Genomic DNA, 56,095 nt, shown 5'->3' on the forward strand with positions numbered 1-56,095 from the left:
GAGCTCAACGGGCACCAAGGTGACGGCTTCCCCATCGACGGAAGCACGGGCCGCTTCGACTGCTGCGACATCAGCGTTGCTCGGGTCGCCGCTGAGCTTGAACGTGCCGGTCGCTCCCTGGTAGTCGAACGTCCACGTGTCGGCGATGTGCTCGACGGGGGTCGGCGCCGTCGTCTTCGTCTCCGATGTAGAAGCGCCCGCCGCTTCGCCCTGATCGGTCGCCCCTCCACCGCTGCATGAAGCGAGCAGGATGCCGATGGCGGCTGCAGCTGCGAAGGCCGACGCGATTCTGGCGTGACGGTTCATGGTGTTCCCCCTTTTGATGATGATGGACCGGTCGGAGTGACGAGTCGCGCCATCGCTTGGAGGGCCGCGCGTTGGGCGTCTCGGTCTCCTCGCGAGCGGTACGCCCTGGACATCGTGACCGCCGAATGGCCGACGATGTCGCTGATCACGGCCTCGGAGACGTCGGCTGCGTAGAGCAGGTCGACGGCTGCGTGGCGTGCGTCGTGCAGTCGAGCGTCCTGCACGCCTGCTCTCCTCAGCATGTCGTGCCACGCGCGGTTGTCGTCGCGCGGGTCGATCGGAGAGCCAGCGACAGGGAGGGCGCCGCCCTGCCGACTGTGTTTCGGGTCGGAGGTCCACAGCAGCCCGTGCGGGTTCGGCTCCGACGCAGCAACACGCACACGCCGTTCGATGATCGACCGCAGCGGATCGACCAGCGGGACTAAACGCCACCCGGCGGCGGACTTCGGCCGGGACAGCCAGAGCCCACCCGTGAGGTGGCGGAACTCCTGATCCTCCGGAGCGGCCAGGTGCCGGTCAGGGCACTTCGCCCCTTGCTGTGCGCCGCAGCGCGGCGGCCCGAACGACTCCCCCCTGCAGCCGTGCGACCACGAGAACCGCTTCAACTGCCACGACAAGTCGAGCTCGTCGGTGACACGGTCGAGTTCGAGGCCGAGGAGTTCTCCCTGCCGTGCACCCGTCAACAGTGCGGCGGCGATGCGTGAACCGAGCCGGTCGTGCTGCACTGTCTCGAGGATCCGAGCTCCGTCGTCGGCGGTGAGGGCGACGAGCTGCGCCGGCTTCTTCTTGGGTGCGCTCACAAGCGTCGCGACGTTCCGCGGGATGTGCTCGTACCGGACGGCATCACGGAGTGCGAGGGACAGCACTCGGTGGGCCTGCTGAGCGCTGGCGCCACCCAGTCCTCGGCCGCGGATGAACTCCTCAACCTGCCCGACGTGGGTCGGCGTGAGCGCACGGAGTCCTACGGTTCCGATCGCCGGCACGATGTACTGCTCAATGCTGGTCCGGTACGAAGCGATGGTCTTCGGGGCGATTTTCTTCGAGTGGATGTGCGCGAACCAGTGGCGTAGCCACGTCTCCAGCGGCTCGCCGTCGTCTACTCCGATGTCGGCAAGCGCGGCAGCAAGCTCAGCGCGGTTCTCGGCGCTGAGTCCGCTCACGAGCGCCTGCCAAGTCATGCCCTGAGCGTCGTGCCACAAGCACCTCGGAGTCAAATGTCACTAGTGCTACTTCCGCGCGTTTACGCGGATCGAAGGCAGTAACGGTTCTGTAACTTCCGGCCGGGCCCCGTCCGTTCCGCGCCCCGCGGATGGCCGTCAGAGGTTCGCAAACTCCTCCGCGACGGGGACCACCCTGATGCTCGGGGTGCGGCCGATCGTGTTCAAGCCCGGCCGGCGGCGCACCCCCTTTCGGGGGCTAGGGCGGCACTCAGGATGCCCATAGCGTTCCCCTCGGGGGCGGGCAGCACCGAGGGGCGGTGCTGACACCCTCTGGGGAAGGGGAAGCGATGTGAACGAACAACGCAGTATCGATCCACCTAGTGGGCTATCACGAAGGGGACTCATCGGAGGGGTCGGAGCGATCGTGGCTGCTGGCCTCGTCGCCGACGCAGCTTATGGCGCCAGGCCGGCAGCGGCAGCCACCGTGTGGTGGTTCCCGTTGGCGACGGCCAAGAGCTACTCCTCCGGGTACGGATGGCGAACGCATCCGGTCACCGGGGTCAGGTCGTTCCACGACGGCGTCGACATCCGAGCGAGCATGCTTACGCCCGTCTACGCAATGCGGGACGGCACCGTCAATTTCGCCGGGCTACACGGCGCGACCGTCAGCGAGGGTTTCGGCAACTACGTCCGCATCCAGCACGCCGACGGCTACGAAACCGGGTACGGACATCTCCAGTACATCGACGTGGCAAACGGGCAGAACGTACAAGCCGGGACCCTCATCGGTCGCAGCGGCAGCACCGGAGTCTCGACTGGACCGCACCTGCACCTGCTCATGCACCAGAACGGGTCGAGCGTCGACCCGACAGCGATTCTGAAGGCTGCTCCGCTTGCGACCGGCACAGCACAACCCATCGACGTACCGACAGACGAAGAGGAAGACGACATGGCAAACGTGATCACGGTCTCCGTGCCCGACGGCAGCACAGGGCAGGTGTGGTGGTCGGTCAATCTTGGCGACAACACCAAGGCCCGGATCTACAACGGTACCCAGCTGACGTTCCGCAGGAACATCGGTATCCCCGAGTACAGCAACCAGCCCCCGCAGACGCTGCAGGGCTACAGGGAACTGCCGACAACCTGACGCAGTAGTCAGGCAGACCGGACATCGAATGGCCCCCTCATGCGCCGCGCGTCATGAGGGGGCCATTCGCGTCTGCAATGGAGTGCGAGCTGACGGCGCGGTACGCGTCTTCGCGGAGCGAACGCTGTGTGCACTGCTGTGTGCACTTGGCAAAGAAAGTAGCCCCGCTCGGCAGGCCTGGATGGGCGTGCTGAACGGGGCTTTTCCATGGAGCCGCCTGTCGGAATCGAACCGACGACCTATTCATTACGAGTGAGTAGACGCGTGAGAGTTGCCCTCAATAGGTGCCTGTCGAGCACTCGCACCTAGAGCCCGACGACGTCAAGCGTGGCGAGAAGCTTCTTCATCGGCATGTAGAGCTTGAGCGGGTCCGTCTTAGTGGGCACGAAGTCAAGCTTTTCCTCGTACCACTTGGCGAGGCGAGCGTTCTTGGCGTCAAGGATCAACACGCGCGCCGGCACGTAAGCGAGAGACTCCCGCGCGGCGATGAATACCTCCGTCATCAGCGCCTCGCCGACGCCCGCTCCCCTCAGATCAACTCTCAGTGCGAAACGTGCGAGCAGAAGTGCTGGTATCTCTGTCAGTCCCCCCGCGGCGCTTCCCGTCACATCGGCCGGCACGACTCTGCGGTGATCGAACGCGAAGACGCCGCAGACATTCCCCTTGCCGTCCTCACATACCCAGACCGAGGCAGAGCGGGACGCCTGGGCCCTGTGCGCTTTCTCGCGCACCCACTCGTCCATGGACGAGTCGCCACAGGAGAAAGCCCCTAGGTCATCGGTAGCACCTAGGGGCCTCGCAGTTTGAAGAACGCCCACTTAACTGAACTTAGCTCGCCTCAGCGTCGACGCCAGACGGTCAGAAGGGGCATCATCAGACAGGGCCGCGACCATCTCCTCGAAGTCGTCCATCCGGACGTACTCGAAGCTTGATGCCGGCAGCGCAGGGTGATGCCCATGGCTAGCGAGCACGCCACTGTAGTAGCGGCGCATCGCCGTCAATTCGATGTTGGTGTTACGCCCTTGAAGCCATGCCGACTTCCAAGGCAGCTCTTCATGAGTCATGTTCTCGAGCTCGTCACCCGAATACGAGCGGTAGAACTCGACGACCGCTGCAATCAGCTCGGCGCTATGAGTTGGGAGGTCCGGCAGGGGAGTGTCAATGTCGCGCGCCCTAACAGCCATCGCGTAGCGGTGGCGACCCCAAAGTTGGCGGACGACAGGACCGTGCTCCCAGGCTTGGAAGCTGTCGTCGATGAGCGGCTCGTTGAACGCAGTGACATGCCAGGCTTGACAGTAATATGCCAACTTTTGGATCTTCTTTCCAGACACCGACTGGTCGATTCGAGTCAGGATTTCTTTTGCTAGTTCGAAAACGGTAATCAAGTTTCACCCCCTCGGGACGGGTTACTAGGGTTGGTTCGATGAGTTATCCACAGAACTTTCCACAGGTTACTCACACATGAGTATAGCGACCTGCGACATCGACACGCCGTGAGCGACCTTCAGTTCAACTTGCGCGTTCGTTGGACCTTCCCACCTCGACAGTCGGCGTGAGATCGAAGATACGCCCTTCGCTTGCGGCATAGCAGCGGGGCCCCAGGCCAGTTCGTCGGCGGCGCTCAGTAGAGCGATGCACGAGTCCGCAGTGAGTCCGCAACAGCACCACTTCGGCACTCGAACCGACTACCCCTGGCCACACCCTGATCCCCGCGGGTTCAACGGTCACACCACGAGCCACCACCCGACTACACCCTTCCGCGTGTACTTCGGCTACTCGCGGAAGCACAGCAAGCTGGCGGCCGGCGAGCCGACCGACGCGACGAAGCCGTAGCGAGCAGGCGCCCTAGCGTCCGCTCCAGCGCACCCAGCCCTGCACCTGCGCCGCAGCGCTCTCGAGCGAGGAGTGCGCCCCGTTGATCGAGTGGTCCGGCGAGTCCACCGTGAACTGGTCCGTCCGGGTGACGTCGCAGACGACTTCGGAGCCGAGCCACACGTTCCAGTGGTCTGCAGAATCGTGCACCCACCGCAAGCGGTCCGGCATGAGCGTGTCCAATCGAGTGGAGAGCGGCGAGCAGTCGTCGCCCGTCCACGCAGACGGTAGCCCTGCTCGATGTGTGCCGTTCGGGTCGGCGGCTCCGCGCGTCGGTGGCACCTGGCACGATTGACCCGTGCCAGCAGCCCCGATGATCGACGCCGTCGACGTCATCCGTTTCGTCGGGCCGCAGACCTTCGGTCGAGCACGCGACGTCGTGCGTGCCGGCCTGGTCGACGATGCCGTCTGGAACGCCGACGACGGCACCGTCACGGCGACCGTCTCCGGCACCGCCGACGACCCCTACGAGTGCCGCATCGACATGACCGTGGCCCGCGGCGACTTCATCCGCCCGGTCCGCAGCTCGTGCAGCTGTCCCCTCGGCGGCGACTGCAAGCACGTCGCCGCCGCACTGCTCACCATCAACGCGCGCGCCCTGGCCGCCAACGCCGGCCCGCGTCCGGAAGCGCCGGCTCCGCCGCCCTCGGACTGGAGGCACGACCTCGCCCGCCTCGCCGGTGACGACGAGCAGGCGGTCGCCCCGCAGGGCACCCGGATGGGTCTGCAGTTCGAGTTGCGTGACGCGGTCCCCGCCGCCCTCGCGGCCCGTGCCCGGGCCGCCGGCCGCGCCCTGCCGGCGCCGTCCCGCACGGTCCGGCTCGGGGTCCGACCGGTGACCCGCAGCGACGCCGGCAACTGGGTGCGCGGGCAGCTCACCTGGGGCACGCTCCCCTACTCGCAGAACCGCCTGGGCCTCGGCGCCGAGCAGCACGGGTGGTTCATGCAGCTCGCGGCCCTGCACCGTGCCGGCCAGCTCGCGGGGTTGCCCGGCGAGAGCGACTGGCTGCACCTCGACGACTTCCGCAGCCCGCTGCTGTGGCCGTTGCTCCGGCAGGCGTCGGGGCTCGACATCGCCTTCGTGACCGGCAAGCGCGAGGGCGGGGTGGTCCTCGGCGAGCAGGCCCAGGTGCTGCTCGATGTCTCCCGGCCCGGTGTCGCCCGGCACGACGACGCCGTGGTGATCGGCGCGAGCGCGGTGCTCGACGGCCGCCCGGTCGTCCCCGGTGCGGCGCGGATGGTCGGCGACCACGGCGTGTACGTGTTCCGCGAGAGCCCGGAGTTCACGGTCGGGCTCGCACCGACCCCGGCGCCCGTGCCCGAGGACCAACGGCGCATGCTCCTCGAGGGCACCCGCATCACGGTGCCGACGGCCGAGGTCGACGAGTTCCTGGCCGACTGGTCGCCCCGGCTGCGCGGTGCCCTCGGGCTCGTCAGCTCCGACGGCTCGGTCGAGCTGCCCGAGCGCACCCCGCCCGAACTCGTGCTGACGGCGACGTTCGAGCCCGCCAGGGCACCCCGCACCGACGACCGGGTGCACCTGCACTGGCGCTGGCACGTCGACGGCCGCAAGGACCCGGTGTCGCTGCACAGCCCGCTCCCCGACCTGTCCGGGCTCCGCGCCGCGGACGATCCAGGCAGCACCGACGTTCCAGCCAGCACCGACGACCCAGCCGGCACCGAGGCGGCGACCGCCGACGCCGACGCGCCCGCGGCCCTGGAACCCGCCACGTCGACAGCGCGAGCCCACGACGCGACCGCGGGCGAGCCTCCCGTCCGCCCTGCCGGACCCGGTGGCGGACTGGACTGGTTCCAGGACGGCACCATCGACGGGGCCGACGTCGCGGTGTTCGCGAACGAGTTCCTGCCCGAGTTGCCGGCGCTCGGCGTCCGCACGGTGGTGCAGGGTGAGCGCCTCGACTACGAGCGGTTGAGCGGGCGGCCGCACATCCGCGTCACGACGATGCCGTCGGACAAGCACGACTGGTTCGACCTCGGCATCATCGTGAGCGTGAACGGCAAGCAGATCCCGTTCACCCCGCTGCTCACCGCCCTGGCCGGTCGGCAGCGGCGGCTGAAGCTCGTCGACAACTCCTACTTGTCGCTCGCGGATCCCGCGTTCGACCGGCTCAAGGAACTCATCGACGAGGCCCGCGACCTCGACGAGTGGGAGCCCGATCAGCCGATCCAGGTGACGCCGCTGCAGGCCGGGCTGTGGACCGAGTTCGACCTGCTCGCCGACGAGACCTCGCACGACGAACGCTGGCAGGCGATCACCGCGGGGTTGATGGGGGCGACTCCCCCGGGTGACGTCCCGGTGCCGGACACCGTGCACGCCGAACTGCGGCCGTACCAGCACGCCGGGTACGCCTGGCTGTCGTTCCTGGCGGCGCACGGCATCGGCGGGGTGCTCGCCGATGACATGGGCCTCGGCAAGACCCTGCAGGTGCTCGCGATGGTCGCCGCCCGTCGAGCCGCCGAGCCCGACGGGGCGCCGTTCCTCGTCGTCGCGCCGACCTCGGTCGTCGGCAACTGGGTGGCCGAGGCGGCGAAGTTCACGCCGTCACTGCGGGTGGCCGCCGTCACCTCGACATCGCTGAAGGACCCCGGTCTCGTCGCCCGCACGGCCTCGCAGGCCGACGTCGTCGTCACCTCGTACGCGCTGCTCCGGCTCGACTCGCAGGCGTGGACCGACCTGCCGTGGTCGGCGCTCGTGCTCGACGAGGCGCAGTTCGTGAAGAACCCGCAGTCGCAGACCCACCGGGTGGCGTCCGAGCTGCAGGCACCCGTGAAGTTCGCGATCACCGGCACCCCGCTCGAGAACGGGCTCACCGACCTGTGGGCGCTGTTCCACATCGTCGCGCCCGGGCTGCTGTCCACCTGGACCCGGTTCGGCGACGACTACGTGAAGCCCCTTGCCTCCCCCGAGCTCCGGGGCGAAGCGCGCCAGCAGCTCACCGCGAAGCTCCGGCGTCGGATCCGGCCGCTCATGCTCCGCCGGACGAAGCAGGCCGTCGCCGCCGACCTGCCGCCGAAGCAGGAACAGGTCGTCCGGGTCACGCTCGACCCCGCGCACCGCGAGCTGTACGAGCGCACGCTCAACCGCGAGCGACTGAAGGTCCTCGACCTGATCGACGACCTGTCGAAGAACCGGATGATCGTGTTCCGGTCGCTGACGCTGCTGCGGATGCTCGCACTGTCGCCGGCGTTGGTCTCGAGCGGGTCGGACTCGCCCGCGTCGCCCTCGACGCCGATCCCCTCCGCCAAGCTCGACCTGCTGCTCGACGAACTCGAACAGCTCGCGGCCGAGGGCCGACGCGCCCTGGTGTTCAGCCAGTTCACGTCGTTCCTGCGAATGGTGTCCGATGCCCTCGACGAACGGGGCGTCGGCTACGAGTACCTCGACGGCTCGACGCGCAAACGCCCACAGGTGATCGAGCGCTTCCGGCAGGGCACCGCGCCCGCGTTCCTCATCTCGCTGAAGGCCGGCGGCTTCGGGCTCACCCTGACCGAGGCCGACACCGTGTTCGTGCTCGACCCGTGGTGGAACCCCGCCGCCGAGTCCCAGGCCGTCGACCGCACCCACCGCATCGGGCAGACCCGGTCGGTCAGCGTGCAGCGCTTCATCGCCGAGGACACCATCGAGGAGAAGGTCCTGGCCCTCGCTGCGCGCAAGGCCGAGCTGTTCGCCACGATGATCGACGACGACGCCCTGTTCGCCGACGACCTGACCGCCGACGACATCCGCTCGTTGCTCGCCTGACGCGCAGTGCGCGGTTGCGCGTCAGGCGAGCGCGAGCGCGGGTGTCAGCGCGCGCGAGCGTCGGCGGGCGGGCGGGCGCGTCGGCGGGCGGGCGCGTCAGCGGGCGAGCGCGTCGATCGCCGCGATCTCGTCCGCCGACAGCTCGATGCGGGCACCGGCGGCGTTCGACCGGATGCGCTCCGGGTTCGACGACTTCGGGATGACGACGAAGCCGTGCGCGACGTGCCACGCGACGATGACCTGGGCGCTGTCGGCGTCGTGCGCGGTGGCGATGTCGAGCAGCGTCGGGTCCTGCAGGTTGCTCGCCTTGAAGGGGCTGTAGCCCTCGAGCACGACCCCGCGCTCGGACAGCCCGTCAGCGATCGTCTTGTCGTACTCGACCGGGCTCCACTTGATCTGGTTCACGGCCGGGGCGGTGCCGGTCGCGGTGACGAGCTCGTCGATCTGGTCGAGCGAGTAGTTGCTCACACCCACGGCTCGGGTCAGTCCGTCGGCCTGCGCCTGGACGACCTGTTCCCACACGTCCGGGCGGGCCTCGCCGTTCGGCGGCCAGTGCACGAGCCAGAGGTCCAGGTGGTCGAGGCCGAGCTGGTCGAGGCTCTCCTCGATGGTCTCGCGCACGCGGTCGGCGTTGTCCGGCGGCAGCTTCGTCGTCACGAACACGTCGTCGCGGGCGAGTCCGGACTCGGCGAGGGCTTTCCCGACGCCGCGCTGGTTGCTGTAGCCGGTGGCGGTGTCGATGTGGCGGTACCCGGCCGCCAGTGCTTCGCCGACGGCGGCGGGGGCCTCGCCGTCGGGGATCTGCCAGGTGCCGAAGCCCAGGAGCGGCATCGACCCACCGGTGACGGTCACGGACGGATTCGCGTAATCGGTCATGCGGACCTGTCTACGCCGTGGCCGTTCGGCCGTTCAGAGCGTGGCGGTCCGCAGCCGTGTCCGAGGTCTCCGGCATGATCGTCGAGGCCACCCCGGCCGGCACAACCGCATCACTGCACCACCGCACCACCGCACCACCGCACCGCCGCCCCACCAGGAGTTCCACGCACCCATGACGTCCCGCCGACGCCGCCGCACCCGCACCCGCATCAGCCTCACCTCCGTCCTCGTCGTCCTGGCCCTCGCGATCGGTGGCTACACCCTCGACGCCACCGGCGTCCTCGGACCGGACGCCGACGCAGCTGCCGGGCCCACGGCGGTCGCCACGGCCACGATCGGCACCGAGAGCGACGCACCGGAGCCGAGCCGGGCCTCCAGTCCGACGGGTCCGACGGATCCGACCGTCAGCACGTCGACCGACGCCGACGCTGCGGACGCCCGCGCGCTCCTCGCCACGCTGCCCGTCAAGGGCAAGGCCGCCGGCACCGGCTACGACCGCACGGGCGAGTTCGGCAGCGCGTGGATCGACGTCGACCACAACGGCTGCGACACCCGGAACGACGTGCTCGCGCGCGACCTCAGCGGCATCGTGCGGCAGGGGCCGTGCAAGGTGATGACCGGCACGCTCGTCTCGCCGTACACCGGGGCGACGATCGACTTCGTGCGCGGCAACACGACCTCGACCCTCGTGCAGATCGACCACGTCGTCGCGCTCGAGAACGCCTGGCGCACCGGTGCCCAGCAGCTCAGTCAGTCGGAGCGGGAGGCCCTGGCGAACGACCCGTCGAACCTGTTCGCCGTCGACGGCCGGTCGAACTCGCAGAAGCGCTCGGGTGACGCCGCGACCTGGCTGCCCGCGAACAAGGCCTTCCGCTGCACCTACATCGAGCACCAGGTGTCCGTGAAGGCCGAGTACCGCCTGTGGGTCGTGCCCGCCGAGCGCGATGCGATGGAGCGGGTGCTCGGCGCTTGCTGACGTCAGGCGGTCTGCCGCCGCTGAGTGTCGACCTGGAGGCCCGGCGCACCTCCGCCCCGCGTGGCAGGCTGCGGACATGGCTGAGCAACTCACAGTTCCGCAAGCGTTCGCGCTCCTCCAGGTCGAACCCGACGGCCGCAAGTCCCTCGACGGGCAGACGCTGGACACCGGTCTCGCGGGAGCCGTCCTCGCCGACCTCGCGCTCCGCGGTGCCGTCTCGCTGCAGAACGGCCTGGTCACCGTCGTCGACGGCGCCGCCACGGGCGACCCGGTGCTCGACGGCGTCGTCGGCTCGATCGCGGCGTCCGGATCGCCGCGCAAGGCGAAGTGGTGGGTGAGCCGGCTCGGGAAGCAGCGGCTCCGCGACGATGTCTTCGCCGGACTCGTCGAGCGAGGGATCATCAGCGTCGAGCAGGGCAAGGTGCTCGGGCTCTTCCCCACCACGAAGCACCCGGAGCGCGACGGAGCCCCGGAGGCACTGCTGCGATCCGGCATCGCGGACGTCCTGGCTCGGCGGGCGACCCCGACACCGTTCTCCGCTGCGGTCATCGGGCTGCTCGACGCGACGAACACGCTCCGCAAGCAGTTCGGCGCCGTCGACAAGGGACTGGTGAAGGAGATCACCTCGGGCACCTGGGCGAGCCCTGCGGTGAAGGCCGTGCTCGAGGAGATCCAGGCCGCGGCGATGATCGTCATCATGGCGGCGACCACCGCGACGACGACCACGGTCATCACGAGCTGAGGTCGGCAGGCAATCCCTGACCAGCCTGCAAAACGACAGGTGTAGCCTAAAGGGAATTCATCGTCGAAGACCTCAGGAGGCCTCCCCATGCCCGAAACCAGCACCAGCACGTCCCGCTTCGCCGGCCGCGTCGTCCTCATCACCGGCGGCGGCTCCGGCCTCGGACGTGCAACCGCCGTCCGCCTGGCCACCGAGGGCGCTGCGCTCTCCCTCGTCGACGTCTCCGAGCAGGGTCTCGAGGCCTCGAAGGCCGCCGTCCTCGAGGCCACCCCCGACGCCCAGGTCCTGACCACCGTCGCCGACGTCTCCGACGAGGCCCAGGTCGACGCCTACGTCGCAGCCACCACCGAGCGCTTCAGCCGCATCGACGGCTTCTTCAACAACGCCGGCATCGAGGGCAAGCAGAACCCCACCGAGTCGTTCACCGCCGCCGAGTTCGACAAGGTCGTGTCGATCAACCTGCGCGGCGTGTTCCTCGGGCTCGAGAAGGTCCTCAAGGTCATGCGTGAGCAGGGCTCCGGCATGGTCGTGAACACCGCGAGCGTCGGCGGCATCCGCGGCATCGGCAACCAGTCCGGGTACGCCGCCGCCAAGCACGGCGTCGTCGGCCTGACCCGCAACTCCGCCGTCGAGTACGGCCGTTACGGCATCCGCATCAACGCCATCGCGCCCGGAGCCATCTGGACGCCCATGGTCGAGAACTCGATGAAGCAGCTCGACGCGGAGAACCCCCGCAAAGCCGCCGAGGAGTTCATCCAGGTCAACCCGGCGAAGCGCTACGGCGAAGCCCCCGAGATCGCCGCCGTCGTCGCGTTCCTGCTGTCCGACGACGCGTCCTACGTCAACGCGACGGTCGTCCCGATCGACGGCGGGCAGTCGGCCGCGTACTGAGCCGCACCGGTCCGACGCCCGGCGCACCTCCTCGTGCGCCGGGTGACGACCTGGAGGCGCGGCTCGGCCCCGGCGTGTCCGTCCAGCGTGACAGCATGGTTGGCGTGAGCAACGACGAGACGAACGGATCCGCCTTCGGCCGAGGCGTCGACAAGGCCCCGCCCACCGCGGCCGCCGAACTCCGCCGCCGGATGGCCGCCTCGCCGGCGGGCTTCCTGCGCAGCGCGGCGTGGGTGCCGTGGAAGCCGGCGGGCGGTCCGGAGGCCGGCAGCGTCGCCCACGTCATGATCCGTGACAAGCCGTTCGTGCCCGTCTTCACCGACCCGGACGAACTCGCCGCTGGCCTGCCCGACGCCGAGGGGCGTCCGGTTCCGATGTCCGAGCTCGTGGCCGCGCTGCCCGAGGAGTTCGGCATCGTGGTCGACCCGACGAGTGCCGAGGCGGCGAACTTCCTGCACGCCGACGTCCTCGCCCAGATGCGGGTGCAGATGCAGGGTGGCGTCCCGACCAGCGACGACTGACTCGAACGGTTGTACCAGTCGAGTACGCCGGGCAGGTCCGCCGCTGCTCTCAGCTGCTCGCGGTCAGGGCGGCACCGGCGATCGCCCACCAGTAGCCCAGCAACGCTCCTGCCGGGACTGCAAGTACGGCGACCGCGACGGCGCGACGCATCATCCGCTTCCGCCGCGCCGCCAGGCCGATCTCCCGCTCGAGCCGTTCGAACCGCTGGACGTGGCGAAGGGTGTCGTTCACCACGACAGCCTCGACGTGCCAGGTTCCGCGTTCCTCGGCCAGCATCGACAGGAACCGGGCGGCTTCGTCGGAGTGGACTCGCGGCAGATCCCTGATCCAGGCGCCGATCTGACGGGGCTCGACCGTCACGACGGCCGGTGCGGTCTTCCCGAACTGCAGCGTTCCCGCTGCGATGACCAGGATTGGCTGGACCGGGATCGGTCCGCCGGCCGCCGCGGACAACAGGCGAGTCGCTCGTTCGCCTTCGGCGAGAGCGCGGTGCACGTGCGGGGTGCGTTGCCCGTTGACCATCAGGGTTCGGCCACCCGCCCAGACCTTCTGCCCCGAATGGTTCTTGGTGTTGATCGAGAACACGCCGGTGGGTCCGACGACGACGTGGTCGATGTCCGTCGTGCTCTTCCCGACCGGTACCGCGTGCAGCACCGTGAACTCGGAGCCGAGCGCATCGAGCTGGGCAGCGACCTGCCGTTCTCCCACAGCGCCCTTGAACCACGAGCGGGCTTCGTCACGAAGCGGGTCGTGCCCCCAGAAGCGCTGCCAGCCGGTTCGCGCCGGCCCCTCGGCCTGGATGGCCAGGCACTCCTGCATGACCGCGTACCCGGGCTTCCGCGCTCGGAGCGTCAGCGCGGCCCCGCCCCTCGGAGTCGGGCGGTGGTCGGCGACAGCGGTGTTCTCCCCCATGTGTCCACCGTCCCAGGACGACAGGTGTCGGGACCAGCCCTCGTTCTGGCGTCACAGCCGCGGCGGTGCGGCTCGGCGCTCTGGCACGCTGACGGTTCTGGTTCACGATCGCCGGACTTCCTGAACCAGGACCGTCACTCGCCTGGCAGCACGCCGGGCTCCGCCACCGAGCGGCGGCAGAGCGGCCCGCGCGGCCGGCGCGGTCGTCAGCGAGCGGGCTGGACGAGCTCGATGAAGCGGGACAGCAGCGACAGGCCGGCGATCGACGGCGGGAGCCCCGTGGTGAGCGCCGGCGAGTGCGCGAGGTACGCCGCCCACTTCGCCCGCGAGATCGCCACGTTCAGCCGGTTCGGCATGAGCAGGAAGTCCAGCCCGCGCGGGATGTCGGCTGCACTCGACGCCGCCAGGGACACGATCGACACCACGGCCTCGCGGCCCTGGAACAGGTCGACCGTGCCGACCTGGGTACCGGTGAAGCCAGCACGGTCGAGCTCCTGACGGATCAGGGCACCCTGCGCGTTGTACGGGGCGACGACGATGACGTCCTCGTCGGTCAGGGCGCGAGCGTCCGAGCCGTCGGTCCAGGTCCGCCCGACGACATCGCCGACGAGGGCCACCACGCGAGCGGCTTCCTCCGGTGACGAGGTCGTGTTGCCCGCGTGCACGACCGGCTCGGGGTGCACGCCCGCGTCGATGCCGTCGAGGTGCCGACCGGACACCATCGACGCGAGCTGCCCGTCGTAGGACAACGCCGACACGGACGCGGTGAGCGCCGGCTCCATGCGGCGGGTGCGGGCCAGGAAGTAGCCGAACTCCGGCGGCAGGACGTGCTCGCCGTCCGCCAGCCAGCCCAGCGCGGACTCGTCGACGGGCTCCGGGTGGGAGCCCTGGGACACCTGCGGGAGCTGCTGCGGGTCCCCGAGCAGCAGGAGTCGGGTCGCGGCGATCGAGGACGCGATGGTCGGCGCGAGCGAGAACTGCCCGGCCTCGTCGACGACGAGCAGGTCGAGGGAGCGGCGCTCGATCGTCGACGCGTTCGCGAACGTCCACGCGGTCCCGCCGACCACGCCGCCGGTGCCCGATGCCTCGCACGACGACAGGAACGCGGCGACGGCAGCACCGTTCTTCACGGGCGTCCACGCGGCGGCGTCGAGTTCGTCCTCGGTCGCACCGGACTTCGGCACCTTCACGACCCGGTCCGCGGGCACGCCGGCGTTCACCACCGAGGACAGGAAGTTCTCCGATGTCGCATGGGACTGCCCGACGACGCCGACGCGCCAGCCGTACTCGCGGACGAGCCGTGCGACGACGTTCGACCCGACGTAGGTCTTGCCCGTGCCGGGAGGCCCCTGGATCGCCAGGTACGAGCGGTCGAGGCCGAGCAGCGTCGCCACCACGGCGGACACCGTGTCGTCACCCTGCACGGGCACGATCGCTCCGCGCGGCGGCACCCGGCGCAGCAGGTCGAAGGCCGGGTCCGACACCATCGAGGGCAGCTCGTCGAGGACCTGCTGCCCCCACTCGGCGATCGCCTCGGGCTGCGGCTTCGCGCGGGGCGGTGCCGACGGTGCGAGCGCGACCGGGAACTCGTGGTGCGGCTCCGCTCCGACGGGCAGCCCCTCCTTCACGAGCACCTCGACGGCGTCACCGTTGTCCCACACGTCCGCGATCACGGCGCGGGATGACGCGCCCTTCGACCCGGGGCCCGGAGACACGACCGACGGCGGGAGCGGGTCGTCGTAGACGAGGTGGGGCGTGCCTCCCGGCCGGAGCCGCGAACCGGGCGCGAGCGTCCCCGACAACCGGAGTTCTCGCGACTGCGAGCGGGCACGCGGCAGCGTGTCCCAGTCCCGCTCGACGGACGCGCGCTCGACGACGAGGACGTCGCGGGTGTCGGCCCAGTCGTCGACCGGGTTGCGCAGGCGGTCGAAGTGGTCCTGCCAGAAGGTCTTCGCCTCGCGCCGGTGGTAGTCGATCGCGGCTGCGGCGAGCGCCAGCGCGGTCTCGTCGGGCGTGCGGTCGAGGGCGTCGACGTCCTCCAGGTACGACGCGAGCGCGACGTAGACCGGGTTCGGTTCGCGCTCGACGGGGATCGGCGGAACGTCGAGTTCGAGTGCCGGATCCGCTGCGTCCGGGTCGTCGGTGCGCAGCGACCGGAGCCAATCGCGCAGGCGCAGGGTCGAGCGGCAGTCGTAGGCGTTGTAGTCGGCGACCTCGTCGAGCATGTGCTGGCCGGCGGCGGGGTCGCCGTTGCGGAGTTCCTCGATCGCGTCGACGTAGGCGGTGATGCTGTCAGCGGCGTTCGTGACGTCGCTCTCGCGCAGGTCGTCGCCCATGTACAGCGGCTCGAGCTTCTTGATCGAGTAGCTGTGGCTGCCGACGACCAGGGCCTTGCGGACGATCGGGTACAGGTCGACCAGGACGCCAGCGCGCAGCAGGTCGTCGACGGACTCTTCACCGACCCCGTGCCGGGCGGCGAGCGAGAGCAGGTGCGTCCGCTCGTAGGCGGCGTAGTGGTAGATGTGCATGCCCGGGTACTGCTGCCGCCGGGCCTCGATGAACGCGAGGAACTGCTCCAGCGCAACTCGCTCGTCGCGGATCGTGTGCGCCCAGAACGCGGTGAACTCCGCGCGGTCGTCGACCAGGCCGAACAGGTAGTCGAGACCCCAGTGCACGCCGTCCTCGGTGTGCAGCGGGTCGCCCTCGAAGTCGAAGAACACGTCGCCGGCGTCCGGTGCCGGGATCGCGTCGAGCGCGCGAGCATCGAGGACCTCGAAGCGCGGCTTGACGGGTTGGTCCGGCCCGTCGGCGCCCTTCCGTCGGGCGTCTTCCGACTCGATCTGGAGGCTCGCCTGCCGCACCAGCCGATCCTGCGTCGCGCGGGACAAGCCCGGCACTGCCCGGGTGCGGACCGCCAGGTCGTCGATCGTCCGCACCTCGTGCTTGATGAGCTTCGCCCGCTGGTCGAGGCGCATGCCCGCGACGAGCACGAGGTCGCGGTGCTCGGCCACCTGGGTCGAGCAGACGGCACACCGGCCGCAGCTGGAGTAGCGCGGGTCGCCCCACTGCAGTTCGGCGTCGGCAGTGATCCGCTCGGCGATCACCCGCTGCAGTTCGGCGCGCTGCGTGCGGTACACCGGCGCGATGTCGGCGAGGTCGTGCGTGGTCGTCGTCCGGTCGCCGAGCACCAGGTGCACCTGCGCGCCGGTGGGGATGCCGTGTGCCTGCATCTGCTCGGCGTAGGCGGCGAGCTGCAACAGGGCGCTGATCTTGGCATGCCGGGCGAGCTTGGTGTCGTAGACCTCGTACTCGCCCTGGTCGTTGCGGATGATGAAGTCCGCGAAGCCGATGAAACCCGGGCTGTCCGTCGTGGGCGCCGCGTGGAACGTCGGCTGGTACAGGACGTCGGCGCCGTCGGCGAAGGCCTGTCGCGCTTCGGCTGCGGCGCGTGCGTAGTCCGGCGGGGCGGGGCGGTCGAACTCGACGACGTTCCGCGTGTCCTTGAGGATGTCGAGGTAGTCGAGCTCGTGCTGGTCCCCCAAGCGGGCGGTGCGCTCGAGCATGTCGTCGTGCGACTCCGGCAGGGGTTTCCCGCGACCGAGCTTGACGTCGAGTCGGCGCAGGAACGCCCATTCGCAGGCCGACCACGTGCTGAGGTCACTCGGGCTGAGCAGCACGTGCCCGTCGACGCCGATCTGCATGCGCTCCCCCTTGCTCTCTGGTGCCCTGCGAGCCTAGGGCCGCCCGCCGACACCGGCGCCGCGCGCGGTCAGACGGCAGCGGCCGGCGTCAGCGCACCTCCGCGGAGTCCCAAAGGCGGCGCGCCAGCCGACCGGCCTCAAGGACGGCAGGCCAAGCGACCACGGCGAGCAGACAGCCGTCCGTGACGGCGCGCGTCAGCGGAACGAGCAGCAACGGCACCTGCGTCCAACTCGCGAGCATCCAGCAGCCCGCGGCGATCCCGATGATGCACCCGAGACGCCGCAGTGCCGTGGAACCGGCCCGACGGGCGATCACCACGCCGATGGCGAGCGCGAGGACCGGCCCGAGCATGTGCGCAACCGACACCGACCAGTACACGGCCATTGGTTCCACATCGACAGCCATGCGACCAACCACCTGAACAGCCAGGGCACCGAGCGTCCAACACACGAGCCGGTCTCCACGCCAGCTGAGCACGCCCCCGATCAGCAGCAGCACGATGCTCGCACCCGCCAACACGGCGGACGAGCTGGCCATCGGACTCTCGAAGAAGATGCGGGTGAAGTCATCGGCTGCCTGGATCGTCACTCCGAAAGCCCCGAGCGCCCCGGCGCTTCGTCCGATCGACACAACGCGCATCAGTCCTCCGCTCCGGACCGGAACAGGTCGTCGTGCCGTGACATGGCTGTTCGACACACCTGTTTCCACGCGGGGCCGCGCTCGGACAGCATCGATGGCCATCGCGCCTCGTCGTCCTCCGCACGGAGGAGCGCGAGATCACGCTGGTCCAACGACGCTCGCACGGCTTCGCCGACGCCAGAGAACGCCCGGTCGTAGTACGCACCGTCCGTCTCCGTCACCCGCTCACCGCGGATCGCACGGACGGCCTCGTCGAACGTGTACTGGGAGCAGTTGGTCAGGAACTCCTGCTGCGCCGTCGGGGCAGGGGCGGATGTCGACGACGACCGCACCTCGGGATCCTCGCGAGGCGGATCGACCTGGGAGATCAGATCGCGCGGTCCGACGACGAACCAGTTCACGCCGCGCCGGGCTCCGCGTCCGTCCACGAGAGCGTCAGCCCATGACGGGAGGATCTGGTCGACGGACCGGCTGCTGCCGTACACACGAACGGAGACCGTGTCGGCCGCGTCCACGCAGTCGTAGCCACGCATCGAGTCCCAGAACGTCAAGTCGTCCTGGTAGTCGTCCCGGTCCTCACAGGGGAGCCCCGCAATGAGCACATCGGCAAGACGCTGCTGCGAAACGGTCTCGATGATCCGGGCGCTTTCCGTCGCCGGGCGAACAGTCGTGGTGGTCCGGGGCGTTCGGGTCGTCGTCGAGTCGGGAGCACCGCACCCGGTCGCGACGACCGCGACGGCGCAAGCGCCCACCCAGATGAGCGAGCGCCTGCGCCGACGTGTCGCGATCAGCCCCACTGCACGCCCGCGACGCCCGAAGCAGTCATTCCCCGGATCTGCTTCGATGCCGCAACGTTGCCCCAGTTGATGACCACGCCACGGCGACCGGTCCCGCATCCCGACGCGGTCCACGTCGTCTGCGCACGAGCGTTGAAGCCCTTGCTCCACACGCAGACCCCGACCCGGCCTCGGTCGCGGTACCAGCTGTACGTGACCTTCGTCTTCGTGCTCGACCCGATGATGCTGCACCCCGACACGGACGTGAGCATCTTCGGGATCGCCGCGAACGCGCGGTCATGGCAGGGATTCTTCCGGCTGATCGAGTTCCCATCCTCGTCGACCCGGGTCGCGTTCGCGGGGTCGAAAGTCGGGTCGACGACCACGTTGTCGGGAACGGCCGACGATGGGTCAGGTTCGGCCGCGACCGCAGGGCCAGCTGCCAGCAACGGTGAGACCACCGCGGCGACCGCGGCGACAACCAGCATTTGCTTCATGGTGTGCTGCACTGCACACCCCCCTCTCAGTCAGACAACCGCTCTGGTTGCCACTGCAAGGTATATCAATGTGCTGACTGATATGACAAATCTGACTAGTCTGCTCTCCGTGCCGGCACGAACCGCGGGCCGTCGTACCCGTCGCGGGTCACGTGCGCCGTGAAGTCAGCGAGCGAGCGGACCCAGTGCCCCCGCTCGCCGTACAGCGCCTGGTAGACGACCACCGGTTCCTCGGTCTCGACGTCACGGGCGACGAGCAGCACCTCGTAGTCGTTGCCCTTGAAGTGGCGGTACCGGCCAGGAGTCACGTCGTCGCTCACACCCGCGACCCTAAGCGCTCCTACACTCGGGCCATGACCGAGCACGCTCGAACGGACCGCGGCCTCGACCGACTCGTCAACTTCTCGGACGCCACGGTCGCCATCGCAATTACGCTCCTGATCCTGCCGCTGGTCGACATCGCGAGCGAGATGTCCTCGGGCGAGAGCGCCGGCGACCTCCTCCGGGAGCACTGGCCCGCCCTGCTCGAGTTCCTCATCACGTTCTGGTTGATCTCGCGGTTCTGGATCCTCCACCACCAGGTCTTCGAGCACGTCCGCTCCTACAACGCCCGGGTCATGCAGCTGAACTTCGTCTGGCTCATCAGCATCGTGTTCCTGCCCTTCGCCGCGAACCTGCTCAACAGCGGCGAGAACGACGACCGCGTGGCGCACGCCCTCTACCTCGGCAGCATGGTCGTGACGAGCTTGGCCCTCACCGGCATCGAACTCGTGCTCCGACGGAACCCCGAGTTGCTCGCCACACCGCTGGGCGACTCGGCGCGAGGGCTCATCGCCGCGGGCCTGCTGTCGCTCGCCCTGATCCTGTCGGTGGTGTTCCCGAGCATCGGCCTGCTCTGGGCGCTGCTGTTGCTGTTGCAGGGCACCGTCGCCCGGCTGCTCCGACGGGTGTGAGCACGGTGCGTTCCGGTTCGGCTGTGTGCGGCCGCACTGCGGCACCCCGTTCGAGCGTGTGCCGCGTTCCGACCAGCCCCGCCGATCGGTGGCATGTTGCCTCGAACAGTACGTCTGTTCAAGCAAAGCAGAGGTCGGTCCGGGCGAGACCCGAACCAAGACCAAAGACCACGGCCCGAGCGGTGGGACCATGACCGCGCGATCTGCTTGACTGAGCAGCACGGGGAACGAGCACCACGGGGGAACGACATGACCGCACTGAGCACTCGCGAGCGGGACCGTCGCGCACAGCGCGTCTTCTTCGTCGTCATGGCGGTCGTCATGGCGGGCGCGGACGTCTGGCTGCACTTCCACGCCGGCGTCATCCACCCCTCGGCATTCTGGGTCCCCACGGTCGTCGGACTCGTGTACGGCGCCGTGGTGTGGCCGCTCAGTCTGCGTCAGGAATCGAGGTGGTGGCCGAACCTGGTCGGGGCGGGGTTCCTCGGTGGCTTCCTCGTCCTCATCGCGACGAAGACGTTCTCGCCGTACGCCTGGTTCCTCGCGGTCGTGATCGGGACGTTGCTGTTCCAGGCCGCCCTCCCGCCGAAACGACCCGCAGCGCGGGTCGCCGCCAGGCTCCCCCTGACCGACGTGCGACCGTGGACCGGCTCGGGAGTCACGGCCACGGCCGTCGAGCACCCCTTCGGCAAGAGTCGGACGAAGCCGGCCGTCGCCCTCACCACGCAGGACGGGGCCACCGCGTTGCTGGTGATGGAGCTCGCCTCGTTCTTCGACGGTGAAGCGGCGATCGCGGAATCGGCGAACGGCGAACAGCTGACCTTCCTCACCAGGAAGGGCGTCGCGGCGAAGTCGTCCATCCTCGACGACGCGACGCCGGGGATGGCCGACGGCACGCTGTTCCTGCACTCGGCGAAGGACGAGTCGCGGCCTTCCGCGGTCTTCAGCGAAGACGACGCCGCCGCGTTCGAGCAGTGGGTCCGCACGCTCCCCGAGGACTGAGCCCGCGCCGAGCCCGGCGCGACGCGCACACCTCGGCGTCACATCCGTTCACGTTCGACAGCAGTTCGTCGGCCGGGCGTACGGTCTCCGTGTGACCGTCGGAACCGCAGTGGCCGTGCTCGTGGGGGTCCTTGCGCTCGCGACGGGCCTCGGTCTCCTGCTCCGCCACCGGACCGGTCGAGCCCGATCGGCGGGCACCGCCGCGTCGACGAGGCCGGACGCAGACGGCCTCGCACTCGACACCGACTACGGCACCGCCGCCACGTTCGTCCAGTTCTCCACGCCGACCTGTGCGCGGTGCCCGGCCACCCGGCGTCAGCTCGCCGTCGTCACTGACCAGCACGAGGGCGTTCGCCGCATCGAGGTTGACCTGGCCGAACATCCCGAGCTCGCCCGGCGTTTCGACGTGATGCAGACGCCGACGGTCCTGCTGCTCGACGCCGACCGCTCGGTCCACACCCGCTTCGGAGGCCCACCCCGCCCACCGGAGCTCGTCGCAGCCCTCGACGCCGTCCTGACCACCGGCAGCACAGGCACCTCAGGAACCACCGGCACCCAGGAGTCCCGATGACCACCACGACCGACACCGACCGCGGCATCGACCCCCGCTCCCCGCGCTTCGGCGCCGCGATCACCACGGTCCTGCTCGCCCTGACGATCGTCCTGACGCTGATCCCCGCAACCTGGGTCGTCGGCATCGTCCTGCTCGCCGTCATCGTGGCGCTCTTCGCAGTCGGCGGCATCGCCGGCATCCGCCGCCACCCGTACGGCGCACTCTTCCGTCGCTTCGTCCGACCACGACTCACCCCGCCCGCTGAGCTCGAGGCGCCCGAACCGCCGACCTTCGCCCAGCAAGTCGGCCTGTTCGTCACCGCCGTGGCGCTGCTCCTCGCCCTGCTCGGCGTGCCCTACGCAGCCCCGATCGGCGCCGCCGTCGCTCTGATCGCCGCGTTCCTCAACGCCGTGTTCGACGTCTGCATCGGCTGCCTGCTCTACGTGTGGCTGGTCCGCGCGGGCGTCTTCCGTCCGCGACGCGGCATCGCCTGACGGCGGTCGACCGGGAGGCCCGGCTCACCTCCGCCCCGCCACCCGCGCTGCCGACATGGTCGCCTCCAGAGCGGCGGGCCGGCCCCACGAGAACGACCAGCCCGACGGCGGAGGCTCCCCCCACGGCAGCCTCCGACGCCGGCCCGGTCAGACGGCGAGCGCCTGCTCACTGAGCGCGACGAGGTCGTCGGCGCGCAGGTTCGGCCAGCCGTGCAGCAGCTCCCGCCACTGGGCCGGCAACGACGACGCCCCGTACAGCGCACCCGCAAGGCCACCGGCGATCGCAGCGACCGTGTCGGTGTCGTTGCCGGTGCGGACTGCGCGGACCAAGGCGTCCTCGAGCGAGGAACTCTGACGCACCGCGGCGTAGGCGGCCTGCAGCGCGGACACCACCCACCCGTTCGACTCCGTGAAGTCCACCGGCTGCGAGTGCTCGGCCGTGACGATCCGGTCCATCCACACTCGGCGCCGGTCGAGGTCGAGCAGGTCGACGCCACGCAGGAGGTCGAGCTCGCCGGTCAGCACCGCGTGCCGGATCGCCACGCACCAGAGCACGCACGCGTCCCCCGCGTCGGACTCGTAATGCGTCAGGTCGCTGATCGCGCGAGCCGCCGAGGCGAGCCGTTCCTCCTCGCCGACGTCGCCGTGCAGGAATGCAAGCACCAGCGGTGCGGTCCGCATGAGCGATCCGTTGCCGGCGGAGCGGCCCTTGAACTCGTGCTCCTGGCGGGCCGCAGCCCGCGCGACGGAGGCGATCCGTGCCTCCAGACCGGTCAACACGTTGCGCGTCTGGATGCCGACGTCGGGCGCGTTGACCGACCACGCTGCCCAGGCGGCCACCAGGCCGTCGAGGGCTGGCTCCGACGCTGGGTCGCCGCCGCGGGCGACCGTGCGGAGGATCGGAACGGCCATGCTCGTGTCGTCAGTCCACTCCCCCGGCGCCCAGCCGAAGGAGCCGCCGCCGGTCATCGTGATCGGGGTCGGCTCGGGCACTGCCGGTCGGAACTCGTACCCGGCGCCGAGGGCGTCGCCGGCGGCGGAGCCGAGGACGGCACCGACTGCTCGGTCGTGGATCTGCGGGGTGGTCATGTGGACCTCCGGATCGGGTTTGCGCGAGATTGCGTAAAACCGATCCTGCACCACTCGTTACGTTTGCGCAAGTGTGCGTAAACTCACCGGCATGACCGACGAGTACCGCGACGCGAGCGGCCGACGCCTGACGGACTACCCGCGACCCTCCGTCGCCGTGGACACCGCCGTGCTGACCGTCCCCGCGGGCGGACCCCTGTCCGTCGTGCAGGTCCGCGATGCCACCGAGGGCGACTGGCGACTGCCGGGGACGTTCGTGCACGAGGGTGAGCGGCTGGCTTCGGCCGTCTTGCGGTCACTCTCCACGAAGGCGGGCGTGACGGGGCTCGCACCACAGCAACTCCACGTGTTCGACGATCCGGCGCGGGACGACCGTGGGTGGGTGCTGTCGGTGGCGCACCTCGACGTGGTGCCGGCTCGTGCTCTCGACCTGGACGAGCCCCAGGTCCGACTCACGCCGGTGTTCGAGGCGCGCGGGATGGTGCACGGGCACGACGACATCCTCGAGTTCGCGGTCGCTCGGCTCCGGTCCGTCTACAGCGCTGCCCCGGATCCGCACGGGCTGCTCGACGAACCGTTCACGATGTCGGAGTTGCGGCAGCTGCACGAGGCGGTCCTCGGCGAGCGCCTCCTGCCGGACTCGTTCCGGCGAGCGATGCTGCCGAAGCTGGTCGCAACGGACACGAAGCGTGCGGACGGGCCGGGGAAGCCGGCGACGCGGTACCGGCGGGGGTGACGGCACGGTCGATCACAAGGGGCCCGCCCTGATGTACGTTGAAACATCAGTTTCATGCGTCAGGGGGATTCTTTGGCCGTACAGATCGATGAGCTCGCGTTCGGGTACCGACGAGACCACCAGGTCTTCCCGTCCCTGTCGGCGGTGTTCCCGAACGGGGCCAGCGTCCTCCTCGGACCGAACGGCGCCGGCAAGTCGACACTCCTGGGGCTCATCGCCGACACGCTCCGACCACAGGCCGGCACGATCCGCGTCGACGGACTGGGCAGTCCGGGAGACCGTGGGAACCGGCGGCGGTACCGCCGCGGGGTCGCGTGGCTCCCACAGCGGAGCGGTGCCTTCCCCGGGCTCACCGCTCGGGAGCACGTCGCCTACTGCGGCTGGTTGAAGGGCCTCTCGCGCAGTGATGCCTGGGACGGCTCCGCGGCAGCGCTCACGGCAGTCGATCTCGCCGCACGGGCCGATGTGCGGGCCACGACCCTGTCGGGCGGGCAGATCCGCCGTCTCGGCGTCGCCGGCGCGCTCGTCTCAGGAGCGCAGTGGATCCTGCTCGATGAACCCACGGCCGGACTGGACCCGGCACAACGGGCACGCTTCGCGCAGGTCATCCAGAACCTGCCGAGCGAGGTCTCCGTGATCGTCTCGACCCACCAGACCGAGGACGTCGCTGCGACGTACGACCACGTGACCGTGCTCGTGGACGGACACGTCCCGTTCTCCGGTTCCGTCGACGCCTTCACGGAACCGTTCGAGGGGCTCTCTCCCGCTGACGCGATCACCGCGTCGTACGCGCGCTTCACGAACGAGGACGACTGATGCGCCCGATCATCCCGTGGCGCAGTCGCGCAGCAGTGTGGCTCTTCGTGCCCGGGCTGCTCGGAGTGGTCGCGTACAGCGTGCAGTTCTCGTCCGAGACATCCGTTGCCGGGTACTGGCCTGCTGCGATCGCCGGCTCCGCGATCTACCTGGTCTTCTCGTGCGGCGTCGCTGCCACTGCTGGCGCCTGGGAAGGACGGCGGTGCCGGTCCAACGCATCTGCGATCCAGAGCAGCAGCAGATCGAGTGCAGCACTCCTCGCCCATCACCTGTGGACGCCGCTCGCCGCCGGCGTCCTGCTCCAGGCCGGCGCCGTCGTGCTCATGAGCCACGACACCTGGGGTGCTCCAGGTGCCCCGTCGCCGCTCGTCGGCCTGGCGTTCGCGAGCATCCTGTTCTTCCACACGTGCGTCGGGTTCGCCATCGGTCGCTGGCTGCCGCCGGTCGCGTCGCTGCCACTCAGCCTGCTCGCGTCGTACAGCTGGCTCGGCTTCTCGTGGGCCGTCGACTACTTCCCGCTGCGCTACCTCGCCGGTCTCGTCATGGCCGACTGCTGCTCGGTCGAGACGTCACTCGATCTGCGAGCGCCGATCATCGCGACCGTGTTCAGCGCCTTCGCGGGACTCAGCCTGCTGCTCATCGCGGCTGCGCGGCGCACGAGTGGCGATCGACTCCATCGGTTCGGCGTCCAGATCGGCGCAGCCTCGTTCGCGGTCGTCACGGTGATCGCGCTCGTGTCCGGTTCGGGCCTCGGAGCCGCGCCGATCACCGAGCGCCCGCAGTCGCAGTCGGTCTGCAGCGGCGAGCAGCCAACGATCTGCTTGTTCCCGGAGCAGCGCGCCGACGGCGACTCGGAGGCCGTGATCCGGAAGGCCGCCGAGAACCTCAGCCGGTCCGGCCTCACGATCCAGCCGACGATCCGGGCAAGCAACGCGGCCTCGTCTCCGGACGACCTGAACATGATCGTGCAGGTGCGGATGACGGACGCCGACCTGGTGCACAGCCTCACCACCTCGGTCCTGGGCGACGCAGAGGTCGCGTACTGCGAGTCCGAACCAGAGGACACCGAGCGACTCAACGACGCCGCAGTCGCGAACCGCTGGCTCATCGACGTGGCTGTCCGCGGGATCGTCGATGCGGATCGCGTGGAACCCGCGCTCGAGATGGACGACCACTCGTCGCTACGAGAACTGCGGAATGCCCCGGCGTCGGCGCAGGCAGCGTGGGTCACCGCGACGATCCACCGCCTGACCGACTGCTCGATCGGCCACATCGCAGTGCCGGCCGCATGATCTGGTGGTTGCGTGTGCACCGCACGGTGGCGCTCCTCGCGCTCACGATCGCACTCACGACGCTCTCGATCGGCCTCGGACCGATCGGCATGCTGTTCCCGTCGTTCGGCGGCGGCGCACCCTTCGCGATGATCCCCGTCGCAGCGGCCGGTCCGCTGGTGCTCGCGATCGCGGCCGGTGCATCGATCAGTCGCGCACCGTTCCCCGCTCCGACCCGACGGACCGACCTGCTCGAGCTGAGCACCGTCCTCGTGGTGATCGGACTGGTGTGCGCGATCGGTACCGTCGGCCTCGCCCTTGGTACCGACCCCGCTGTCTCGCTCGCCACCATCCGGAACACCATCGCGTTCTGTGCGCTTGCAGTGGCCAGCCGTGCGGTGCTCGGTGATCGCTACCAGTCCGTGCCGGGCGTCCTGTACTTGCTCGTCGCAGGGCTGTTCGGACGCGGAACGCCGGATCGCCCTGCCGTCTGGGCCGGCATCGTCACCACGAACACCGAGCTCACCTACTGGCTGTTCGTCGCACCGATCGTCATCGTCGCGGCCGTCGTCACCGTCGGGCGATCCGCTCGTAGGGTGGGGGCATGGGGGAACTCGAACTGACGGCACGGCGCGCCTGGCGACGGACGACCCTGCTCGCACTGATCGGAGCCGTCGTCGGCGCCGTCATCGGCTGGTCGCTGGCCACGACCGAGTCGGGCGCCGTCGCAGTCCTCACCGTCGTCGGCTTCGGCGCATCCGTCGGAGGTCTGACCGGTACCTTCTCGATCCTCGCCACGACCATCGGGATGTCGACCGCGATGCAGGCCACCACGGCGGGGCTCTCCCCCGCAGGCAAGCGCATGGTGACGCAGGCGATCAAGACCGGCAGCCCGATCCAGCCACCCGAGTCCGACCTCGCCCTCCGGGCACGCGAGCATGCACGGCTGCTCTCCACCTACCAGCCGCTCGCCCTCGCGCAGTTCCTCCTGCTCTACCTCGGCATCGCTGGCGCCCAGTTCCCGATGCTCGCTGACGAGGACGTCTCCGGCTCGGCGTTCCCCCGGTTCCTCTGCGCAGCACTGCTCATCACCGCACTGATCATGACGCCGATCCTGCTGCGAGCGGTTCGTCGGTCGCGGCGGTACCTGCGGGCGGCGACCGTCGTGGCATCCCCGGCCCCGCAAGCCTGACGAGCGCGACCGACCGGGTTCGCGTCCGCCGCTCATCGAGTGAGCAGAAAACGTCGAGTCCACTGCAGCGACTCGACGTTTTCTGCTCACTGAACGCGCGAGCCCCGCCACTCGGCCACCCCACCCACCCGTAACACGCAATTTACTTTCACCCCTGGCGCTCGCGCACGAAAGACGCTTTCATAGCGGGATGACGATCACCGAGCGAGCCGACCGGGTCGAGCGCGCCGACGCCTTCGCCCTCGTCCGCACCCAGTCGGCCACGATGCCGTCGAGCATGCGCGCCATTGCCGACGCCGTCCTCGAGGACCCGGCAGCCGCAGCCACCACGAACGCCGCCGAGCTCGCCGGCCGCGCGGGTGTCTCCCCCGCCACCGTCTCCCGCTTCGCCCAGCACCTGGGCTTCGCGAACTTCGCCGGCCTGCAGCGCAGCATGACCCGGGCCGTGGAGCGCGGCATCCACGAGCGGGAGCACACCGAGATCCACGCCGGTGTCGCCGTCGACGACGACGTCGCCACCGTCATCGCGAAGGTCACCGAGGACGTCCGCGCCGTGATGGCCGACACCCGCGCAGCGCTCGACCCGCACGCCCTCGACGAATCAGCACGAAAACTCGCCAGTGCCCGCCGCGTCGTCCTGTACGGCGTCGGCGCGAGCGGCATCGTCGCGCGGGACCTGCACCTCAAGCTCGAACGCATCGGCATCGTGAGCTCGATCGCCGACGACCCGCACAACGCCCTGACCCTCGCGAGCGTCATCGGTGAGCACGACGTCCTGGTGCTCGTCAGCCACTCGGGCTCCACCACCGAGACGCTCGAGGTCGCCCACGCCGCCGCAGCCCAGCGCTCGACGATCGTCGCCATCACCGGCCACGCCAACGCCCCGCTCGCCACCGCGGCCCACCACGTCCTGCTCGGCGTCGCCGGTGCCGAGAGTGCCCTCCGCCCCGCCGCCATGGGCAGCCGCATGAGCCAACTCGCCATCGTCGACGCCCTCTTCATCGTCGTCGCGCAGCGCACCGACGAGCGGTCCCAGCCGCTCCTCGCCCGCAGCCGCGACGCCGTCCGCACCCACCACCGGAACTGAGCACCACCATGACCACGAAGCACGACAGCCACGACGCCCTCCGCGACGAACTCGCCGCCCTCACCACCGAGGCGACCGACCACTCACTCGACGACATCGACACGATCTCCACGCTGGAAGCCGCCCAGCGCATGAACGCCGGCGACCGCAGCGTGCCTGCGGCACTGGAGCCGTGCCTCCCGGCCATCGCGCTGGCGGCAGACTCGATCGCCGCAGCGTTCGCGCGCGGCGGCAGACTCGTCTACGTCGGCGCCGGCACGCCGGGCCGACTCGGCGTCCTCGACGCCAGCGAGTGCCCGCCCACCTTCGGCACCGACCCGAGCCAGGTGGTGGGGCTCATCGCCGGCGGCGACGTCGCCCTGACCACCGCCGTCGAGGGCGCGGAGGACGACGAAGCAGCGGCCGTCCGCGACCTCGACGCGCTCGGCCTGACGGCCGACGACGTGGTCGTCGGGATCAGCGCGTCCGGCAGGACGCCCTACGTCATCACGGCCATCCTGGAGGCCCGGCGCCGCTCCGCCCTGTCGGTCTCCGTCGCGTGCAACCCCGACTCGGCCGCGGGGCGGGAGGCGGACATCGCCATCGACGTCGTCGTCGGCCCCGAGTTCATCGCCGGCTCGACCCGCCTGAAGGCGGGCACCGCGCAGAAACTCGTGCTGAACATGCTCACCACGCTCGCGATGGTGCGCAGCCACAAGACGTACGGCAACCGCATGGTCGACGTGCGGGCGACGAACGCGAAGCTCGTCGCGCGGGCGTTCTCGCTCGTGCAGGACGTCACCGGCGCTGCCTCCGCCGAGGTCCAGGCGGCGCTGGAGGCCTCGGACGGCGAGGTGAAGACCGCCATCGCCGTGATCCTGACCGGCGCGTCCGCTGCTTCGGCCCGGGAGCGCCTCGTCGCCGCTTCCGGTTCGTTGCGCGCCGTGCTGTAGAGCTCTTTCCCCCTTTTCCGTTTCCTTTCCCCCGAGGAGCACAGCAATGCCCGATGCACAGCAACTCGCCCAGCAGATCCTCGACTCCGTCGGAGGCTCCGCGAACATCGCCGACGTCGAGAACTGCATGACCCGACTCCGGGTCGAGGTGGCTTCTCCTACCTCTGTCGACTTGCCGGCTCTCCAGGCCACCGACGGCGTCATGGCCGCCATCGCGGCCGGCTCGAACCTGCAGATCGTGCTCGGCCCGGGTCTCGTCGACCGCGTGGCTGACGGCCTGGAGGCCCTGCGCACGGCCGCCCCGGCGGCTGCGGCCGGTAGGGCTGGTGCATCCAGTGCCGCTGCCGCGTCGGGTGCATCCGGTGCGTCGGGTGCGTCGCCCGAGGAACTCGCCGCTCGCGGCGCGTCGATCAAGGCGTCCGCACGGTCCCGCTCCGACGGCCGCACGATGCGTGCGATCCGGAAGATCTCCGCGATCTTCATCCCGCTCATCCCCGCACTGATCGCCTGCGGGCTCATCGCCGGGATCAACGGCATCCTGACGAACCTCGGATGGCTGCCCGGCGTCACGCCCTTCCTCGGCGTGCTCTCGTCCGGGTTCCTCTCGCTGCTCGCCGTGTTCGTCGGGATGAACGCTGCGAAGGAGTTCGGCGGCACGCCCATCCTCGGCGGTTCGGTCGGCGGCATCATCGTCGCGGCCGGTGTCGCGAACGTGACCGTGTTCGGCGAGACCCTCGCTCCCGGGCAGGGCGGCGTGCTCGGCGCCATGGCCGGCGGCATCCTCGCCGCCTACGTCGAGCGCTTCATGCGGCGCGTGACGCCGGACGTCATCGCGCTCATCGTCGTGCCGACCGTCACCGTCCTGGTCGCCGGATCGATCACCCTCGGGATCCTGATGTCCGTCGCCGGTGTCGTCTCCGTTGCGATCGGGACCGCTGCGACATGGCTGCTCGCCAACGGTGGTGCATTCGCCGGCTTCGTCCTCGGAGGCTTCTTCCTGCCGCTCGTGATGACCGGCATGCACCAGGCCCTCACGCCGATCCACACCACCCTGATCGACCAGACCGGGTGGACCGTGTTGCTGCCCGTCCTCGCGATGGGTGGGGCCGGCCAGATCGGTGCGGCGCTCGCGCTCTGGATGCGCTTCCGTCGCAACGAGGCTCTCTCCCGCACGATCCGTGGTGCGCTGCCCGCCGGGCTCCTCGGTGTGGGCGAGCCCCTCATCTACGGTGTGACGCTGCCCCTCGGTCGGCCGTTCATCACCGCGTGCATCGGTGGGGCGTTCGGTGGCGGTGTCGTCGGGCTGTTCGACCAGCTCGGGCACTCCGTCGGGGCGATCGCCATCGGCGCCTCAGACCTGTCCCTGCTCCCGCTGCTGAACGGCTCGTCCGGGTACGGGTGGGCCCTTCTCGGGTACGGGTCGGGGCTCATCGTGGCGTACGTCGTCGGGTTCGTGGCAACGTTGCTGTTCGGGGTGTCCGACTCGGTGCGAGCCGATCTCGAGGCGCAGTCGTCCGCACCGTCCGGCGACCCCGTCGCTCCGGACGCCCCGCTCGACGTGCAGGTCACGCCGGCTGACTCAGTGGGAGCTACGCGCTGATGCGGTCGGGCGCGAGCGCGTACCTGGCGCATGCTCCGCTGGCTGGTCCGACCTTCGAGGCCGCCGCGGCCGCGGGTGCGACGCTCGCGTTCACCTCGCTGCACATCCCGGAGGACTCCCCTTCGGGTGCCCGAGCCGCTACGACCGCGATCGTGTCGGCTGCTGCATCCTCGGGGTTGTCCGTCGTCGCCGATGTCTCCCCCAACACCGCGCGGTTGCTCGGTGATTCGCCGTGGGACTTCCTGCGGTCGATCGGAGTGGCTCGGGCGCGGATCGACTTCGGGTTCTCGGTCCCTGAGATCCTCTCGATCGCTGCCGTCCTGCCGATCGCCCTCAACGCGAGCACGCTGCGGGCCGCCGACCTGGCGCCGTTCGCTGACCTGGACGTCGAGCTGATCCACAACTTCTACCCGCGGGAGTGGACTGGGCTGGCGTTGTCCTCGGTCGCGGCGTCGGTGTCAGTCGCCCGCGAGTTCGGGTGGCGGGTCGGGGCGTTCATCGCCGGCGACTCCGTGCGGCGTGGGCCGCTCGGCGAGGGGCTGCCGACCGTCGAGGGGCACCGAACCATGCCGCCGTTGTCCCAGGCGCTCGAACTCGTCGATGTAGGTGCGGACGATGTGTACGTCGGGGATCCGGCGCTGACCGATCACTCGTGGTCTCGGTTGGGGTCGTTCGTGCGCGATGACGTCATCGTGCTCGATGGGACTGCTGCCTCGGGTGTGCATCCGTTGGTCATCGCGGCGTTGGCGATCCCCGACCGAAACCGTCCCGATGCTGCCGAGGCGATGATCCGGCTGGAGCACTCGCGCGAGCGGTTCGCCGGGTTGCCGCTGCCCGAGGTTGGTGGTCAGCCGAGGCCCGCGGGGTCGATCACCGTGCAGTTGGCGTCGGCGGGGAGGTACTGCGGGGAGGTGGCGATCACGCTGCGGGACTTGCCTGCTGACGATCGTGTCGCCGTCCTCGGAGCACTCACCGTGCCCTTGGCGGCGTTGGGAGACCAGTCCCTCACAATCGTCCTCGGCTGACCCCGATTCCGCTGATCCTCGCGCCCATCCCACGAGGCGCCGACCTTCGACCAAGATTCCGGCAATGGAGCACTGGGAAGCGGATGACGCGCGGCGACGACACATGGCCCGATTCGGTCGTCGCGACACGGCGCCCGAGTTGGCTGTTCGCCGCGAACTGCACCGACGTGGGCGGCGCTTCTTCGTCGACCGGCGGGTGAGCGCGCGTTGTCGGGTACGGCCTGACCTCGTCTTCCCTCGCGCCAAGGTCGCGGTGTTCATCGATGGCTGCTTCTGGCACTACTGCGAGGAGCACGCCCACCTCCCGAAGGCCAATGCCGACCTTTGGCGCCGGAAGCTGCTGGCCAACCGTCAGCGCGATGCGCAGAACGAAGCGATCTTGGTCGCCGAGGGCTGGCGAGTCATCAGAGCCTGGGAGCACGACGACGTCTCTCGATCCGCAGATCGCGTGGAACACGAGCTCGAGCGATGGACCTCGATCATCAACCGACGTCGCCCGTGTACAACGGAACGGTGCAGCAGACCATCGAAGTCGTCGCGGCAGTTCTGACACGAGCAGACGGGAAGATCCTCGTTTGCAGGCGCGCCGTGGGCCGCGCGTCGGCAGGGATGTGGGAGTTCCCCGGCGGCAAGGTCGAGAAGGGCGAGGGCGCCCGAGATGCCCTCAGACGAGAGCTCCGTGAGGAGCTCGCCATCGGGGGAGAGATAGGTGACTTGATCACTCGGGACACGACAGCTGTCGGGGACTTGCTGATCGACCTCGCTTGCTACCGCACGGCGCTGATCGGCGACGAACCGCTACGGAGTACCGACCACGACGAAATGCGGTGGACGAGCCCCGAACACTTGAATGGCTTGCACTGGGCGCTACCTGACCTGAAAGCGGTCGCCGCTCTGCGTCCAGGTCAGTCAAGCCCGTAACGTCGGCTCTCAGCCTTCTGCCAACGGCGATGATGGGCGAAGTACCGCTCCGTGGTCTCACTCCAAGCAGCGCAGGTCCGGCCGACTATCGCTTCCACGGCGAGGCCTAGGTCCGCGCTCATCGGAGTCCTCCGAGGACCGCGCTCGATCACTCCGCTCCGCCCGACCACCACGTAGCCGAGCTCGAACATCGAGTCGCACCCCAGCCGGCAAGCGGCCATCACCGTGTCTGTGCGGTGTCGTTCGGCGTTCGTCGTCTCGGCGCGTCGTTTGATGTGCGCAGTCACGAGCATCGCAACAGGAAGGTCACGGCCACAGAGGGCGCAGGGAGCCACAACATCGGCCCCGAACAAGTACCTCCGCAAGCGAGTCTGCTCGCCGCGGACTTGAACCACGACCTGTCGGTCCCCGCGGTAGTCGACAGTGGTTCCCGCTTCATCGAGCTCCGGCCAGGAGGTCAGCTGCGCTGCGTCGACCCGCAGCCCGACCTCATCCAACAACCAGTTCGCGAGAGAGCCCGTCACCTCCGACAGGTACACCTGCTTGACCGCGCCATCTCTCGAGAACGGCCAGCTCGTGACGTCCCGCTCGGTCCGTAGCTCGTGTGGGATGTCGGTGAGGACGATGGGAAGCTCCAGTTCCCGGATGCTCACTTGGAGCAGACGTCCGTCAACGGACCATGGCGTACTCGAGTGGTCGAACGGTGGCGGCCCGTCAAACGCCGGCCGGACAACCGTGCTCCAACCGCGGATCGCCTTGCGGGAGTAGTGGATGACCACGTCACCCTCGTCAGCGTCGAGCAAGCGATCCCAATGTGCGCGAGCAGTTCCCGTGCTCTGACCCGTTCTCGGACGCGAACGTTTCGGCGCCCAGAGCATACTTGCCTTCAGCTCTTCTCCGAACGTCTGCCCTTGGTTGACCCAGAAGATCCGCACGCTTGCCCCATCGCCCGTTTTCCTAACAGGTGAGAGGCTAACGAACGGAATTCCGAAGAGCCAAGTCCTCCGCGGCCCTCGATGCGGTCTCTGTGGTCTTCCGCTCAGCGCGGACCATCGAGCCGCAACAACATCGCCAAGTCGGCGAACGGGGCAAACACGTCACTCGAGTCCCACGGAGTGGCTTCTCCTCGAAGCCAGAACCCATGTCGTTGCAGAGCGCTCAGAGAAACTGCGCGAGGCGACGGCGCAACGCTGTGTCGGCCACGTAGACGTACGTTCCTCGGACACCGCGCGTGAGAAGCACCGAGTAGATGTTGCTCACGAAACGTTGGAGATCGCTGTCTGAGTACGAGATCCCGAGCCGCGGATTGTTCTCCATGCCTTTCTTGTCGAAGTAGTTCGACCGGTCGAACACCATCTCCTTCGAGACCGGGTCGAAGCGCATGTCAGGGCCGATGATGACCCCTACGTAGTTCAGGTCGTACCCCTGCACAGTGTGGATCGAGCCGACTTGGTCGACGGCACCCGGTGAGGTGATCCAGTCAGTCTGTGTCTGGTTCCACTGGAACTCGCGACCGTCGATCTCGATGTCGATGGCGCTCTTGTCGTGCTTGCTCTTCCACTTCCAGGCGTAGCCAGCGACGAGCCGTGAGAGACCCACTTCCTCATCGCGTGCCCGGATGGCATCGTGCATCTCACCCAGATCGTCGAACATGCGGAACTCGTAGTCGCCGAAGGTCCTCGGTTCTGGCGACTCCCCCCTCATGATCGCGCGCACGTAGGACACGTAGTCGGCTCCGCCCTGGACGCGCATCTGCGTGAAGAGCCGGTAGTGACGGTCATGCTGCCTCGCCGCGTTCACGAGGTCCTTCTGCAGTTCCTGCGGTAGGTCCGCAGGTCGGACACTCTGTTCCGAGTCGATCAGGAAGATCTGATGTGTGCTCCGGTCGCGAATCCAGTCGACCTGCGTGAACTGATCAGCGTCGGCACCGAAGAGCTGCTGATTGATCTCGCCGAAGCTCTTGTTCTGCAGTCCCGATGCCTGGTTCGCGCGGTGGTTCAGTCGGTGCGACTCGTCAACGACCAGCAGGTCCCACTTCTCAGTGCTCCTCCCGACTTCGAAGGGCGTGAGCACCATCGTCTTCTCGAGGCCAGGGGTCTTGCGGAACACCCTCTTCAAAGAGGAGCGGAGTGCCTGCTGCGGCACGACGAGACCGACACGAAAGCCAGCCAGCAGGTCACGGTTGTCCTCGGTGAAGTAGTCCGAGAACATCGAGTCACCGTCCACCTCGTCGACCCCGACGCCGTTCGCGATGTCCCGGAGCAGCTTGAGCAAGTAGACGGCGACGATCGTCTTGCCCGTGCCCGGGTCGCCCTGCACGACGATGGTGCTGCCGGAGCCGGCCAGCAAGTCGTCGAACAGCCCCTCGAGGATGTCCTCCATCACGACGGCCTGATCACGGTTGAGCGCTTTGAACGGCGAGAGCTTGAACAGCTCGCTGTTCTCGATCTCGGCGATGCTGCGTGTGAAGAGCTTCTGCTTGCGCAGCGCTTCGAAGATCTCCTCGAAGGTCTCTCGGTACCGCGCGCGGTCGTAGTAGTCCGCGTCCACGACGCCCTTGTTGCTGTTGAGGACCGTGTACTTGTCGTCCCCAGCGAACAGGCCGATGAGTTGCGACTCCAGGTCCAGACACACCGACTTGTTGAAGGTGCTGTCGAGCACAAGGCGCACTGCCTTCAACGACCGACGTTCCGCGGAGTCGAGGTGCTGCCGCATGCGGGAAGCCGTGTTGAGCGTCTCGCCGACGTACACACGCTTGCCGTCGTCGAGGATGTAGACGACCGGCCAGTTCAGGAACCGAGGATCCTCTTCGCGCCACAGCCGCAGGTGCGGCTCGTTGAACGGGAGCTGCGCGATGTCAAAGCTGGTCATACTTCGTGCTTCGTCCTCGGGCCTGGTCGACCGGGTACTTGTCCCGGGTGACGGCGAGCTTCTCGCGGATGATCTCCGCGGGATCGAAGCCGAGTCGATCGGCGAGGAGATGGCAGTAGGTCAGGACGTCCGCGAGTTCCGAACGGACTCGATCGACGTCGGCATCCGGGGCCCACTGGAAACACTCGAGCAGCTCCCCGGCCTCGATCGAGATGCTCTTCGCCAGGTTGTCCGGTGAGTGGAACTGCGCCCAGTCTCGCTCTTCAACGAACGCGCGAATTTCCACGCGCAACCCCTCATCCGTCATGTCGGCACGGTAGCAGGCAGTTGGCGTCACGCAGACGAGCGACGAGGGCGCGGAAACGCGGCTCCCACCCGAATGGGTGCTGGCCGGACTGGTCGCGTCACGCGAAGATGGACGCCGAAAACAGCCACGATGTGAGGGGAACACTCAGTGCTACGCAGAGCCGAGAACGTGTCGATGAGACACCGCGTGAACTTGTTCACGCGCAGGGGCCGGGTCGAACTGACCGTCGGACGTTCGACGTACTACGTGGGCGCAAACCTCCGGAAGGACGAGCTCAGCGAGGCCTTCGCTTCATCTGATCGCGCGCCGATCAAGATCGGCCGCGTGAAGGAACGCCAGTACTGGTGGTTCCGGAGCCGTTGGTTCTGGGACAACGACAACCTGCTGCCGGAGCAGGTCTTCGCGCTCCTCGAGACACGAGATCGGCGACAGGCATCAACTATCGCTCGGGCGCACACCATCGCGAACAGCCCTTTGCAGCCCGTCGAGTACCGCCGCGGCGCAATCCCGAGTGACGTGAAGCAACTCGTCTGGGCTCGCGACGGCGGACGGTGCGGCACCTGCGGCTCGAACTCCGAGCTGCAGTTCGATCACGTCATCCCGGTGTCGCGCGGTGGAAGCAGCGAGCCGGAGAACCTCCAGGTCCTTTGCGGACCGTGCAACCGGCGCAAGGGCGTCGCTGTCGGTTGAGAGACGAGTGGCGGAGGACCTGGCGGGATCGAGAGACTGGACGGGTGACGCGCCCTGACCCCGCCCTCGCACGAACACTCCTCCTCATCACGACATTGATCACGATCGCATCCCTGGTCGGGTGCACTCAGAGCGATCGCGGTGGAGGATCAGCATCAGATGCACGAGACGACATGGTCGCTCTGGTCCAACAGACCATCCATGCCGCTGGTGGCGAATGAACACCCCTCTCGGACAAACCAGCATCGTCAGAGTGCTCGACTGCGGAGAGCAAAGCAGGCGTCACGTTCTCATGGGACCAGGAGCGTCCCGGCACTCACGACCCAGAGTCGCTCATCCGCAAGGTCGAGAAGACGTGGAAGCAGGTCGACTACGACGTGACCATCCGGCGGGACACGATCGACGACGGTCGGCCGCTCTGGTCTGCGGTCACCACCGGCCAGGCCGTCGAGTCGATCTCGGTGTACGCAAGCCCTCGACGGGTGTCGATCGAGGTTCAGTCGCGATGCGGAGCGGGAGACGCCGCGGACTTCGAATGACGGCGGGCAAACCCGAGCGGTGATCGACGAGAGGCACGGCACCACCGGCACCGCGCCTCCCGTCCCTCACACCGTCGTCAACTCACCACGTCAACACGAACCGCCCCCGCGTCCCCCCAGCCTCGAGCCGCTCATGCGCCTCCCCAGCCCGCGAGGCTGGCAACACCTCCGCCACCCGCGGCGCCACCGTTCCTCCTTCGACCGCATGCCGCAGCTGCTCGAGCTTGTCGAACGACCGGTACTCCGAGAACACCGCGACTTGCTCGAACCGGATCCCCCGCGAGCCGTCCCCCGACCATCCCCGCACGTCCAAGAACACGCCCCCGTCTCGAACAGCATCGACGACGACCCCACGCTGCACCGCAGCATCGGCGAGCGCATCGACCCCGTCGGGCACAAGCGCACGCACCGCGGCAGCGAACCCATCACCACGCGGCACGATGTGCGCCGGCCCGAGCGACCGCACGAGCGCCTCGTCCGCCGGAGCAGCATCCGCGATCACGGTCAACCCAGCGGCGACGGCGAGCTGTACCACGTAGTTCCCGAGCAACCCAGCAGCCCCGGTCACAGCGAGTGTGTCCCCACGCGACAGCCCGGCGAGCGACAGGATCTGCAGCGCGGTCAGCCCGTTCATCGGCACCGTGGACGCGGCCTCGAGCGACGTCCCCCGCGGGATCCGCGTGAACGACCCCACCGGCGCCACGAGCTCCTGCACGTACGCCCCGCCGTGCGTGCTGAGCGGCAACGCGATCGCCATGACCTCGTCGCCGACCGCCCACCCGGTGACGTCGGGCCCGACCTCGTCGATGACGCCGGCGGCGTCCATCCCCGGCACGTACGGCGGCGAGGCCTGCGAGCTGTCCCGCTGCCCGGCACGCACTCCCGTGTCGGTCGGGTTCACGGCGAACGCCTGCACCCGCATCCGCACGGACCCCGCACCGGCGTGCGGCTCCGGCACCTCGTGGACGGCGAGGGCCTCCGGCCCTCCGAACTGTTCGACTCCGACGACCTGCATCCTCCCGGTCTACGCGGACGTTGCTTGACGCAACCTGACGCGACCCACCATCGGACGGGAGGCACAGCGCCAGCCCGCCACGGGCCTCCAGCCCGTCAGGGGTGCGGTCCACGGCACGTGGTGCGCCATGCTGGCACGGTGCGTTTCGACGAACTCCTCACCCGGCCCGACGGCCCCGCGATCGCCGTGGAGCTCGCCGCGCTCCGCCGACCCGCGCGGTACGTCCTCGAGGGCATCCACCAGGAGCCCCGGCAGAAGCACTCGCAGTTCCGCGTCGACTTCGACGAGCCCGCGCAGACCTGGACGCTCGTCCGCCAGCGCGCCAAGCCGGTCTCCTACCGCGACGGCGTGCTGCACGACCCCGACGACGGCCCGATCGAGGTCTCGTTCGCCCGGAGCATGGTCCCGTCTCCCGTCGTCCGCATGGCCGTGCCCGATCTCATGCTCCGATGGGGCCGCGCCACGGACGACGTCCACCCGATCCTGGTCCAGCACATCGGCCAACACTCGATCCTGGTGACCTTCGAGCACGGCGAGGACCCCGCGTTCCGCTCGACGCTGGTGATCGACGAGCGCGACGGCATCGCCCGCCGTTCGTACGAGTACGGCGCGGCCACGATCATCACGAGCGTGCGGACCGCCGAGCCGGACGAGGTCCTGCCCCGCGCCCGCTTCGTGCAACCGACGGACTGGATCCGGCCGCAGTACTGAGACGGTGACGGTTCCGGTTCACGATCCCCGACGATCGCGAACCAGAACCGTCAGCGCTCCGGCACGAGAACACCACCGCCCGCCGAGAACGCGGGGCCCTCGGCCTCGAGGACGGCCCGGGGATCGCGGCCGTCCGAGGCGTCCGGCCAGCGCAACCCCGGCGCCACGGTGCCACTCCCCTGCAGGACCCGGTGTGTCCTGCGGATGTGGGTCCCCGCCAGGTGCGCGCCCACCGCAGCTTGCAGCGTGGTCTCACGGACGTCCATGGTCGCTCCCCAGCCGGATGAGTGACCGTCCTGCACCGGCCCACGCGATGAGCGCCGGGTCGTGGGTCGCCACGACGACAGCGCTGCCCGATGCACGCAGCGCGTCGAGACCGCTGCGGACGCGCGCCGCGCTCTCGGTGTCGAGCGACGCGGTGGGCTCGTCGGCGAGGACGAGTCGTGGCCGCTGCGCCAGCACTCGTGCGACGGCCACTCGCTGCTGTTCGCCGCCGCTCATCGTCCCAGCACGAGCATCCCGCCGACCACCGAGCCCGACGATCAGCAGCGCCTCGTCGATCCGATCGCTGAGTGCCGCCCGGGTGACGCCACGGGGCCGCAGCACCCGCAGGTTCTGGGCAACGGTCCACTCCGGCACGACGGCGTGGTCCTGCACGACGAGGCCGATCGTGTCTCGGCGCAGTCCACGCCGCTCCCCCTCGCTCGCCGTGTGCAGGTCAGTGCCGTCGACGACGACCCGACCCCGCGGCGGTCGTTCCAACCCGGCGAGGCAGCGGAGCATCGTGCTCTTCCCCTGTCCGGACGGTCCGCGCAGGGCAAGGGCCTGTCCGGCGCCGAGCTGGAACGTGATGTCGTTCCAGAGCGTCCGCCCGGCGATGTCGTAGCCGATCCCCTCGATGCTGAGTCGCTGGTGCTCGGTCATCGGCGTGGCCTCTCTCGGTGGTGTGTGGCGGCGAGCAGGACGGACAGCGCGACTGCGGTGAGCACGCCGACTGCCCCGGCCGTGCTGGCAGCGAGCAAGGCGCCGCTGCCGGCACCGGTGCCGTCGTCGCCGACGAGTACGGTCACGGCGGTGGTCCCGGCGGCGATGCCGCTCGCGACGAGCACGAACCGCGCGTGCTGCACCGCGGGATGCCGGCCGACCAGGAATCGCAGCCGTGCTGCTCGTCGATGCCGCGTCCGGTGATCGGCGATCAGGGTGGCGGCAGCGAACAGGATCGCGAGCACCGTCCCGGCCGAAGCGGCGAGGATGACGGCGCGGGATGTCCGGACGGCTGCGAGCGCTCGTTCGAGCACGGCACCGACCCGGTTGATCTGCGTGACGACGTCGAGCAGGTCAGCGTCCGTGAGTTGCCGGACGAGCGCGGTCCGGTCGGCGAACCGGACCTCGCCGTTCCGGGTCGCGGTGCCGAGTCGGTTCGGCGGCAGGTCCCGCACGTCGGTCACCACGATGACGGGCACGTCCGCGCCGGTGGTGGTGCGTGGCAGCACCCAATCGATCCAGCGGTCAGCGGCGGCGACGATCGGTGCGGTCGATCCGACGACCTCGGTGTGGATCGGGACGACTCGGGGCGCTTGGTCGTCGTCCACCTCCCAGCCGTCGTCGAAGCTCTCCCGCACGCCGTCGGCGATCGCGTCGATGTCGGTCGCCACCGACTCGGAGACCAGCACGGTGACACCGTCACGGTCGTCCCCGACCAGCTGCTCCGCCCGGTCTCCGGCGACCAGCAGCGCGTCCTGCATGAACGTCGTCTGCGCCAGCTCGGCGGTGCCGGTGGCGAGGGCAGCCAGCGCAACGCGCCCGAACGCGTCCTCGTCGGCGACTGAGGCCATCCCGACGCCAAGGACCACGTCGTCGCCGTCGGCGGTCTCGGAGCGCAGCGATCGCTCGAGCTCGGAGGCCGTCCGCTCCTGCTCGACGAGGCCGCTGGTGCTCACGGTCAGGATGCTGACGAGTGCGACACCGCACAGTGCCACGACGGCCGGGCGCCAGACCGGGGCCGCGAGGCTCGTCCACCTGCGGCGGCCGACGACGGAGCAGACGACGTGGAGTCCGACGACACCGACGAAGGCGGCGGGGAGCATCACTCCGGCGAGCCCGACGCTGAACGACCAGATCATCGGCGATGCCCCGCGGACGAGCAAGTAGACGGCGAGCGCCCCGCACACCACCAGGGAACAGAAGACGAGCAGCCCCGCTGTCTCGAGGGCTTCACGAGCGGCGATGCGTTTCGGTGACCATCCGGCGAGTCCGCGGAGCCGCTGTCGGCTGTCCCGCCGGTCCGACTCCGCGACCACGGCGATGACGACGCCGAGCGCGATGCACGCCACGATCGCCAGGACGCCGGGCTGCCCGATCACCGCTGGTGCCAGTACGCGGACCGTCGGGGTCGCGTCGACGAACTCGAACCCCGCAGTGCGCAACGCGTCGAGGAAGGCACCGACTTGCACGGCCGATCCGTCGACCGCGTACGACCAGACGATGACGGCGTCACCGATGTCGCTCGCCGGCCGGTCGACGACGTTCCCCCAGAACACCGGCGCTGGGACGGAGCCGGCGAACGAGTACGCGGTGACGGTGTCCGGCGCGCCGGAACGATCCGGCACGACGAGGGCGAGCGATACGTCGTGGTCCTCGGCCAGTTCCGTGAGCTGCTGGATGTGCTCCTGCTTGGTCGGACCGAGCGGCAGGTCGACCATGTCGATCGTCGTCCGGCCGGTGAGGTACCCGCTCGCCTCACCACTCCCGACCACGAACACGATCAGGCCGACGAGCAGGAGCGGTACGGCCGCCACCGCGAGGACGGTGGCGGCCGCGAAGTTCCGGATCAGTAGATCGCCCAGAAGGCCTGATTGCCCCACAGTGCTTTCGGGCGGCTCGCGCCGGCGATCTTGCCCTTCGCGATCCGTCCCGACGACTTGGTCACGCCGGAGGACTTGACCGAGGTGCTGTGGGTGTACCGACGGTTGTCGTAGGCGGAGACGACCTGGTGGCCGATCACGCCGTACGACCACGTGCCGCCGCCACTGGCGGTTGCATCATCCGGAGCAGCCTGTGCGACACCGGCGCCGAGGACACCGCACAGCGTTGCAGCCGCGATGACGGCCGAGAGCTTTCCGAAGCGCTTCATGGAAGGGCCTTTCTGCTGGGGGAACGGGAGGGCCGCGTGGGCCCCGCACCGAGCCAAGCAGAGCAACGCCAGAATCTGAAGTTCCGGATATCTCGAATACGACATGCTCGCGTCCTTCCCGCACCATCCCCCGATCGGAGGATGCAGCACCACCGCCCCCACCGATCCCCCGCGGCGCCCCACCGGCCAGGCTGGACCCATGCCCGAGTCCCCCGCCATCGAGGTCCAGCACCTCAGCAAGCAGTACGCCACCGGCAAGGTCGCCGTCGACGACGTCAGCTTCGTCATCCAGCCCGGCGAGACCTTCGCCCTCCTCGGCCCGAACGGCGCCGGCAAGTCCACGACGGTCGAGATCCTCGAGGGGTACCGCTCCCGCACGGCCGGCGAGGTCCGCGTCCTCGGCCACGACCCCGCACGGACGAGCCGCAGCCACAACGCACGCATCGGCATCGTCCTGCAGACCAGCGCCGAGTCCCCGAACGTCACGGTCGCCGAGCAGCTGAACCACTTCGCGACGCTCTACCCCAAGCACCGCAGCACCGAGGAACTCCTCGCGGCCGTCGGGTTGACCGACCAGCGCAACACCCGCATCGCCCGACTCTCCGGTGGCCAGCGCCGCCGCGTCGACGTCGCCCTCGGCATCATCGGCCGCCCCGAGGTGCTGTTCCTCGACGAACCGACCACGGGCTTCGACCCGGAGGCCCGCCGGCAGTTCTGGGACCTCCTGCGCCAGGTGCAGTCCGAGGGCACGACGATCCTGCTCACCACGCACTACCTCGACGAAGCCGCCCAGCTCGCCGACCGGGCAGCGGTGATCGCCGACGGGAAGCTGCTCGACATCGCCCCGATCGACGAGATCGGCGGCGCCGAAGCCCGCACACCACGAGTCCGCTGGCGCGACGACGCCGGCGACCTGCACGACGAGCGGACGAGCGACCCGACCGCGCTCGTCCGCAGCAGCACCACGGCCATGCACGACCTCGAAGTCATCCGCCCGTCCCTCGAGGACGTCTACCTCGGAATGGTGGGCCAGAAGTGAACACCGCGACCAGCCGCGTCTCGTACGAGATCCGCTCCTACTTCCGTGCCCCCGACGCCGTCTTCTTCACGTTCCTCTTCCCCATCATCATGCTGGCGCTGTTCTCGGTGGCCTTCGCGGACGCCGACCCGATCCGCGCCGTCGCCAGCAACGGGCGACCGATCAGCGTCGACTACGCCACCTACTACCTGCCCGGCCTCGTCGCGACGGGCATCCTGCTCTCCGGTACCCAGTCCCTCGGCGTCGACATCGCCACCGAACGCAGCGACGGCACGCTGAAGCGCCTCGGCGGCACACCACTGCCGGTGCTGAGCTACTTCGTCGGCAAGATCGGCATGGTCCTCGTCACGACGATCGTGCAGACGGCACTGTTGCTCGGGATCGCGAGCCTGGTGTTCGGTGTCGACCTGCCGACCGACGCGAGCAACTGGGGGGTCTTCGCGGGCGTGATGGTCCTCGGCATCGCCACCAGCTGCGTCCTCGGCATCGCGATCTCGGCGCTCCCCCGCGAGGGCCGTCGCGCCACCGCCACGATCGTCCCCATCGTCCTGGTGCTGCAGTTCATCTCGGGCGTCTACCTGCCCTTCACCCAGCTGCCCGACTGGCTACAGAACGTCGCGTCCGTCTTCCCCCTGCGCTGGATGGCGTCCGGCATGCGGTCCGTCTTCCTGCCCGACGCGTTCGCGTCCGCCGAGCCGGGAGGCGCGTGGCACCTCGCCCTCGGAACCCTCGTGTTGGCCGCGTGGCTGGTCGGGGGCACGGTGGCCTGCGCCCTCACCTTCCGCTGGAACCGCAAGGACTCCTGATGGCGCCGGGCAGGTGGGATGCTGTCGTCATGAGCGGTGAGACGTGGGTGCGCAACCGGTGGTTGCACGTCTTCTTCGCGGGCACGATGCTCCTCACCGCCGTGATCACCGCGCTCGGCTGGTCCCCGTGGTCGACCCGCTGGCCCGCGTACCTCGCAGTCGCAGTTCTCGTCGTGGCGTACTTCGGGTACGGGCACCGTGGCTACGACAGCCCCCGAGCCGCCGTGGTGTTCCTGCCGCTCGTCATCGTCGCCGCGCTGGTGCTGCCAGCCGTCGTCCCGAGCACCGCGTTCGTCCAGTGCATCGTGTTCCCGCTGGTGTGGGTGCAGACGGAGCGCGTCCGCACCGCGGTCCTGTTGTCCGTCGCTGTGGGGGTCGCGAGCGGCATCGGCCTGCAGCTGTCGAGCGGCCCGGACGCGCTGGTCAGCACCCTGCTCATCGAGGGCATCAGCGTGATCGGTGCCTGCGCGATGGGCGTGTGGATCTCGAGCGTCGCCGGTCTGTCCGAGGAGCGCCGCCAGCTCGTCGAGGAGCTCCGCGCCACCCAGCAGTCCCTCGCCGACGCGAACCGCACCGCAGGCATCGCGAGCGAACGGGAGCGCCTGGCCCGCGAGATCCACGACACCGTCGCGCAGAACCTCGCCGGCATCGTCATGCTCACCGAACGGGCTCGCGGCGACCTGGCGAACCACCGCTCCGATGCGCTGGAAGAACGACTCACCGTCCTCGAGGAGTCCGCCCGCGCCGCCCTCGAGGAATCCCGCACCCTCGTCGCAGCCGGAGCCGCAGGCATGACCCGCGACAGCCTCGCCGGCGCCCTCCACCGCCTCGCCGAACGGCACACCCGCGAGACCGGCGCGGTCGTCACCGTCGACGCGTCCGACTGCGTGCTGGACCGCGATGCGCAGGTGGTCCTGCTCCGGGTCGCGCAAGAGGCCCTCTCGAACGTCCGCGCGCACGCCGGCTCCGACTCGGCACAGGTCCATCTGGTTTCCGAGGACGGGCAGACCGTGCTGCGGATCACCGACGACGGCACCGGGTTCGACCCCGAGGAGCCCACCGCCGGGCACGGTCTGCGCGGGTTGCGGGAGCGCCTCGCCCTCGCTGGCGGCACCTGCACGATCACGAGCGCCCTGGGCCGGGGCACCGTCGTCGAGGCAACCCTGCCCACCGGAGCCGCCCCGGGCCTCCCGTCCGCCGTTCGTCACCCCGTGGCGGAGGTGACCCGGTGATCCGCGTCGTGGTCGCCGACGACCACCCCATCGTCCGCTCGGGCATCGTCGCGCTGCTGCAGGACGCCGACGACATCGACGTGGTGGGCCAGGCCAGCGACGGCCGGACGGCGGTGTCCGTCGTGCTGGCCGAGCGCCCCGACGTCGTGCTGATGGACCTCCGGATGCCGGAGCTCGACGGCGATGCGGCGACGGCGGAGATCCTCGCGGCCGAGCCGGGCGTCCGCGTCCTGATCCTGACGACGTACGAGTCCGACGACCAGATCCTCGCGGCGATCGAGGCCGGGGCCACCGGCTACCTGCTCAAGGCGGCCCCGGAGTCCGAGATCCTCGCCGGGGTGCGGGCGACGGCGCGGGGCGAGACGGCACTGGCCCCTTCGGCTGCCGCCGCGCTGGTCCGACGAGCAACGGGTTCGTCGGCCGTGGCTGCTGGCCCGTCGTTGACCCCGCGCGAACTCGAGGTCCTGCAGCTCGTCGCCCAGGGCAACTCGAACCCGGCGATCGGGCGTGCCCTGTTCCTCAGCGAGACGACGGTGAAGACGCACCTCGGCCACGTGTTCGAGAAGCTCGGCGTGAACGACCGCACCCGTGCCGTGACCCGCGCGATGGAGCTCCGCCTGCTCCCGTGATCCCCCGGTGCGCCGGTCATCGGGAGCGGGTGTACCGTCAGGTATTCAGCATGCTGATCATCTGAGAGGACACGCACATGAGCGCCGCAGCCGCAGCTCCCACCACCACCCTCGATCGCCGTCGGTGGATCGGTCTGGTCGTGATCAGCCTGGCGGTCGCGCTCATCATCGTCGACTCCACGATCGTGAACGTCGCGATCCCGAGCATCGTCGCCGACCTCGACATCGGCTCGACGCTCGTGCAGTGGGTGCAGGAGAGCTACACGCTGGTCTTCGCCGCGCTGCTGCTCGTCTTCGGTGCCGTGGCCGACCGCTTCGGTCGCCGGCGCCTGCTGACCATCGGCGTGATCCTGTTCGCGGTGGCGTCGGTCCTGGCGGCGCTGTCCCCGACGGGCGAACTGCTCGTGGCGTCCCGCGTGCTGCAGGGTGTCGGTGGCGCGATGGTTCTGCCCACCACGCTGTCGATCCTCAACGCGACGTTCACCGGCCGGGAGCGCGGCATCGCCTTCGCGGTGTGGGGCTCCACGATCGGCGGGATGGTGGCGGTCGGTCCGCTGCTCGGCGGCTGGCTGACGACGGACTTCTCGTGGCGGTGGGCCTTCGGCATCAACGTCCCGATCGTGGCGGTCATCCTGGTCGGCCTCGCGGTCGCCGTGCGGGAGTCGCGCGACGCCGAGCACACCGGCCGCATCGACCTCGTCGGCGCCCTGCTGTCCGTGATCGCGAGCGCTGCGCTGGTCTTCGGGCTGATCGAGGGTCGCACCTACGGCTGGTGGACTCCGTCGTCGACACCGTTCACGATCGGCTCGTGGTCGTGGGACGGCCCGGTCTCGCCGATCCCCGTCGCGTTCGTGATCGCGATCGCTGCCGGGGTGGCCTTCGTCGTCCGCTCCCGGCGCCGGCAGCGTGCGGGCCGGTCGACGCTCATCGCCCTCGACCTGTTCGGCATCGGCTCGTTCCGGAACGGCTCGATCGCGGCGCTCATCGTGTCGCTCGGCGAGTTCGGCATCATCCTGTCGCTGCCCCTCTGGCTGCAGAACGTCCTCGGCTACTCGGCGCTGCAGACCGGCTTCGTGCTGTTGGCCCTGGCGATCGGGTCGTTCGTCGCGAGCGGGTTCGCGGCCACGGTCGGACAGCGGATCGGGGCGCTCCCGATCGTGCGGATGGGCATCGGCGCCGAGATCGTCGGGGTCGCCGCGATCGGGTTCGTCGTGACCTCGGCGACCCCGTGGTGGGCGATCGTCCCGTGCCTGTTCGTCTACGGCTTCGGCGTCGGACTCGCGACGGCGCAGCTCACCGGCGTCGTGCTGCAGGACGTCCCCGTGGAGCGCAGCGGCGAGGCCTCGGGTGCCCAGAGCACCGCGCGCCAGATCGGTTCAGCGCTCGGCATCGCGGTCCTCGGGACGGTGCTGTTCACCTCGACGGGCAGCATCCTGGAGCACCGCCTGCAGGACGCCGGCGTCTCGACCGCCCAGGCCGAGCAGATCGCCGACACCGTGGTGCAGTCCTCGGGCGGAGCGATCGCCGGCCTCGAGGGGCAGACCCGCGCCGACGCCGCCGAGGCGTTCTCCGACGGCACCCGCGCCGCCGCGTTCTCGGCCGCCGGCTTCCTGGTCATCGGCCTCGGTGCGACCCTGCGGCTCCGCGCCCCGCGCCGCCCCGACGACGAGGACCAGGCGTGACCGGGGGCCCCTTCCTGCACCGCTGCTGACGGTTCTGGTTCACGATCCCCGAGGATCCTGAACCAGAAACGTCACCGGCCGGACGCGAACCCGCGTCCCCCGCGCCGTGGACGCGACCACCGACGGGACGGGATGCACGGCGCCTGCCTGCACCGTGCCTCCCGTCCGCCCCGACGCGCGCCCTGCCATCGCGACGCGCGCCCCGCTCAGTGCTCCGCGTCCGCCCCCTCCGGTCGGACGCGGAGCACCCGCGCTGTGGGGGTCGCCCCGCCGTTGGCGACCTCGAGCGAGCCCGAGGCAGCGTCCCACGCCACGGACCACGACCCGAGCGCCGTCGGGAACAGCGGCTCGACGACCACCGCCTGCCCGGCGAAGCCCGGCAGCGGCAAGGACACCGAGCCCGAGGCACCGGGCAGCGACCACACCGACAAGTACAGATCGCCCGACGCAGCGCGCAAGCCGAGCGCGAGCCACGGGTCCTCCCATGCCGGCAGCCCGAGCGGCCACTCCGGCACCGACGACTCGATGACCTCGAGCACTGCTCGGTGGGCGGCGATGGCGTCGCCCACGGCCGCACGCTGCGCCGACGACATCTCGTTCAGGTAGCCCGACAGGTACATCCGCCCGAGCACCCCGTTCACGAGCGCCAGGTCGAACAGGTCGGGCGACATCGACGGCGCCGGGTAGGCCCAGTTCCCGGCCTGCTCGGGCAGCATCGCGGCGGGGGCAGCGGCTGCGATCGACGCCGACAGCACCGGGTCCTGCTGGTCCGAGGTCGACTGCATGTGCAACCGGGACAGCATCGCGGAGTCGGCGCGCATCGCTCCCGAGGCGCAGTTCTCGATGAGCAGCGACGGGTACCGGGCCTGCACGTCGTCGAGCCAGTCGAGGAGCGCGCGCTGGTGCTCGAGCATGCCGGGAAACGGCCCCGTCATCGTGTTGTAGTCCATCTTGAAGAACGTGACGCCGAGCGACCCGACCAGTCGATCGACTACCGCGTCGAGGTGCGCCCGCGCGGCCGTCGACCGGAGGTCGAGCAAGTGCCGTCCGTGCTCGGCGACCCGTACCCCGTGGTGGTGGACGAAGGCATCGTCCGGCAGGGTCGCGGCCAGCGGCGAGTGGATGCCGATGACCTCGGGCTCGAGCCACAGCCCGGCCTGCATCGCCCGCGACCGGATGTGGTCGATGACGAACCCGAGCCCGGTCGGGAACCGCGACGCGGCCTCCTCCCACGCCCCGACGGTGTCCCACCAGTGCCCCTCGGCGTACCAGCCGGCGTCGATGCAGAACAGGTCCGCTCCGGCGTCGGCAGCGGCGTCGATCAACGGCAGCAGCTTCTCGGTGGTCGGGTCGCCCATGAGCGTGTTCATGTAGTCGTTGAACACGAGCGGCAGGGCGCGATCGGCCTCGCGCACGTGCCGGAACGCCCGACGCTGCGCCGTGAGCACCTCGAACGCCCCACCGACCGAGCCGGCGATCCCCACCGACACCGGCACGGACACGAACGGCTGCCCCGGAGCCACGACCGCCGTCCACTGGTGCTCCTGGTCGGTCGGCCCGCTCAGCAGCACGTACGCGTGCCGTCGGGTCTCGCCGAGCTCGTACAGCCACGGCCCGTTGTGCTCGACCTGCCAGACGAGCGCGTAGGGCGCAGCGCCAGCGGACGCAGCAGGTGTCAGCACGCCGATCGGCAGTGCCTCACCGGTCGACCACGACCCACGGTTCTGCACGACGGCGCGGCTGCGGGGCGGGTGGTGCTGCGCCTCGCGGTCGATCGCTGCGAGTCCGATCGACCGCAGCGGATCGGTCCGCCACCGGCTCTCGGCCGCCCAGTCGTTGTCCGCGTGCACGAGGGCCAGGTCGTCGACGCCGACCCCGGAGTCCGTCAAGAACGCCCCGGTCGCGAACGACGACACGAAGTCCACGACGTGCTCGCCGCCGTCGGCGGACACCTCGGTCCACGTCTGGAACGCCGGTGCGTCGGCGCGCGCCCGGAACACCGACTCGACCTGGAGGCCCGTGGCCGCGTCCGCCTGCACGATCCGGAACCACGGATCAGTCGCGTCGTCGGACGCACGCCACGACACGGGTCGCAGTCGCGCCCCGATCGTGGAGTCCACGTGCCGGTACCCGCCCGGGAACCGCCCGTGTCCGATCGTCGTCAGCTCCACCAGGGGCTGCGGATCGTCGGGTCCGTCGGCGAGCGCTCCACCGCTCGCCACGAAGGACACGAGTGCCGCGGGCTGGTCGTCACCGATCCAGAACCGTGCCGAGAACCCCGGCGTGACCCAGTCGGCGAAGGCTCCGCTCACCGTGCGCCGACCGGAGCGGGCTCACTCGACACCCACGCGCCGACACCGTGGTCGTAGCAGGTGGTGTTGTCGATCTTCGAGCGGTCGAGGGCGCTGCCCGAGGTCACCTTGCGGTCGACGCGCTCCGGGTCGGGGGCGGCCTCGGCGAGCAGTCGGGTGTAGTCGTGCTGCGGGTCGAGGATGACGGCGTCGGACGGCCCGCGTTCGACGACCCGGCCGCGGTAGAGCACCAGGATCTCGTCGGAGAAGTGGCGTGCGGTCGCCAGGTCGTGCGTGATGTAGAGCACGGCGAGGTGGTCCTCGCGCTGCAGGCGGCCCATCAGGTTGAGCACGCTGAGCCGGATCGACACGTCGAGCATCGACACCGGTTCGTCGGCGATGAGCACCTGGGCCCCGGGGGCGAGTGCACGGGCGATCGCGACGCGCTGCCGCTGTCCGCCGGAGAGCTCGTGCGGGCGGCGGCTCGCGAAGTCCTCGTCGAGGTTGACGCGGCCGAGCAGTTCCCGCACCTTCTCGGCGGTCTCGTCGGCGCCCCGGGCTCGGTGGTGCAGCTGGAGCGGCCGGGCGATGTGGTGCTCGATCGAGTGGAACGGGTTGAGTGACGCGAAGGGGTCCTGGAACACCATCTGCACGTGCCGGCGGTACATGCTGCCGACGACGGGTGTGCCGTCCTCGAGCCGCACGTCGATCGAGCCGCGGGTGGTGCTCTCGAGCTTGGCGAGCATCCGGGCGATGGTGGACTTGCCCGAGCCGGACTCCCCCACCAACGCCACGGTCTTCCCGGGCAGCAGCTCGAACGACACGTCGTCGACGGCGTGCAGGGTGGTCCGCTTCAGGCCCTTGCGGGTGCGGAAGTCCTTGCCGAGGTGGCTGACGGTCACGCTGGTCATCGGATCTCCTCGTGGACTGCTGCCGCGTGGTCGTCGACGCCGGAGCGGATGAACGCGCCGCGCTCCCCCGACAGGCTCGGGAACGACTGCAGCAGCTTCTGCGTGTACGGGTGCTTCGGGTCGTGCTGGATGACCGAGGCCCGGTCGCACTCGACGACCTCGCCGCGCAGCATGATCGCGATGCGGTCGCTGATCTCGAGCAGCAGCGGCAGGTCGTGCGTGATGAACACGACGGCGAACCCGAGCTCGTCGCGCAGTCGGACGATCTCGCGCAGGATCTCGCGCTGCACCACGACGTCGAGGGCGGTGGTGGGCTCGTCCATGATCATGATCTGTGGTTCGAGCAGCATCGCCATCGCGATCATCACGCGCTGGCGCATGCCGCCGGACAGCTCGTGCGGGTACGCGGTGATGCGGGACGGGTCGACGCCGACGCGGCTCAGGGCGTCCTCGGCGATCGCGCGCCGCTCCTTGCGGGACAGGTCGCGCCGGTGTTCCTTCAGGGCGTCGTCGAGCTGCGCCCGGATGGTGGTGACCGGGTTGAGGGCGTTCATCGCGCCCTGGAACACCATCGACAGCTTCGACCAGCGCACGGCCCGCAGCTGCTCGTGCGGCAGCCCGAGCAGGTCGATGTCGGTGCCGTCCCGGTCGTGGAACGTGATGCTGCCCGAGGCGACCTTCGCCGGCGGTCGGTGCAACCGGGTGATGGCGTAGGCCAGGGTCGTCTTGCCGCAGCCGGACTCCCCCGCGAGCCCGAGGATCTCGCCGGGCGCCAGGGTGAGCGACACGTCCTTGACGGCGTGCACGGGGTGTTCGGTCTCGTAGACGACGTCGAGGTGGTCGATCGTCAGCACGGCTTCGGCACTCATCGGACGAACTCCTTCGTGGTGCGTGCGGACCGCGAGGCGCGGGCGGCCCGCTTGGCGCGACGTTCGCGCCGCCGCTGGGCGCGCACGTTCGCGAGTCGCGGGTTGATGACCTCGTCGATCGAGAAGTTCACCAGGGACAGGCCCATGCCGAGCAGGGCGATGAGCAGGCCGGGCGGCACGAACCACCACCAGGCGCCGTTCGCCAGCGCGAAACCGTTCTGGGCGTAGAAGAGCATGGTGCCGAGCGTCGACGAGTTCGACGCCCCGAGTCCGAGGAACGACAGCCCCGCTTCCCCGAGGATCGCGGCGATCACCGCGAACACGAACTGCGACGCCAGGACGGGCAGCAGGTTCGGCAGGATCTCGACGGCGATGACCCGCCAAGGTCGTTCGCCGGCGACCCGGGCGGCGGAGACGTAGTCGCGGTTCCGGATCGACATCGTCTGCGCCCGCAGGACCCGGGCGGACCCGGCCCACGAGGTGATCGCGAGGACGACGGCGATGGTCCAGAGCCCGCGGGCCTCGCGCGGGACCAGGCCCGAGATGACGATGACGAGCGGCAGGCCGGGGATGACGAGGAACACGTTCGAGAACAGCGAGAACGCCTCGTCCATGATCCCGCCCAGGTAGGCGCCGAGGATCCCGAAGAACGCGGACAGCACGGTGGCGAGGACGCCGACGATCAGGCCGATCTGCAGGCTGCCGCGGGTGGCGTAGGCGAGCTGGGCGAGCACGTCCTGCCCGGTCTGGGTCGTCCCCAGGAGGTTCTCGCCGCTCGGTCCCTGCAGCCCGGAGTCGCGGATGGTGGTCGGGTCGCCGACGAGCAGCGGCCCGAGGACCCCGAACAGCGTGACGCCGGCGACGAGCGCGATGCCCGTGACGAGCCACGGGGTCAGGGTCGGCAGGAAACGGCGGATGCCGCCCTTCGGTCGTGACGCTCGGGCCGTGGCGATGCTCCGCGTCGACCCGGCGTCGGCTTCCTCGGCGAGTGCGCCGATGGTGGGTTCGGTGTCCTGCTGGATGTTGGTCATGGCGTGTCCTCCCTAGCTCCGCGCCCGCGTCCGCGGGTCGATGAGCCCGTACAGCAGGTCGACGACGAGGTTCGCGCCGAGGACCGCCAGGGTGATGAACAGGAAGATCCCCTGCATGAGCGCGTAGTCGTTGTTGGTCACGGCGGACAGCAGCTTCGACCCGATGCCCGGGTACGAGAACACCTGCTCGGTGACGACGGAGCCGGACACGATGAACCCGAGGGAGATCGCGAACCCGGCGACCGAGGGCAGCACGGCGTTCCGGGCGGCGTAGTTCCGCAGGATCTTGCCGTCGGACAGCCCCTTGGCCTGGGCGGTGGTGATGTAGTCCTCGGACAGCGTCGACACCATCATGTTGCGCATGCCGAGCAGCCAGCCGCCGAGCGATGCGAGCACGATCGTCACGGCCGGCAGCACCCCGTACTGGATCGCGGAGGCGATGAAGTCCCAGTTGAACCCCGGCGTCAGGATGACGTCGTAGCCGCCCTGTGCCGGGAACAGGTGGATGCCGGTGGCGAAGAAGTACACCAGGATCAGCGCGAGCCAGAAGTACGGCACCGCGGCGAGCAGGGTGGTGGCCGGCACGAACGAGTCGAGCCAGGTGCCCGGACGCCAGCCGACGAAGGCGCCGAGGCCGACGCCGATGATGGCGGCCAGGATGGTGGCGATGCCGACCAGGGCGATGGTCCACGGCAGCGAGCTCGCGATGACCTCGGTGACGGGGGCCGGGAAGTAACTGACGGACACCCCGAGGTCACCGCGGAACACGTTGACCAGGTAGTGGCCGTACTGGGAGATCAGCGGCTCCGAGGAATCGCCACCGAGGAGCAGCTCGTACGCCTGCCGTGTCGCCGGGGTCACCTGCCCGCCGCGCTGCTGGAGCTTGGCGAGCAGGATGTCCACCGGGTTCCCGGGCAGCAGCCGCGGGATGATGAAGTTCAGCGTCAGCGCTGCCCACAGGGCGACGATGTAGAAGCCGATCTTGCGCAGGAAGTAGGTCATCGTCGAGTGCTCCTCGGTCGCGATCCCATCGTGGTCAGCCCTTCGCCGGCTTCAGCGCCTTGAAGATCTCGGCGTTGTCCGGGCTCGCCCAGACGGCCGGGAAGGCGTAGAGGTCGTCCTTCGTGGGCCAGCCGGTGAACTTCGCCGCGTGGAACTCACTCGTCGTGCCGCCGGTCATCACCGGGATGTACGGCAGGTCCTCGACGATGTGCTGCTGGATCGTGTCGAGTTCCGGCTGCGTGGCGGCGGTGTCCTCGGGGTTGATCGTCGCGAGCTTCGCGATGGCCTTGTCCACGTCGGGGTTGCTGTACCGCGAGATGTTCATCGGGGCTGCTGCACCGACCTTCGCGGTGTTCGCCGTCGTGAAGTAGTTGTTGTACAGGTAGTACGGGTTCGCCGTCGGGCCCTGGCCGAGCGAGTCGATCGCGAGCTCGAAGTTGCCCTTGGTCTTCTTGTCGGTCCACTCGTTCCACGACGACTGCTGCGCCTTGAGCTCGATGCCCGCGGCCTTGAGCTGCTGCGTCATCGTGTCGATCGCGGTGATGTAGTCGGTCCAGCCGGTGACGACCTCGACGGTCAGGGACAGCTTCTTGCCGTCCTTGGCGTAGATGCCGTCCGAGCCCTTCTTCCACCCGGCGCCCTCGAGCGACGACGCGGCGGCGGCCTTGTCGGCGGTCTCCGGCATCACGGCCGGCTCGATGTCCTTCGAGATGGTGTCCTTCTGCGTCGTGGTGAGCGCGAAGGTCGGCGAGATCTCGCTCGCGGTGTTCTCGAACGCCAGCGAGTTGAGCTGCTTGCGGTTGATCGCGTCGGCGATGGCGTGCCGGACGGCCGGGTCGGTCTGCGGGCCGGTGCAGCCGAGGTCGGTGTTCGCGCAGGTGAGCAGGGCCATCTGGTTCTGGCCGACGGTGATGCCGTCGTAGCCGTTGTAGTTGCCGGCGATGTCGTCCATGTTCGGCACCGGGCCGGTCTGCCAGTCGATCGAGCCCTGCTTGAGCGCGTCGGCACCGGCGGTGTTGCCGGAGAGCGACAGGTAGCGGATGGTCTTCACAGCCGGGGCGCCGTCCCAGTACTTCTTGTTCGCCTCGAGGGTGAAGGCCTGCGCCTTGAAGGTGCCGAGCGTGTACGGACCGGTGCCGACGGGCTCGCGCACGACGTCGGTGGTCGGGTCGATGTCCTTCCACAGGTGCTCGGGCACGATCCAGGTCTTGCCGAGCAGGTTCGGGCCGAGCACGAACGACGGCTTGTCGAACGTGACGACGACCTTGGAGTCGCCGTCGGCCTTCGCGGTGCCGTCGTAGCCGATCGAGTTGAGGGCCTTCTGCTTCTTGAGCATGTCGAGCGTGAACACGACGTCCTTCGAGGTGAAGGGCTCGCCGTCGCTCCAGGTCGCCCCGTCGCGCAGCGTGATGGTGAGCTGCGTGCCGTCCGTGTTCCACTCGTAGGACTTGCCGAGCAGCGGCTTCGGGTCGTTCGTGTTGACGTTGGTGATGAAGAACAGCGACTCGTAGATCGTGCCGACGCCGCCGATGTTGGACGGCGACCACGGGTTGAAGTTGATCTGGTAGTCGCCGGACTGTCCGGTGTAGGCGACCAGGGTCGAGGCGGCGTCGTCCTTCGTGCTGGCGTTGCCGCTCGCGCTGCAGCCGCTCAGCGCGAGGCCGGCGGCGAGGAGGACGGCGGCGCCGATGGCGAGCCGTGAACGGGTTGGGTTGAACATCGTTGTCCTCTCGGTCTGCGTCGTCGCAGGATCCACGTTGTGAGCGTGATTGTTACACGCGTAAACTAAGGCGGTCAAGGGGTCGGGTCACGGCCCCGTCACGATTGAGGAGACGCAATGGAGCGGACCACCCTGGACGGCACGTGGACGGTCGAGGCGGTGCACGGCCCGGCGCAGGCCGATGCGCACCGGGAGCCGGTCGCCGCGATCGTCCCCGGCTGCGTGCACACCGACCTGCTGCGGGCGGGCCGGATCCCCGACCCGTTCGACGGCGACAACGAGGCTGCGACCCAGTGGATCGGCGACACGGTGTGGCGGTACCGCCGCACCTTCGCGTGGTCGGGCGAGACCGGCACGGGCCCGACCACGCACGCCCGCCACGACCTCGTCGCCGACGGGCTCGACACCCTCGCGACGATCGAGCTGAACGGCATCGTCGTCGCCACCACCGCGAACCAGCACCGCGCGTACCGGTTCCCCGTCGGGCACTTGCTGCGCCCCGGCACGAACGAGCTCGTGATCACCTTCGACGCCCCGGTCCCCGCGGCCGAGCGACTGTCCGCCCTGCACGGCGGCGAACTCCCCCACGTCAACCACCACCCGTACAACGCGCTGCGCAAGAACGCATCGAACTTCGGCTGGGACTGGGGCATCGACGTCGCCACGAGTGGCATCTGGAAGTCGATCGGCATCGAGTCGTGGAGCGGCGCCCGCATCGCGGCCGTCCGCCCCCTCGTCGACGTCGACGGCACCACCGGCGTGCTCACCGCGCACGTCGACGTCGAGTCCGCAGGTTCCACTGGCGCCTTCTCCCAGCACATCGGGTCGGCTCCGGTCGCAGGGGTGTCCGGTCGGGCCGGCCTGGAGGCGCGGGTCACCCTGACCCCGCACGTCACCCCCGGCGGGGCCGACGGCCACGGCGCCGCCCTGGCCGAGCAGAGCACGTCCGCCCCCGGCGCGAGCGGCACCGATGCGGCGGCGACGCCCGTCGGGTCCGGCACCGTGCCTCCCGGCCGCCCGTCCGCGCCGTCCGTCACCAACGTGCGCGCCGTCGTCGACGGCATCGCCGTCGTGCGGCTCGAGGTCCCCGACGTCGCCGTCTGGTGGCCGCGCGGCGAGGGCGACCAGCCGCTGCACGACGTCCGGGTCGAGGTCGGCGACGACG

General features: G+C 69.5%; 56 protein-coding genes (2 of these 56 only partly in view). 30 read left to right on the plus strand and 26 right to left on the minus strand.

Features of this window, described 5'->3' with window-relative positions:
- Window positions 1–306, minus strand: the 5' end (the start) of a protein-coding gene (locus tag EDF28_RS17920) for a hypothetical protein (protein WP_123939264.1). Its footprint begins 306 nt before the window's first position; only the first 306 of its 612 coding nucleotides appear in the window; the start codon lies at window positions 304–306; its stop codon lies beyond the left edge, outside the window.
- A complete protein-coding gene (locus tag EDF28_RS17925; protein WP_123939265.1) occupies window positions 303–1,484 on the minus strand; it encodes a tyrosine-type recombinase/integrase in 1,182 nt (393 codons plus the stop codon). The genes EDF28_RS17920 and EDF28_RS17925 overlap by 4 nt, the downstream gene beginning before the upstream one ends.
- Window positions 1,485–1,890: 406 nt before the next feature.
- On the opposite strand from EDF28_RS17925, the gene EDF28_RS17930 reads away from it, so the two are divergent.
- A complete protein-coding gene (locus EDF28_RS17930) occupies window positions 1,891–2,613 on the plus strand; it encodes a M23 family metallopeptidase (RefSeq protein ID WP_123939266.1) in 723 nt (240 codons plus the stop codon).
- A 305-nt stretch (window positions 2,614–2,918) separates the two neighbouring features.
- Here EDF28_RS17930 and EDF28_RS17935 read toward each other — a convergent pair whose 3' ends face one another.
- On the minus strand, window positions 2,919–3,356 hold the full coding sequence (locus EDF28_RS17935; RefSeq protein WP_123939267.1) for a GNAT family N-acetyltransferase: 438 nt from the start codon (window positions 3,354–3,356) through the stop codon (window positions 2,919–2,921).
- Window positions 3,357–3,431: 75 nt separating this feature from the next.
- Window positions 3,432–3,998: a Panacea domain-containing protein gene (locus EDF28_RS17940; protein ID WP_123939268.1), complete on the minus strand. Its 567-nt coding sequence runs from the start codon at window positions 3,996–3,998 to the stop codon at window positions 3,432–3,434.
- Between the two features lie 262 nt (window positions 3,999–4,260).
- Between EDF28_RS17940 and EDF28_RS17945 the strand changes: the two genes are divergently transcribed.
- Window positions 4,261–4,446, plus strand: coding sequence for a hypothetical protein (locus EDF28_RS17945; RefSeq protein ID WP_123939269.1), 186 nt, complete (start codon window positions 4,261–4,263; stop codon window positions 4,444–4,446).
- A gap of 12 nt (window positions 4,447–4,458) precedes the next feature.
- On the opposite strand, the gene EDF28_RS17950 is transcribed toward EDF28_RS17945, so the two are convergent.
- Window positions 4,459–4,656 (minus strand): hypothetical protein, encoded by a 198-nt coding sequence (locus tag EDF28_RS17950; protein ID WP_123292404.1) that lies wholly within the window; start codon window positions 4,654–4,656, stop codon window positions 4,459–4,461.
- A 127-nt stretch (window positions 4,657–4,783) separates the two neighbouring features.
- Here EDF28_RS17950 and EDF28_RS17955 point away from each other — a divergent pair, with 127 nt between their 5' ends.
- Entirely contained in the window at window positions 4,784–8,248 is a 3,465-nt protein-coding gene (locus EDF28_RS17955; RefSeq protein WP_123939270.1) for a DEAD/DEAH box helicase, read from the plus strand.
- Between the two features lie 96 nt (window positions 8,249–8,344).
- Here EDF28_RS17955 and EDF28_RS17960 read toward each other — a convergent pair whose 3' ends face one another.
- Window positions 8,345–9,124 carry an aldo/keto reductase gene (locus EDF28_RS17960; protein WP_221182587.1) on the minus strand — a complete coding sequence of 260 codons (780 nt, stop codon included), beginning with the start codon at window positions 9,122–9,124 and terminating at the stop codon, window positions 8,345–8,347.
- A 172-nt stretch (window positions 9,125–9,296) separates the two neighbouring features.
- Between EDF28_RS17960 and EDF28_RS17965 the strand changes: the two genes are divergently transcribed.
- The 4 genes from EDF28_RS17965 (at window position 9,297) to EDF28_RS17980 (ending at window position 12,254) form a co-directional block, all read left to right on the plus strand.
- Complete coding sequence (locus EDF28_RS17965) at window positions 9,297–10,100, plus strand: HNH endonuclease family protein (RefSeq protein ID WP_185094292.1); 804 nt, start codon at window positions 9,297–9,299, stop codon at window positions 10,098–10,100.
- 76 nt (window positions 10,101–10,176) lie between these two features.
- Entirely contained in the window at window positions 10,177–10,842 is a 666-nt protein-coding gene (locus EDF28_RS17970; RefSeq protein ID WP_185094293.1) for a GPP34 family phosphoprotein, read from the plus strand.
- 87 nt (window positions 10,843–10,929) lie between these two features.
- Window positions 10,930–11,733 (plus strand): SDR family oxidoreductase, encoded by an 804-nt coding sequence (locus EDF28_RS17975; protein WP_123939273.1) that lies wholly within the window; start codon window positions 10,930–10,932, stop codon window positions 11,731–11,733.
- 104 nt (window positions 11,734–11,837) lie between these two features.
- Entirely contained in the window at window positions 11,838–12,254 is a 417-nt protein-coding gene (locus EDF28_RS17980) for an SseB family protein (protein WP_185094294.1), read from the plus strand.
- Window positions 12,255–12,303: 49 nt separating this feature from the next.
- Here EDF28_RS17980 and EDF28_RS17985 read toward each other — a convergent pair whose 3' ends face one another.
- From EDF28_RS17985 to EDF28_RS18005, 5 genes are all read right to left on the minus strand, one after another.
- The gene (locus EDF28_RS17985; RefSeq protein WP_123939275.1) at window positions 12,304–13,167 is read right to left on the minus strand and encodes a nuclease-related domain-containing protein; all 864 of its coding nucleotides are present in this window, start codon (window positions 13,165–13,167) and stop codon (window positions 12,304–12,306) included.
- A 206-nt stretch (window positions 13,168–13,373) separates the two neighbouring features.
- On the minus strand, window positions 13,374–16,868 hold the full coding sequence (locus EDF28_RS17990; RefSeq protein ID WP_123939276.1) for a TM0106 family RecB-like putative nuclease: 3,495 nt from the start codon (window positions 16,866–16,868) through the stop codon (window positions 13,374–13,376).
- Window positions 16,869–16,956: 88 nt separating this feature from the next.
- Entirely contained in the window at window positions 16,957–17,457 is a 501-nt protein-coding gene (locus EDF28_RS17995; protein ID WP_123939277.1) for a hypothetical protein, read from the minus strand.
- 50 nt (window positions 17,458–17,507) lie between these two features.
- Complete coding sequence (locus EDF28_RS18000) at window positions 17,508–18,419, minus strand: hypothetical protein (protein WP_123939278.1); 912 nt, start codon at window positions 18,417–18,419, stop codon at window positions 17,508–17,510.
- A gap of 457 nt (window positions 18,420–18,876) precedes the next feature.
- The gene (locus EDF28_RS18005; RefSeq protein WP_165932343.1) at window positions 18,877–19,101 is read right to left on the minus strand and encodes a DUF1653 domain-containing protein; all 225 of its coding nucleotides are present in this window, start codon (window positions 19,099–19,101) and stop codon (window positions 18,877–18,879) included.
- Window positions 19,102–19,134: 33 nt separating this feature from the next.
- Between EDF28_RS18005 and EDF28_RS18010 the strand changes: the two genes are divergently transcribed.
- From EDF28_RS18010 to EDF28_RS18025, 4 genes are all read left to right on the plus strand, one after another.
- The gene (locus EDF28_RS18010; RefSeq protein WP_123939279.1) at window positions 19,135–19,734 is read left to right on the plus strand and encodes a TMEM175 family protein; all 600 of its coding nucleotides are present in this window, start codon (window positions 19,135–19,137) and stop codon (window positions 19,732–19,734) included.
- A 249-nt stretch (window positions 19,735–19,983) separates the two neighbouring features.
- On the plus strand, window positions 19,984–20,736 hold the full coding sequence (locus tag EDF28_RS18015) for a hypothetical protein (protein ID WP_123939280.1): 753 nt from the start codon (window positions 19,984–19,986) through the stop codon (window positions 20,734–20,736).
- Window positions 20,737–20,827: 91 nt separating this feature from the next.
- The gene (locus EDF28_RS18020) at window positions 20,828–21,307 is read left to right on the plus strand and encodes a co-chaperone YbbN (RefSeq protein ID WP_123939281.1); all 480 of its coding nucleotides are present in this window, start codon (window positions 20,828–20,830) and stop codon (window positions 21,305–21,307) included.
- Window positions 21,304–21,783: a DUF4395 domain-containing protein gene (locus EDF28_RS18025; protein WP_123939282.1), complete on the plus strand. Its 480-nt coding sequence runs from the start codon at window positions 21,304–21,306 to the stop codon at window positions 21,781–21,783. The genes EDF28_RS18020 and EDF28_RS18025 overlap by 4 nt, the downstream gene beginning before the upstream one ends.
- A gap of 147 nt (window positions 21,784–21,930) precedes the next feature.
- Here EDF28_RS18025 and EDF28_RS18030 read toward each other — a convergent pair whose 3' ends face one another.
- Window positions 21,931–22,872, minus strand: coding sequence for an ADP-ribosylglycohydrolase family protein (locus EDF28_RS18030; protein ID WP_123939283.1), 942 nt, complete (start codon window positions 22,870–22,872; stop codon window positions 21,931–21,933).
- A 91-nt stretch (window positions 22,873–22,963) separates the two neighbouring features.
- On the opposite strand from EDF28_RS18030, the gene EDF28_RS18035 reads away from it, so the two are divergent.
- From EDF28_RS18035 to EDF28_RS18085, 11 genes are all read left to right on the plus strand, one after another.
- Window positions 22,964–23,608, plus strand: coding sequence for an NrtR DNA-binding winged helix domain-containing protein (locus EDF28_RS18035; protein ID WP_123939284.1), 645 nt, complete (start codon window positions 22,964–22,966; stop codon window positions 23,606–23,608).
- A gap of 72 nt (window positions 23,609–23,680) precedes the next feature.
- Complete coding sequence (locus EDF28_RS18040) at window positions 23,681–24,424, plus strand: ATP-binding cassette domain-containing protein (RefSeq protein WP_260155080.1); 744 nt, start codon at window positions 23,681–23,683, stop codon at window positions 24,422–24,424.
- The gene (locus EDF28_RS18045; protein ID WP_123939286.1) at window positions 24,424–25,716 is read left to right on the plus strand and encodes a hypothetical protein; all 1,293 of its coding nucleotides are present in this window, start codon (window positions 24,424–24,426) and stop codon (window positions 25,714–25,716) included. The genes EDF28_RS18040 and EDF28_RS18045 overlap by 1 nt, the downstream gene beginning before the upstream one ends.
- Window positions 25,713–26,318, plus strand: coding sequence for a hypothetical protein (locus EDF28_RS18050; RefSeq protein ID WP_123939287.1), 606 nt, complete (start codon window positions 25,713–25,715; stop codon window positions 26,316–26,318). The genes EDF28_RS18045 and EDF28_RS18050 overlap by 4 nt, the downstream gene beginning before the upstream one ends.
- Window positions 26,300–26,887: a hypothetical protein gene (locus tag EDF28_RS18055; RefSeq protein WP_123939288.1), complete on the plus strand. Its 588-nt coding sequence runs from the start codon at window positions 26,300–26,302 to the stop codon at window positions 26,885–26,887. Before EDF28_RS18050 ends, EDF28_RS18055 begins: the two co-directional genes overlap by 19 nt.
- A gap of 190 nt (window positions 26,888–27,077) precedes the next feature.
- Window positions 27,078–27,974, plus strand: a complete 897-nt coding sequence (locus EDF28_RS18060) for a MurR/RpiR family transcriptional regulator (RefSeq protein ID WP_123939289.1) — start codon at window positions 27,078–27,080, stop codon at window positions 27,972–27,974.
- Between the two features lie 8 nt (window positions 27,975–27,982).
- Window positions 27,983–28,906 carry an N-acetylmuramic acid 6-phosphate etherase gene (gene murQ / locus EDF28_RS18065; RefSeq protein ID WP_123939290.1) on the plus strand — a complete coding sequence of 308 codons (924 nt, stop codon included), beginning with the start codon at window positions 27,983–27,985 and terminating at the stop codon, window positions 28,904–28,906.
- A gap of 46 nt (window positions 28,907–28,952) precedes the next feature.
- Window positions 28,953–30,506, plus strand: a complete 1,554-nt coding sequence (locus EDF28_RS18070) for a PTS transporter subunit EIIC (RefSeq protein ID WP_123939291.1) — start codon at window positions 28,953–28,955, stop codon at window positions 30,504–30,506.
- The gene (locus EDF28_RS18075) at window positions 30,506–31,531 is read left to right on the plus strand and encodes a MupG family TIM beta-alpha barrel fold protein (RefSeq protein WP_123939292.1); all 1,026 of its coding nucleotides are present in this window, start codon (window positions 30,506–30,508) and stop codon (window positions 31,529–31,531) included. Before EDF28_RS18070 ends, EDF28_RS18075 begins: the two co-directional genes overlap by 1 nt.
- A 64-nt stretch (window positions 31,532–31,595) precedes the next feature.
- Complete coding sequence (gene vsr / locus EDF28_RS18080) at window positions 31,596–32,081, plus strand: DNA mismatch endonuclease Vsr (protein WP_123939293.1); 486 nt, start codon at window positions 31,596–31,598, stop codon at window positions 32,079–32,081.
- Window positions 32,045–32,452 (plus strand): (deoxy)nucleoside triphosphate pyrophosphohydrolase, encoded by a 408-nt coding sequence (locus EDF28_RS18085; protein WP_123939294.1) that lies wholly within the window; start codon window positions 32,045–32,047, stop codon window positions 32,450–32,452. Before vsr ends, EDF28_RS18085 begins: the two co-directional genes overlap by 37 nt.
- Here the strand turns inward: EDF28_RS18085 and EDF28_RS18090 are convergent.
- The 3 genes from EDF28_RS18090 to EDF28_RS18100 form a co-directional block, all read right to left on the minus strand.
- Window positions 32,437–33,231: a hypothetical protein gene (locus EDF28_RS18090; RefSeq protein WP_185040931.1), complete on the minus strand. Its 795-nt coding sequence runs from the start codon at window positions 33,229–33,231 to the stop codon at window positions 32,437–32,439. The two genes, EDF28_RS18085 and EDF28_RS18090, sit on opposite strands and share 16 nt — an antisense overlap.
- Before the next feature lie 379 nt (window positions 33,232–33,610).
- Window positions 33,611–35,323: a DUF2075 domain-containing protein gene (locus EDF28_RS18095; RefSeq protein WP_123939296.1), complete on the minus strand. Its 1,713-nt coding sequence runs from the start codon at window positions 35,321–35,323 to the stop codon at window positions 33,611–33,613.
- Window positions 35,310–35,630: a nucleotide pyrophosphohydrolase gene (locus tag EDF28_RS18100; protein WP_123672534.1), complete on the minus strand. Its 321-nt coding sequence runs from the start codon at window positions 35,628–35,630 to the stop codon at window positions 35,310–35,312. The genes EDF28_RS18095 and EDF28_RS18100 overlap by 14 nt, the downstream gene beginning before the upstream one ends.
- Window positions 35,631–35,816: 186 nt before the next feature.
- Here EDF28_RS18100 and EDF28_RS18105 point away from each other — a divergent pair, with 186 nt between their 5' ends.
- Window positions 35,817–36,320, plus strand: a complete 504-nt coding sequence (locus tag EDF28_RS18105; RefSeq protein WP_243692479.1) for an HNH endonuclease — start codon at window positions 35,817–35,819, stop codon at window positions 36,318–36,320.
- A gap of 621 nt (window positions 36,321–36,941) precedes the next feature.
- On the opposite strand, the gene EDF28_RS18110 is transcribed toward EDF28_RS18105, so the two are convergent.
- Complete coding sequence (locus tag EDF28_RS18110; RefSeq protein ID WP_123939297.1) at window positions 36,942–37,874, minus strand: NADP-dependent oxidoreductase; 933 nt, start codon at window positions 37,872–37,874, stop codon at window positions 36,942–36,944.
- Window positions 37,875–38,012: 138 nt separating this feature from the next.
- On the opposite strand from EDF28_RS18110, the gene EDF28_RS18115 reads away from it, so the two are divergent.
- Entirely contained in the window at window positions 38,013–38,585 is a 573-nt protein-coding gene (locus EDF28_RS18115; RefSeq protein WP_123939298.1) for a hypothetical protein, read from the plus strand.
- A 50-nt stretch (window positions 38,586–38,635) separates the two neighbouring features.
- Here EDF28_RS18115 and EDF28_RS18120 read toward each other — a convergent pair whose 3' ends face one another.
- The 4 genes from EDF28_RS18120 to EDF28_RS19350 are packed head-to-tail and all read right to left on the minus strand — an operon-like array spanning window position 38,636 to window position 41,718.
- A complete protein-coding gene (locus tag EDF28_RS18120) occupies window positions 38,636–38,851 on the minus strand; it encodes a hypothetical protein (protein ID WP_123672529.1) in 216 nt (71 codons plus the stop codon).
- A complete protein-coding gene (locus EDF28_RS18125) occupies window positions 38,838–39,509 on the minus strand; it encodes an ABC transporter ATP-binding protein (RefSeq protein WP_123939299.1) in 672 nt (223 codons plus the stop codon). The genes EDF28_RS18120 and EDF28_RS18125 overlap by 14 nt, the downstream gene beginning before the upstream one ends.
- Window positions 39,506–41,383: a hypothetical protein gene (locus tag EDF28_RS18130; protein WP_123939300.1), complete on the minus strand. Its 1,878-nt coding sequence runs from the start codon at window positions 41,381–41,383 to the stop codon at window positions 39,506–39,508. The genes EDF28_RS18125 and EDF28_RS18130 overlap by 4 nt, the downstream gene beginning before the upstream one ends.
- A 32-nt stretch (window positions 41,384–41,415) precedes the next feature.
- The gene (locus tag EDF28_RS19350; RefSeq protein WP_185094295.1) at window positions 41,416–41,718 is read right to left on the minus strand and encodes a lactococcin 972 family bacteriocin; all 303 of its coding nucleotides are present in this window, start codon (window positions 41,716–41,718) and stop codon (window positions 41,416–41,418) included.
- Window positions 41,719–41,917: 199 nt separating this feature from the next.
- Between EDF28_RS19350 and EDF28_RS18140 the strand changes: the two genes are divergently transcribed.
- The 5 genes from EDF28_RS18140 (at window position 41,918) to EDF28_RS18160 (ending at window position 47,106) form a co-directional block, all read left to right on the plus strand.
- On the plus strand, window positions 41,918–42,757 hold the full coding sequence (locus tag EDF28_RS18140; protein WP_123939302.1) for an ABC transporter ATP-binding protein: 840 nt from the start codon (window positions 41,918–41,920) through the stop codon (window positions 42,755–42,757).
- A complete protein-coding gene (locus EDF28_RS18145) occupies window positions 42,754–43,563 on the plus strand; it encodes an ABC transporter permease (protein WP_123939303.1) in 810 nt (269 codons plus the stop codon). Before EDF28_RS18140 ends, EDF28_RS18145 begins: the two co-directional genes overlap by 4 nt.
- Window positions 43,564–43,592: 29 nt before the next feature.
- The gene (locus EDF28_RS18150; protein WP_185094296.1) at window positions 43,593–44,795 is read left to right on the plus strand and encodes a sensor histidine kinase; all 1,203 of its coding nucleotides are present in this window, start codon (window positions 43,593–43,595) and stop codon (window positions 44,793–44,795) included.
- Entirely contained in the window at window positions 44,792–45,424 is a 633-nt protein-coding gene (locus EDF28_RS18155; protein ID WP_123939305.1) for a response regulator transcription factor, read from the plus strand. The genes EDF28_RS18150 and EDF28_RS18155 overlap by 4 nt, the downstream gene beginning before the upstream one ends.
- A 77-nt stretch (window positions 45,425–45,501) precedes the next feature.
- Window positions 45,502–47,106 carry a DHA2 family efflux MFS transporter permease subunit gene (locus EDF28_RS18160; protein ID WP_123939306.1) on the plus strand — a complete coding sequence of 535 codons (1,605 nt, stop codon included), beginning with the start codon at window positions 45,502–45,504 and terminating at the stop codon, window positions 47,104–47,106.
- Between the two features lie 206 nt (window positions 47,107–47,312).
- Here the strand turns inward: EDF28_RS18160 and EDF28_RS18165 are convergent, their stop codons facing one another.
- The 6 genes from EDF28_RS18165 to EDF28_RS18185 are packed head-to-tail and all read right to left on the minus strand — an operon-like array spanning window position 47,313 to window position 54,930.
- Window positions 47,313–49,418, minus strand: a complete 2,106-nt coding sequence (locus EDF28_RS18165; RefSeq protein ID WP_123939307.1) for a glycoside hydrolase family 36 protein — start codon at window positions 49,416–49,418, stop codon at window positions 47,313–47,315.
- Window positions 49,415–50,308: an ABC transporter ATP-binding protein gene (locus EDF28_RS18170; RefSeq protein WP_123939308.1), complete on the minus strand. Its 894-nt coding sequence runs from the start codon at window positions 50,306–50,308 to the stop codon at window positions 49,415–49,417. Before EDF28_RS18170 ends, EDF28_RS18165 begins: the two co-directional genes overlap by 4 nt.
- Entirely contained in the window at window positions 50,305–51,177 is an 873-nt protein-coding gene (locus EDF28_RS19355; RefSeq protein ID WP_123313058.1) for an ABC transporter ATP-binding protein, read from the minus strand. Before EDF28_RS19355 ends, EDF28_RS18170 begins: the two co-directional genes overlap by 4 nt.
- Complete coding sequence (locus EDF28_RS19360; RefSeq protein ID WP_185094297.1) at window positions 51,174–52,208, minus strand: ABC transporter permease; 1,035 nt, start codon at window positions 52,206–52,208, stop codon at window positions 51,174–51,176. The genes EDF28_RS19355 and EDF28_RS19360 overlap by 4 nt, the downstream gene beginning before the upstream one ends.
- A 12-nt stretch (window positions 52,209–52,220) precedes the next feature.
- On the minus strand, window positions 52,221–53,210 hold the full coding sequence (locus EDF28_RS18180; protein WP_111086984.1) for an ABC transporter permease: 990 nt from the start codon (window positions 53,208–53,210) through the stop codon (window positions 52,221–52,223).
- Window positions 53,211–53,244: 34 nt separating this feature from the next.
- A complete protein-coding gene (locus EDF28_RS18185) occupies window positions 53,245–54,930 on the minus strand; it encodes an ABC transporter substrate-binding protein (protein WP_123340274.1) in 1,686 nt (561 codons plus the stop codon).
- 117 nt (window positions 54,931–55,047) lie between these two features.
- On the opposite strand from EDF28_RS18185, the gene EDF28_RS18190 reads away from it, so the two are divergent.
- Window positions 55,048–56,095, plus strand: partial view of a glycoside hydrolase family 2 protein gene (locus tag EDF28_RS18190; RefSeq protein ID WP_123939309.1) — the 5' portion only. 1,592 nt of this gene lie beyond the right edge of the window; 1,048 of the gene's 2,640 nt are visible here — the first part of the coding sequence; its start codon is at window positions 55,048–55,050; the stop codon falls past the right edge of the window.

The organism is Curtobacterium sp. PhB137 (assembly GCF_003814955.1).
In the GTDB taxonomy this organism is placed as follows: Bacteria; Actinomycetota; Actinomycetes; order Actinomycetales; family Microbacteriaceae; genus Curtobacterium.

Bases quoted from the DNA above. Each gene is read 5' to 3' on its own strand.
- EDF28_RS17990 (WP_123939276.1), bottom strand. From the start codon at position 16,868: ATGCAGATCGGCGTCGACGGGCACGTGCTGCTCAGCCCGAGTGACCTC.
- EDF28_RS19355 (WP_123313058.1), bottom strand. From the start codon at position 51,177: ATGAGTGCCGAAGCCGTGCTGACGATCGACCACCTCGACGTCGTCTAC.
- EDF28_RS17960 (WP_221182587.1), bottom strand. From the start codon at position 9,124: ATGACCGATTACGCGAATCCGTCCGTGACCGTCACCGGTGGGTCGATG.
- EDF28_RS18170 (WP_123939308.1), bottom strand. From the start codon at position 50,308: ATGACCAGCGTGACCGTCAGCCACCTCGGCAAGGACTTCCGCACCCGC.
- EDF28_RS17985 (WP_123939275.1), bottom strand. From the start codon at position 13,167: ATGGGGGAGAACACCGCTGTCGCCGACCACCGCCCGACTCCGAGGGGC.
- EDF28_RS19360 (WP_185094297.1), bottom strand. From the start codon at position 52,208: ATGACCAACATCCAGCAGGACACCGAACCCACCATCGGCGCACTCGCC.
- murQ (WP_123939290.1), top strand. From the start codon at position 27,983: ATGACCACGAAGCACGACAGCCACGACGCCCTCCGCGACGAACTCGCC.
- EDF28_RS18075 (WP_123939292.1), top strand. From the start codon at position 30,506: ATGCGGTCGGGCGCGAGCGCGTACCTGGCGCATGCTCCGCTGGCTGGT.
- EDF28_RS18015 (WP_123939280.1), top strand. From the start codon at position 19,984: ATGACCGCACTGAGCACTCGCGAGCGGGACCGTCGCGCACAGCGCGTC.
- EDF28_RS18045 (WP_123939286.1), top strand. From the start codon at position 24,424: ATGCGCCCGATCATCCCGTGGCGCAGTCGCGCAGCAGTGTGGCTCTTC.
- EDF28_RS18030 (WP_123939283.1), bottom strand. From the start codon at position 22,872: ATGACCACCCCGCAGATCCACGACCGAGCAGTCGGTGCCGTCCTCGGC.
- EDF28_RS17925 (WP_123939265.1), bottom strand. From the start codon at position 1,484: ATGACTTGGCAGGCGCTCGTGAGCGGACTCAGCGCCGAGAACCGCGCT.
- EDF28_RS18100 (WP_123672534.1), bottom strand. From the start codon at position 35,630: ATGACGGATGAGGGGTTGCGCGTGGAAATTCGCGCGTTCGTTGAAGAG.
- EDF28_RS18055 (WP_123939288.1), top strand. From the start codon at position 26,300: ATGGGGGAACTCGAACTGACGGCACGGCGCGCCTGGCGACGGACGACC.
- EDF28_RS18180 (WP_111086984.1), bottom strand. From the start codon at position 53,210: ATGACCTACTTCCTGCGCAAGATCGGCTTCTACATCGTCGCCCTGTGG.
- EDF28_RS18060 (WP_123939289.1), top strand. From the start codon at position 27,078: ATGACGATCACCGAGCGAGCCGACCGGGTCGAGCGCGCCGACGCCTTC.
- EDF28_RS18010 (WP_123939279.1), top strand. From the start codon at position 19,135: ATGACCGAGCACGCTCGAACGGACCGCGGCCTCGACCGACTCGTCAAC.
- vsr (WP_123939293.1), top strand. From the start codon at position 31,596: ATGGAGCACTGGGAAGCGGATGACGCGCGGCGACGACACATGGCCCGA.
- EDF28_RS18110 (WP_123939297.1), bottom strand. From the start codon at position 37,874: ATGCAGGTCGTCGGAGTCGAACAGTTCGGAGGGCCGGAGGCCCTCGCC.
- EDF28_RS18150 (WP_185094296.1), top strand. From the start codon at position 43,593: ATGAGCGGTGAGACGTGGGTGCGCAACCGGTGGTTGCACGTCTTCTTC.
- EDF28_RS18025 (WP_123939282.1), top strand. From the start codon at position 21,304: ATGACCACCACGACCGACACCGACCGCGGCATCGACCCCCGCTCCCCG.
- EDF28_RS17965 (WP_185094292.1), top strand. From the start codon at position 9,297: ATGACGTCCCGCCGACGCCGCCGCACCCGCACCCGCATCAGCCTCACC.
- EDF28_RS17950 (WP_123292404.1), bottom strand. From the start codon at position 4,656: ATGCCGGACCGCTTGCGGTGGGTGCACGATTCTGCAGACCACTGGAAC.
- EDF28_RS19350 (WP_185094295.1), bottom strand. From the start codon at position 41,718: ATGAAGCGCTTCGGAAAGCTCTCGGCCGTCATCGCGGCTGCAACGCTG.
- EDF28_RS17935 (WP_123939267.1), bottom strand. From the start codon at position 3,356: ATGGACGAGTGGGTGCGCGAGAAAGCGCACAGGGCCCAGGCGTCCCGC.
- EDF28_RS17970 (WP_185094293.1), top strand. From the start codon at position 10,177: ATGGCTGAGCAACTCACAGTTCCGCAAGCGTTCGCGCTCCTCCAGGTC.
- EDF28_RS18125 (WP_123939299.1), bottom strand. From the start codon at position 39,509: ATGACCGAGCACCAGCGACTCAGCATCGAGGGGATCGGCTACGACATC.
- EDF28_RS18035 (WP_123939284.1), top strand. From the start codon at position 22,964: ATGACCGACGAGTACCGCGACGCGAGCGGCCGACGCCTGACGGACTAC.
- EDF28_RS18160 (WP_123939306.1), top strand. From the start codon at position 45,502: ATGAGCGCCGCAGCCGCAGCTCCCACCACCACCCTCGATCGCCGTCGG.
- EDF28_RS18185 (WP_123340274.1), bottom strand. From the start codon at position 54,930: ATGTTCAACCCAACCCGTTCACGGCTCGCCATCGGCGCCGCCGTCCTC.
- EDF28_RS18070 (WP_123939291.1), top strand. From the start codon at position 28,953: ATGCCCGATGCACAGCAACTCGCCCAGCAGATCCTCGACTCCGTCGGA.
- EDF28_RS18120 (WP_123672529.1), bottom strand. From the start codon at position 38,851: ATGGACGTCCGTGAGACCACGCTGCAAGCTGCGGTGGGCGCGCACCTG.
- EDF28_RS18095 (WP_123939296.1), bottom strand. From the start codon at position 35,323: ATGACCAGCTTTGACATCGCGCAGCTCCCGTTCAACGAGCCGCACCTG.
- EDF28_RS17975 (WP_123939273.1), top strand. From the start codon at position 10,930: ATGCCCGAAACCAGCACCAGCACGTCCCGCTTCGCCGGCCGCGTCGTC.
- EDF28_RS18140 (WP_123939302.1), top strand. From the start codon at position 41,918: ATGCCCGAGTCCCCCGCCATCGAGGTCCAGCACCTCAGCAAGCAGTAC.
- EDF28_RS18050 (WP_123939287.1), top strand. From the start codon at position 25,713: ATGATCTGGTGGTTGCGTGTGCACCGCACGGTGGCGCTCCTCGCGCTC.